This window comes from Dongia sp., assembly GCF_041918875.1.
Classification (GTDB): Bacteria; Pseudomonadota; Alphaproteobacteria; order Dongiales; family Dongiaceae; genus Dongia.
This window is the reverse complement of sequence record NZ_JAYRUV010000008.1, coordinates 114,053-171,723: the sequence shown is the minus strand read 5'-3', so window position 1 is coordinate 171,723 and position 57,671 is coordinate 114,053. Positions and strand designations below refer to the sequence as shown.

The window sequence follows — 57,671 nt, the reverse complement described above, 5'->3', positions numbered from 1 at the left end:
GCAGTCAAGGCGCCGCCGGGGGCTTAGCCCCCACTCTAACTACCTCGCGCGGCAGCGCAATCGCTTCCTTATCCACCGCCCTTGATTTGCGGCGGCAGGACCGCTAAGCACCTCCCGGCGAGGCGCAAGGCCGCGTGCGGATGCGGTCTTGCGGCTCCGTGGAAGGGTGGCCGAGTGGTTTAAGGCTCCAGTCTTGAAAACTGGCGTGGGTGTAAGCTCACCGTGGGTTCGAATCCCACCCCTTCCGCCATACTCTCATTGTCCAGCCCGGAGACATGAGCTTGAACGACGGAATTTGGCGGCCAGTCGCTTGAGACCTCTGTCATCATGCCTGGCGGAAACTCGGCATCACGGTCCACCGCCCAGTGAACTGCAGTTCGGATACGCGTCAACGCCTCGTGGGCCGAGCGCTGCATGCTGTCCAGTAGTTGAAAATCGTGCGGCATGTTGGGCCAGACATCGAGCAGGACTCTTGCACCATTCTGCGCCTGATTTCTCGCGAATTCCCTGACCATGTCGCACAGGATTTCCCGTCCGCCCGCCTGCAAATAGAGCGGCGCAAGGCCATTGAAATTGTACGATATGGGAGAAAGCGCATCGCGTCCGTAGCGCGTCCCAGGATCGAGCCACTCGCCAAAGCGCAGCGCCATCCAACCTTGCACCATGTCGTATCTGTCATTGCCGTGCAGGCTGGCGCCTCTGTCGCCTATGTCGGTCCACGGGCACAATCCGATGCCAAGGGCTGGCTGCGATTGCCCCGCTTCTCTCAAGCTCAGCAGCAATGACAGCATCATATGCCCGCCCGCACTGTCACCGATGACGACGATGCGTTCGGGGACTTCTTTTGCGGCGATGAAAGACCATGCGGCCATCGCGTCCTCCGCCTGCGCCGGATGCGGGTGTTCGGGAGTGAAGCGGTAGTCGGGCACAAAGACCGGCGCAGCGATATGATGTGCAAGCATGGCAGCGAATCGGCGGCTCATCGCGCCGTGAAACGAATACCCGCCGCCGTGCAGATAGAGGATCGTAGCGGTGCTGGCGCGACGATGGGGGACATACCATGCGCCTTTCGGCGTCGTTTCACTGTGGCAATCGACGGCATAGATGTCGGGAGTTTCAGTCTGCAAGCTGTCAAGGATTAACCGCCCGGTCCCAATGTCGCTCGCGGTCAGCGCACGGGTGAATTGCCGCCGCCAGAACCGAACCCCGATTTCCAGATTGGCGTCCCATGTCGGTTCCATACGTCGACCAAAGAGCCGACGGGCGTATGTGGACAGGGCGATCCGGTACAAGGCCAGAAAGCTAGAAATGCGAAGGGGCACTGGCCCCTCGAATTTGATACCAGGCATTCGCTACCCCTTGCGATTTCTTGCAATTGCGGTTTGGCCTTTCCGCTGCTGCCGGGATAGAATAATCGCGACAGTTCCATGAGGTTTCCTTGTCAAAGTCGTCTTTTCTGCTCTTGCCGCGGCGGTCACTGACTCGTTGCGTGTTTGCGGCGATTGTCCGCGATACGCGCGGATGCGCGCTAAGTGATGCTGAGCGCTTCAATCACTTTCCGGCTTCGCCGCTGGTTGCAGTGACTTACGTGATCGAGGGCGAAACGCGGCTGGTTCCTGCCGGCGGCGGGTTGGTGGAAGCCAAACTGATGCCGGCCCTTGCTCCCGTAACGGTTGCTGGCCCCTACAGCGCGCCGCTAACAAGCTGGAATCCCGGTGCAGTATTCGCAATCTCCATCGGCTTTTTCCCAGACGCCTGGTCAAGGCTCACCGGCACTACCGCTCTGGCGATTGCCAATAAAACGGTCTCGAACGTGCCTAAACCGCTGGCCGGTATGCCAACACCGCGCGCTGGCGACCGGGACATTGCAGCCTTCTGGGAGGGGTTCTGCGATGCCCTTGAGCCGGATTGGCAAATGGCCCGGCGCGGCAGCGGTATGCGAGACTCGCGAGGCGCAAACAACATCGCAGACTGGGCAAATTCACTCATTGCTCGCGCCGCGATCTCAGGTGCGGGCCTCAGTCTGCGCGCAGCCCAACGTCGGCTGAGACGCTGGGCTGGTCAAAGCAAGCAGTCTCTGGCGTTCTATGCGAACGTCGAAAACTTGCATCGACTGGCCGTCCAGAATGAACCTGGGCAACTTGCCGGGATTGCCCATGATGCCGGCTTCTCCGACCAATCGCACATGGGGCGGACAGTGCGCCGTGCGACAGGATTTTCCCCTGCTCTCCTGAACCGGAAGATCGCAACGGACGAATCTTTCTGGTGCTATCGCCTGATGGGAGAGCGGTTCTCGAGGGCAATAGCGAAAACGTAGTGCTCATCGTTATCGGTCGCGGCCCGCCATTTCAGTCCTATCCGGCCCGGAGACATGGGTAACAGGTCGTACCGGAGACAAAGATCACGCCGCCGTACCGAGCGGCGTCGCGCGTTCGATTCGCTCGCGCTCGCGGGGACTGTTCATCGCCTTCCACAGATCGCTGCGGCGCTGCACGTTCAGCCAGAAGTCCGGACTGTTGCCAAAGACGCGCGCGAGAATGAGCGCCGTCGCCGCCGTCACGGTCCGGCGGCTATTGCACAGCTCATTGACGTGCTTGCGCTGAACGCCCATCGCCTCGGCCAGCGCGGCCTGGGTCAACGCCATTGGCTGCATAAACTCCTCGACCAGGATTTCGCCGACCGTGGCCGGCTTGCGCTTCGTCATCAGCATGGTTCGCCTCATCTATAGCTGTGGTCGTCGAGATAGACGCTTTCTGCCTCGCCGCGGCTGCCGTCCCACCGGAAGACCAGCCGCCATTGGCTGTTGACGCGGATCGAGTGGAATCCCGCCAGATTGCCGCGCAGCTTATCGAAGTGATTGCTGGGGGGGCACTCGCAAGTCCTGATCGCTCGTCGCGTCGTCGATCATCTGGAGCTTGCGAAAGAGCCGGCTTTCAAGGTCGAACGGGATGTATCGCGACCGCGTGTCCTCGACGAAGAACACGCGCAGCCACTCGTCTCGAAAGCTCATGATCATACGGCGGCTCCGATCATGTGTCTATGTACCACTCATAGGTACAAAATGCAACTTTCGAAGCCTATGGGCAGCGGGTGGCGCCTGCGCCCCGATCCCGCCCTAGATAAGGCCCGACACCAGTCCTGCGCCGATCAGCAACATCGCCACGGCCACGATGGCCTGCACGAGCTGCAGCGTGACTTTTTTGAGGATGCGCTTGCCAGCGAACGATCCGATGAACGCGCAGACCGTGCCGACGGCGACCGGCGCAAGCAGCTCTTGCGACCTGGTGAAGTGCTCCGCCATGACGCCCGTTCCGTAAGTGATCAACCGCACCGCATCGACGACGACCGCCGAGACGACGCCCGTCGCGACGAAGGCCTCCTTCGAGAGGCCGGCTCTCAGCAGGAAAGCGGAACGCAACGCCCCCTGATTGCCGGAGAGGCCGCCGAAGAATCCCGATAGCAGGCCTCCCAGCGGCAGCCAGCGCGGCGGGAACGCCAGAGTGCGGAAACGCGGCAACAGTTCAAGAACGGCGAAGATGACGATCAGCGTGCCGATGACGGCCTTGACGGCCGTAATCTCGTAGGCCGACCCGCCGAGTGTGTAGCCTGCGACGATCGGCATCCTGTCGAACCAGGTCAGCAGGCTCGCACCGGCGATTGCCGCGACGGCCGCGGGAATTCCGAACCGAGCCACCGCCGGCCAATCGGCCTGCCGCGCCATCAGGCCGAACTTGAAGACGTTGTTGGCGAGATGCACGACCGCGGTTGCCGCGATTGCCAGCGGCACCGGGAAGAACAAGGCGAAGACCGGCATCAGGATGGTTCCCAGGCCGAAACCGGAGAAAAGTGTGATGCCGGCGGTCAGCAGCGCCACGATGCCGATCAGAAAGAGCTCCATGTGGTTGCCTTTTCTTTGTAATCGCTTTTCGCTATCGTAAATCGATATTATGGACCGATCGCACGGCGAATCAAGAAGGCAGGCGGCATGACAGGGAACCGGCCGGAGCGCGCGGCGGTAGAGAAGAAGCCGATGGAGCATCACGACCTGCTCGCGGGGCTGGTTCGCCTGCATGTTCTCCACCACGCGGCCGAGCAGGAGATTTATGGCCAATGGATGATCGACGAACTGGCGCACCATGGCTATCGCCTGTCTGCGGGCACCCTCTATCCGATGCTGCATAAAATGGCGCGCGACGGGTATCTCACCTCGCGGGAGGCACGCGACGGCCGCACGGTGCGCAAGCTCTATTCGATCACCGACAAGGGACGCGACGGCCTTGCCCTGGCCAAGGAGCGCATCCGTGAATTTACCGGAGAGGCGATGAAACGATGACGGATACCACGACCGGCCACCATGAAATCAAAACCGGCGGTGGCTCGGCTGGCGAGGTCTTCGCGACCTTTCTCAAGCTCGGCCTCACCTCCTTCGGCGGACCGATTGCCCATCTTGGATATTTTCGCGACGAGCTGGTGTTGCGGCGCAAATGGATGGACGAAAACGGCTATGCCGACCTTGTTGCGCTGAGCCAGTTCCTGCCTGGCCCGGCGTCGAGCCAGGTAGGGTTTGCACTGGGGTTGCTGCGCGGCGGACCGCTCGGGGCGCTTGCCGCCTGGGCGGCCTTTACCCTGCCCTCGGCTATCGTCCTCGTTCTCTTTGCCTATGGTGCGGCGGCGTTCGGCGGGCCGGTCGGCAGCGGCATCGTCACCGGCCTCAAGATCGTTGCCGTCGCGATCGTGGCGCAGGCGGTCTGGGGCATGGCAAGGAACCTGTGCCCGGACCGCGCGCGGGCCACCATTGCCCTGGCTGCCGTGCTGATCGTCGTTCTCCTCGCGGGCGCGATCGGGCAGGTGGCGGCAATCGCCACCGGCGCGGCGGCGGGCCTTTTCCTCTGCCGCAACCGTCACGAGGCGATCACCAGGCACATCGACTTTCCCGTCTCGCGGATGTTCGGGGCGGTTTCGCTGGTCCTTTTTTTCGCCTTGCTGTTCGGGCTGCCCGTCATCGCCGCGGCCGCATCTTCTCAAGGGCTTTCTGTCTTCGATGCGTTCTATCGCGCGGGCGCGCTGGTCTTCGGCGGCGGGCATGTCGTGCTGCCGCTTCTCGAAGCGGAGGTGGTGCGAAGCGGCTGGGTCAGCCACGACCAGTTTCTTACCGGCTACGGGGCGGCGCAGGCCGTGCCGGGGCCCCTCTTCACCTTCGCTGCCTATCTGGGAACCGTGCTGGGACCGAAGCCCGATGGCCTCATCGGCGCCGGGATTGCCCTGATTGCCGTCTTCCTGCCGGGATTCCTGATCTTGCTCGGCATCATCCCGTTCTGGGATGGGTTCCGCAAGCGGGAAAGCGCCCAAGCGCTGATGCGTGGCGCCAATGCCGCCGTCGTCGGCATCCTCGGTGCTGCGCTCTACGATCCGGTGTTCACAAGTGCCATCGTCGGCCCCCGCCAGTTTGCCTTGGCGCTGTCATGCTTCGTGCTGTTGATGGCGTGGAAGGCGCCGCCATGGCTCGTCGTGCTCGTCGCTGCTGCGGGCGGCGTGCTGATCGGCACAGTCTGACGGCTAAGGCAGACATGGCTCCTATCCGGTCATCGTTGCGCATGGTCCGCCGGTTGCCATCGATGGTGCTGCGAAAAATACGGTGCCCTTGCGCCCGGTTTCAATCGATAGGCACCGGCGTGAGGCGCCGCCGCCAGCCGAGCCAGGCCAGAGCGAGTGCGGTGAGTGCAAGCCACGGCAGGAGAAGCATATTGAGCGCCTGCCAGCCGAAGACTTCCAGCAGTGCCGCCGCGCTGAAGGAGCAGGCAAGGCCGACAGCAAAGAGGGTCATGTCGTTGGTCGCCTGGGCGCGGCCCTTCTCGGCGCTGGTATAGGTGGTCGTGAGCAGCGTCGTGCCGCCGATATAGAGGAAGTTCCAGCCCACGCCAAGCAGGCTCAGAGCGCCGGCGAAGGAGCCAAAGCCGTCGCCCGTGAGAGTCATGAGCACATGTCCGCCCAGCAGCGCGACGCCTGCCAGCATGATGCGCAGCACACCGAAGCGCGCGATCAGCGAGCCGGTGAAAAAGGACGGCAGGAACATGCCGAGCACATGGAGTTGGATGGCGTTCGCCGCAGCGGACAGGTCATGATTGTGGTGGACCATGGCGATCGGCGTCGCTGTCATCGCGAGAATCATGACGCCGTAGCCGGTCGCCGCGCCGAACAGGGCGACGAGATAGGCGGGTTGCGACACGATGGCCTGCCAGGATCGTCCTCGCGCCACGATGCCCGACTCTGCCTTGGGAGTAGAAACACGCAGACCGAGAAGCACGCCGGCGCCAGCCATGGAGACGAGTGCAAGCAGAAGGAAGGAGCCGACATATTGCGGCTCGAACAGAGGTCCCCCCAGGCGGCCGAGCATAGGCCCGGCAAGCGCTGCGACGATACCGCCGGCAAGGACCAGCGAGATGGCCCGCGGCCGGAACGCTCCATCCGCCACTTCGCTGGCGGCAAAGCGGTAGAATTGCGCGAACGCTTGATAGACGCCGACGAGGAAGGTGCCGAGAGACAGTATCGCGAGTGCGCCGAACCAGATTCCGGCAGCCGCGATCAGTCCGCCCGCCACCCCAAGCACCGCGCCCGCCAGGAAGCCCGCCCGCCGACCGGTCCGCGCCATCCACATGGAAGCGGGAAAGGTGGCGACAGCGGTTCCAAGGAACATCGCCGCGATCGGCATCGTTGCCAATTCCGGCCGCGGCGCAATCAGTCCGCCGGCGAGACCGCCTATCGTCATGACGAGAACGGATGCCGTCTGAAACAATGCCTGGGCGCTGGCGAGAAGAAGCACCTGCCGGTGCATGGAACTGCGCAGCATCAGAACACCAGGACCTTGTCTGCAGCGATCGTGGCTCCGGCCAATTCGTCCATCGTGCTGCGGCGCGCACCGGGCACAACCTCCGCTTCGGACATGCCGCGTGCGTCCATGCATGTGCCGCACAGCAGAACCTCGCCCTTTCCGGCAATCACCCGCTTCAGCATACGCTCCATGTTGTAATAGCCTTCCGGCGTCTTCTGGCCGGCTTTCGCGGCGACAACCGCATCGGCCATCAGGAACACGGTGACTTGGGTCGCCGGGTCGGCTTTTATCAACGTACTGGCAAGTCTGAGAGCATTGTAGTCCCGCTCGGTTCCATAAGGTGGGTCATTGAGGATGAACAGGGTTTTCGCGGACACGGGCTTGCTCCTCCGGGTCGGTTGTGGTATTAACATTCAATCAATCTGCTGAATGATTGCAATATAAGAGAAGGTCGTGTCAACCATCAGTTTGAAGCAGGCGATCTATTCGAGCCTTGCCGAGGTGGCACAAGCGATCGGCCATCCGCATCGGCTTGAACTGATCGAACACTTGGCGCAAGGGCGTCGCAGCGTGGAGGAGCTTGCCGGGCTCGCCGGCCTCACCTTCGCCAACACATCGCGACACCTGCAGATTTTGCGAAGGGGCCGTCTTGTTGAAACGGAGCGCCGGGGCAAGCACGTGCTGTACAGCTTGGCAAGCGAAACCGAGACGGTGGGACTGCTCAAGGCGCTCGGTAGTGTCGGCGAGCGCAATGTCGCCGAAGTGCGTCAGATCATGACCGACTATTTTGGCGCGCGCGACGCACTGGCACCTGTGTCGCGGGAGGAACTCATGTTACGCCTGCGGGACGGGATGGTGACGCTTCTCGATCTGCGCCCGGAAGACGAGTTCGCCCTTGGCCATCTCCCAGGCGCGCTCAACATGCCGCTCGGCGATCTGGAGAGGCGCCTGTCCGAGCTTCCGAAGGACAGGGAGATCGTCGCCTACTGCCGCGGGCCGTATTGCATCCTCTCCTTCGAGGCGGTCGCCGCGTTGCGCGCCAGGGGCTACAGGATTCGAAGACTTGAAGATGGCTTTCCAGAATGGAAGGCGGCTGGCCTCGCAGTCGAAGCTGCCGCGTGATGGAACGGATACCCTTCCGCCGAATATTGAATAGGGTCTCGCGCTGAGCGCGAATGACGTCATTCACGTATCTCCTGGCGGATCAAGTCCGATTCTATTCATTGATCTCTATCGGATCGTTCTTGCCCGGGGTAGTTGCGCGCATGCCCTCTGATAGCTGTGGGCGGAAATCCAAATCGCTCCCGAAACCGGATGGCAAATCGGGATGGTGACTCATACCCGACCTCGCGCGCTATGTGATTGACTGCTTGCTCAGTAGACTGCAGCAGCAACATGGCAAAGGACATGCGGACGTCCGAAAGGAGATAGCCAAGGGTTGTTCCTTCGGCGGCCAGACGTCTTCGTAGCGTCGCCTCACTCATGGCGAGATGTCGCGCCACGCTTGCTGCCGTCCACCGCTCGGTGAGAGAAGTCTCGAAAAGCCTCCGTACCTTCAGCGCGATGGACGAATTTTCCGCGGCAGGGAAATGAACTCGGCGAAGAGACAGCCATATCAGAACCTCAGCGAGCCTGTGTTCCGCGATATCATCTGGAATGCGCTGCTGCTCGGATATTGCTTCGAGAGCGCGATCGAAGGCGGAGGAAAAGTGCGGATCGATCTTCCCGAGGGCAACTGCCCCGGTCAGGGCACGCGCATTGCCCGCGCTCTGTTCGAAGCGCTCAATGATCGTCTCGTCCCAGACGAGCCACCGCGCCTCGTAGACGCCTTTGTCGGACAATCGGTTGGTTACATCGAAGGTCTGTCCGCCTGCGATCGCGATGGCCTCCCCACCTCTGACGGACCATTGCCCTCTGGCGGACCGAAGGCTCTTGGTCCCGTGGCGCAGTACTATCAGCACCGGGCGATCGATGACGATCCGGCTGAACCGCAATTCGCTATGTTGGACGACACGAGCGGCGAACCCGATCCGGGGCCGAGCCAGAAGGCCGCTGCTCTTGTCGTCCGCCTTTGCGCTCATGGAACCATCGTTAAGCATTTCTGCAGAATAGCCATTCAGATTGTTTGTCGCACCTGCTTGATAGCGGATCGGCTCAGGCCGCTTGGCATGGCGAACCGGATCATCAAGTCAGCGGCAACTCAAAGCCCGGGTCGGCTTTTTTCATAGCACGTTGGAAAGCCGGGCGGGCCGCTATGCGCTGCAGATACGCGCGGATGTGAACATATGGACCGATGTCTCGCTTCGAGAAGGCCCGCATGGTGGTCAATGGAAAGAGCATCATGATATCCGCCACCGTGAATGCATCTCCAGCCAGAAACAGTGTGTTTCCAAGCCTCTCATCGATCAAATCATACGCCCGATCCAGGCGTGCGCTGAGCGCCGCCACGACCGCATCCTCATTTCCGACCCGGCTGGCAATCGAATTGACCATGGCGGCAGGCATGAACGATCCATTTGCGAAGTGAAACCAGAACAGGAACTCGGGATAGTTGGGCGAACCGCGCCGAACCAGAAAGCGACCGTTGCCGTGCATTTCTGCGATGTATTCGACAATTGCGGCAGATTCACCCAGGACGACCTCGCCATCGCTGATCACTGGCGCCGTTCCGAACGGCGTGAGTGCGCGATAATCAGGCGGCGCAAGCCGAGTCTTTGGATCGCGTTCGTAGCGCCTGAGTTCATAATCGATCCCAAGCTCCTCACAGAGCCATACAATTCGGTCGGATTGCGAGAGCCCCAGGTGATGTATGATCAGCATTTCAAGAGCCTCCATTTTCAATTGCCTCTTACGAATAGGGCATTCCTGAAGAGTTGGTGGCGCTGGGTTGATCGAATTCGGTGCCGATCTGCTCATCTGTTGCACCAACCGGCGGCTCGGTGACGGATCGGCCGCCGACGTGAACGTCCGGGTCGCAACATGACCTAAGCACCGGAACCGGCCACGGGCAGAAAATCGGCGGAGCAGACGCAGACATGCCCCTGCTCCGCCCGATCGCTGCTCAGCCCTTGCGCGCCGCGACGCGACGCAGCCTGGCGCTGAGGCGGTCTATGCCGTCGGCAACGTCAAGGAGGACCCGTCTGTCTTTCGTGCGCCGAACCAGGCTGATCGACACTTCAAAGACCGTCCAGATGATCTCGCGCCGAATCTGCGCGACTTCTGCGGAGGTCCGTTCCAGGCGACGATAGCTCATGCTCATCTCCATCCAGATGCCGGGATTGCCCCGGTGGCACCGCCAGCGCGGACTGGCGGCGGCTTATCATCGAGATGGATCGGCGGTGGATGACGATCCGGCCTGCTGGTACGGGGACGATGCCACTGGGTCTTTCTACCTCATTAGGAAAATCCACCCGAATCCATCACAGCAGCCAACTTTTGCGCCGCTTGGGGGTTAGCTGTTGCAGGGACCGACAGACTGGTGCTTGCTATCTGCGCCAGACTTTAATCCAATAGTGTAAGTGAGCCACAACTGATGACGATTGCGATGGCCGAACCCAGGAACGACAGTTATTTCATCAATTTGCTTGGCGGCGTCATCGCCTCTCAGTCGAACGAGACCGTGATCGTTACCGACCCGGATATCGACAATCCGCTGGGTCCGGTGATCCAATTCGCCACGGCCGCAGTCGAACGCACATCTGGCTATACACCGCGCGAACTTGTCGGCCGCCGTCTAGGAACGCTTTTCGCGGCCGACAAGTTCGTGGCGGTGCTCGAGATGCTGCGCGAGGTTGCGGCGTCCAAGCAGGCCGTCATCGTCGACCAGGAAGCGCGCCATCGTACCGGCCGCGGACACTGGCTCGAACTCAGCACCTCGCCGGTTTTCGACGATGCCGGCAAGCTCATCCATTTCGTTCGCGTCGGGCGCGACATCTCGGCGCGCAAGACGGCCGAACTTGGCCGTGAATCGACGCAGCGCCTGCTGGCCTCCGTCTTCGGCGTGATCAACGAACCGCTCGCCGTCGCCGACAGCGCCGGCAAGGTGGTGATGGCTAACACGGCCGTGACCCGCCGTCTCGGCTGGAGCATTTTCGACCTGATGGGCAAGCCCGTTCTCAATTGCCTGGCCGAGGCCGACCGCCCGAGCCTGGACGGGATGATGACCAGCGCTTCCGCCCTCGACCAGACGCGCCAGTTGAAATGCTTCCTGGAAGTAAAAGGCAAGCAGCCGGTTGCTGGCGAGGTCGAACTGACCAGCATCCGGCAGCAGGACGGAAATCTCTATCACGTCCTCACCTTGCGCCTCGGCGCGTCCAAGGACGCGGTGGATAAAGATTGGACCTTTGAACTTGCCGTCCGCCAGGCTTTGAGTTCGGGTAATCAGGATCCGTCCGTGGTGGCCGGGAAACTGCAGCTCGTCGGTCTTGAAGCCATCAAGGAATCCTTGGGCGACAAATGGCAGGCCCTGGCGGAGCGGGCGCACAGCCTGGCAGAGCGGACGATTCAGAACCATCTGCGGCATGGCGATATCTTCAGGCGCACCAAGGATGACGGCTATCTGGTCCTGTTCTCGCATTTGTCCGCCACCGAAGCGCAGTTCAAGGCCAACGCCATCGCCGCCGAAATCAAGGAAAAGCTCCTGGGCGAGATGCCGGAACTGGCGGAAGCGCGCGTCGCGGCCTTCTCATCCACCGTCCCGGTGGAGCAATCGGAGACGAAGAACGAGGAGACGATCGTTCAGTCGATCGAGCGCCGTTTGAAGGCGGAACGCAACCGCGTCGAAAAAGAGGCCCGGGACGCATTGACGCATGGCTTGCGCAGTATGCGGGCGATCAGTGCGCCAGTGCTGAACGTCGAAGGAAAGCCGACACCCATCACCACCATCCATCTTCCCAAGAGCCTGCGCGAGGCCGTGCAATCGCTGCATTCGCTGGGCGAGATCGGCTACGAGCTGGAGGCGCAGACTTTTCTGCTGGCCGGCGCTGCGGAGCAAGTCCTTGCCGGCTTGGGCCATGGGGCAGGCAAAATCATCCTCACTCAGGTCAGCGCGGAAACGCTGGCCAACGCCCGCATGTCGGAAGCCTGGCTCAAGGTCGCGCGCACTCTGGGCGATGCAGCGAAGAGCCAGATCGTCGTCGAACTGCGCGATATTCCGGCAGACGTTGCAGCGACGCGCCTGACGGACCTCACCATGCGCCTCTCCTCGCTGTTCAAGTCGGTTGCTTTCGAGCTACCCACCGTTGATTCCGCTTTTCTCGGCAAATTGCCGATGTCGACGAAGCTGGCAACGATCACGCTTGCCAAGATTCCATGGTCCAGCACCGGCGAGCCGTCGCCGGCATTCTGCAAGATAGTCAAGTCGCTTGATCTGCGGCAGCGCAGGCTTATCGTGCGCGAGATCGCGTCGCCCGCCAAACGGATGGCCCTTGGCAAGATCGGGGTGACGCTGTTTGCGCCGCCTGAATGAGGATCTGGTTCACACGGAAGGACTCAGAATCCGGGCCAGGGGAAACTCGATGTGCATCTCCTCGAACTTGTCCCAGAACGGCTGCGCATCGCTTGAAAGATAGATCGCCCCCAATACCCCGCTGGCACGCTGTCCATCCTCCGAGATGGGCATGTTGAGGCGTGCGTAGGCCAGGTAATCCTTGGTGTAGGATGTCATGTGGTCGTGCGTATAGGCGACGACCCGTTCGCTGACGATGCGGTGTGTCTCCGCGCTGGTGCGGTCGAACTCGGCTTGGCGCTCAGGCCTCACCTGCTGCGCGCGGATTTCGGCGCGCGTTCGCCCGCCGGGCTCGAAGCCGAACGCCTGGACGATGCGGCTACCGGCCAGCCGATAGCGCAGATCGTCCGGCGTGGCACCGGCATCGAGGAGATAAAGATGCGGCAGGAACTGACGCAGTTCGCCCGGATCGATCTCGCGCCGGCGCGGCAGCGCACCGCCAACCGACAGGCCACGCCAATAGCGGAAAATAGTGCGCAATGCCGGGTGGAGGATGACGGAGTCGTCGAACGACATCACGGTCTCGACGCTTCGATTGGGGTCGTGACGGCAATGCGGGCCACGGGTCTTGCTCGACGAAAAGGGACAACGATACGACTAACATAACCGCCGCGCCCGGATGAATGAAGCCGAATTCAGGCCGCGACCGTCGCCCGCTTCGCCGCTGCCCGGTGCGGCGACCACAGCCGGTCCGCCACCAGTTTCAGGAGCATGACGGCGACCCCCGCCGCCAGCACCCACCAGAACGGCCGCACATGGCGAAAGTCGAAGCTCGCCGCCAGGATGCGCCTTGCGCCGATACCGGTTGCAAATTCATACCACGCCGCCTCGCCCAGCAGCGTCACGCCAGCCGCCACCGCCGCCAGCACCACCAAGTGCCACGCATTCGGTGATCTCTCGCCGTTCCAGCGATAGGCCAGGCGATAGAGCATCAGCCAGATGAAGAAACCGCTCATCAGCAACGGCTCGGCGACATTGATCTTCGACTGCATGAAAAAATGCGCGAGACCGATCGCCGTCAGCGGATAGACGAGATAATGCAGGCGCTGCCACTTCCTGCCGCCCAGCCGCCGCATCGCGCCGTCGGTCGAAGTCAGCGCCAGAATAGCGAGGCCGGCCAGCGCGACGAAGCCGATGGTCAGATAGATGCGCAGCGCGATCTCGCTGGCGACGAAGAGCAGGCGGTAATTCTGCTGCACGATGTAGAGCGTGAAGTGGATTGCGACATAGGCAAAAGCCGTGACGCCCAGCATGCGCCGCAATGTGACGAGGCGCGGCCAGCCGCCGATGCGGCGCATCGGTGTCACGCTGAGCGTGATCAGCAGGAAGCGCACCGACCATAGGCCGACGAGTTGCAAGGCTGCCGTCACCGGCATCGCATTCGCGCCCAGCGCACCTGGCGCCGGCGTCTTGCCCGCAGCCCAGATGAAGGCCGCCCACAATCCCGGCAGCAGGACGCCGATGAACACACTCAGTTTCAGCCAGGACAGTTGGCCGGATCGATCGCACCATGGATACAAGATGGAACTCCTCCGCAAGCCGATGATGAAGCATTCGGCCGGCCTTGTCCCGCTGTTACATTCGCCGGAAATTCGACGCTAGAACAGTGGGTTGACAACGTGTGGCGCGCGTCGCACAAGGATCGGCCGCCTTTGTTACGAGTGCTCGCATGAATCCGATCTTCGCCCGGACCTCAACCAGCGTCTTCGAAACCATGTCCCGCCTGGCGCGCCAGTTCGACGCCGTCAATCTGGGGCAAGGCTTTCCCGACGATCCGGGACCTCTTGACGTGCGCCGGAAAGCGGCCGAAGCGGTTGTCGATGGCTGGAACCAGTATCCGCCGATGATGGGGATTCCTGAACTCCGCCAGTCGATCGCGCGCCACTACAAACGCTTCCATGCCCTTGATCTGGATTGGGAAAATGAGGTCATGGTGACCTCGGGCGCCACCGAAGCGCTGGCCGGCGCCCTCCTCGCCCTGATCGAACCGGGCGACGAGGTGGTGCTGTTCCAGCCGATGTACGATGCCTACCTGCCGCTGGTGCGGCGCGCGGGCGGGATTCCCCGCTTCGTGACGCTGAAACCGCCCCTTTGGGGGATCGATGAGGGCCAGCTGCGGGCCGCTTTCAGCCCGAAGACGCGGGTTGTACTGCTCAACCACCCGCTCAATCCGACCGGTTCGGTTTTTTCACGGGCTGACCTCGATCTGCTGGCCAAATACATCGTCGCGCACGATGCCATCCTGGTCTGCGACGAGGTCTGGGAGCACCTTTTGTTCTACAATGTAGAATATAGCCCGACCCTAACCATCCCGGAACTGCGCCGAAAAACGCTCAAAATAGGCTCCGCGGGGAAGATCTTTTCACTTACCGGATGGAAAGTCGGTTTCGTCTGCGCCGCGCCTGAGATCCTGAAAGTGGTTGCAAAGGCGCACCAGTATATAACCTTCACCACCCCGCCCAGCCTGCAGGCGGCGGTGGCCTACGGGCTCGACAAGCCGGATGACTACTTCGCCGGCATGCGGCGCGACTTCCAGGCGGCGCAGGACCGTTTCGCCGACGGCCTCACCAAGCTTGGCTTCGCCGTCATCCCGTCGAACGCCACCTACTTCCTCAATGTCGACCTCACCAAAGGGCGCTTTGCCGGCATGGACGACAATGCCTTCGCCAAGCTCCTGGTCGAGGAAGCGCGCGTAGCGTCGATCCCGGTCAGCGCTTTCTATGCGGAGGATGCGGTGACGAGCGTGGTGCGGTTCTGCTTTGCCAAGAAGTTCGAGACGCTCGACGAGGCGCTGCGCCGAATCAGCAAGCTCTGCTAGGGTGCCGCCCCATGTACGATATCGATCCCAGCCGCATCGATCTGGCGCAGGAGTTCAAGCGCAAGCCCTTCGGCCGGCATAGTGCTGAGCTGCAGCGCGTGCTCAACCGCATGCGCTCGGAGCCGTTCGAAGGGCATTACGTGCTGCTGCGCGACAATCGCTTCGGCCCGTGGAAACTCGCCCAGCTCGGCCGCCGCCCGCAAGACCCGATGATTCTGACCGGCGATCTGTTCCAGGACCGCATCGAGGCGGAATGGGCCGTTTTCAAGTTGCGCTGGAAGCGATTGACCGGCCAGGACCTCGCACTGGATTGATGTGACCATGCTCAAGATCGTCGGCTATACGGACCGCCCCTCGGCACGCCCCGGCGAACGTCTTGATTTCAAGGTCTCGTGCGAGGGTGGCGGCAGTGCCTTCGATGCGCGCATCGTGCGCCTCATCTGCGGTGACGATGGGCCGGCGAGCCCGGGCTACAAAGCGATCCCGGTCGATGCCAAGGTGAACGGCAGCTATCCCGGCCGCAAACAGGCGGTCGATGCGGGCTCCTACATGCTGGTCAAGCAGCCGGCGACGTTTCTCAGCTCCGCCGGCTTCACCATGGCTGCCATCGTGCAAGGGCATTGGATCGACAAGGAAGCCCCGCAAACCATCATCGCCTGCCATGACGTTTCGCAAGCTGGCTCCACGCGCGGCGTCACACTCTGCCTCGACCGCAGCGGCGCCGGCGCCGTCACGGTGGGCGACGGGCGCGGACAGATCACATTGGGCACCGGGCGGCCGCTGGCCTCAAAGCGCTGGTATCTGCTGGCGGCGAGCTACGACGCGACAGACCGGCGCCTTGTCGTCATCCAGCGACCGCTCGAGCGGCAGTTCGGCGAGCCCGATCACAGCGACGGATCGGCGGTCATTCCCTTCACCTTGCCGGACCTGACGGCGGCGACCATCACGGTCGGCGCATCGCTGATACCGGGTCAGGCCGGGCGGCGGCAGTCGCAGCATCATTTCGACGGCAAGGTCGAAGCGCCTGCCCTCTATGCCGGCTATCTCGACCCCTTGCGCATCAGTCACCCGAGCTGGGCATCGGTGCCCTGCATCGCGCGCTGGGATTTCAGCCGCGACATGGCCGCGAAGTCGGTCAAGGACCAGAGCGGAAACGGCCACGACGCCGAGCTCGTCAACCTGCCCACGCGCGCGGTGACGGGATCGAACTGGCATTCCGAGACCACAAACTGGCGCGAGCGGCCGGACCTTTACGGTGCCATCCATTTCCATTGCGACGATCTCTATGACATGGGCTGGGCGACGGATTTCGCCTGGACCCTGCCCGATGATCTGGCCAGCGGCATCTATGCCTGCGAACTGACGATTCCGGGTGGCGGCGAGGACATCCTGCCCTTCTTCGTGCTGCCGCCCAAGGGCAAGGTCACGGCCTCGGTCGCCTTGCTGGCCTCGACCTACACCTATCTCGCCTACGCCAACTCGCATCACGGCTATGAGGATGCCCTCTCCGAAGTCTGCTATGGTGCCTTGCTGGAACTGGGGCCGGCGGAGCAGTTCCTGAAAGAACGGCGCGATTTCGGTGTGTCGCTCTACGACCGGCATCGCGATGGATCGGGCAGCTCCTATTCCTCCTGGCTGAGGCCGATCCTCAATACGCGCCCGAAGCGCGCCATCTGGAACTTCAACGCCGATCTCCACATTACCGATTGGCTGCACGCGATCGGCCAGCCTTATGACATCATCACCGACGACCGCATCCATGCCGAGGGCGTCGAGCTGTTGAAGAACTATCGCTGCGTCATTGCCGGCACGCATCCGGAATATCACACGACGCAGATGCTGGATGCGTTCGAGCGCTATCAGAAGGATGGCGGACGGCTCATATATCTGGGTGGCAACGGTTTCTACTGGCGCATCGCGACCAACCCGGAATGGCCGGCCGCCATCGAAGTACGCCGGGGCGAAGCCGGCACGCGCTGTTACGAATTGCCGCCGGGTGAACGCTATCACGCCTTCAGCGGCGAGTTCGGCGGGCTGTGGCGCAGCCAGGGCCGCGCGCCGCAGAAGGTTTTCGGCGTCGGCTTCGTGACCGAGGGTTTCGACGCAAGCTCTTACTATGTGCGCCTGGCTGACAGTTTCGATCCGCGTGCCGCGTTCATCTTCGATGGAATCGGCGCTGATGAGCGGATCGGCGATTTCGGCATTCTCGGCGGTGCCGCCGGGCTGGAGCTTGATGCCGCCGATCCGGAATTGGGGACGCCATCGCATGCCCTGATCCTGGCAAAATCCGTCGAGCATTCGAACACGTTTCTGCTGACGCCGGAGGAATTGCTGGCGGGATTTCCGGGGTTGGATGCCATCGAGAATGACCGCTGCCGCGCGGAGGTCGTGTTCTTCGAAACACCAAGCGGCGGCGCGGTCTTTTCGACCGGATCGATCGGCTGGTCGAGCGCGCTGGCACACAACAAATATGACAACAATGTTTCGCGCATGACGCTCAATGTGCTGCGGCGATTTCTGGATCCGGAGCGTTTTGGGTAAGGCGGAGCCCGGTCGCCCCACCCCCTCTCCCTAACCCTCCCCCACGTTGGGGGGAGGGAACCCTATCGGGTTTGAGGTGGGTGTCGATTACAAGCTCGCTGCAATCCCCTCTCCCCAACGTGGGAGAGGGGGGGGTGCAGGCCGCTCGGCCCCTTGCCATCTTGCGTGTCGGCGAGGACAATACCGCCATGCTCTTGGAAATCTTCGCCGATACCGTTTGCCCCTGGTGCTATATCGGAAAGCGCCGGCTGATGCGCGCGCTGGCCAATCGGCCGCAGCCGGGTCTGATCATTCGCTGGCGGGCGTTCCAGCTCAATCCGGGCATGCCGATGGCCGGCATCGACCGCGCGCAGTACATGACGGCGAAGTTCGGCTCGCTGGAGCGCGCGCAGCGCGTCTTCGACAGTGTGGCCCGTGTCGGGCGCAATGAGGGGATTGAGTTCCAGTTCGAGCGCATCAAGCGCACCCCCAATACGCTGCGCTCACACCGGCTGCTGCAGGCGGCGGCGCGGATCGGACGTGAGGGCGCACTCCTCGACCGGTTCTATGGCGCCTACTTCACCGAAGGCGCCGATATCGGCGATCCGGATAAGCTGGTGGGCTTGGCCGAGGAAATGGGATTGCCGGCCGACATGGCGCGTGCGGCGGTCGAAGGCATCCCGGAGATCGATCTGGCTCTGGCCGAGGATTTCCAGTCGCGGCGGCTCGGCATCACCGGCGTCCCCTATCTCATCTTCAATGGCCGTTTCGGGCTATCGGGCGCGCAAGAGCCGGAAGTGCTCTATTCCATGTTCGACCTCGCCCGTGAGGACGACAAGGAGCGGTTGGCGTCTTGATAGATTGCGTCAGCGGCAACGCCCCCTCACCCTGCCCCTCTCCCGCGAGGGGAGAGGGAATCGCATGTGAAGTTATTTCAGGTCGTCATCCCCGGGCTTGACGAATTAGGGTACATGCGATTGCCCTGCCCTGGTGGGAGAGGGGTTGGGGTGTGGGGAAGTCATGCCGCCATTTCGGCTAGCTTGTCCATCAGCTTGCGCACACCGCCGACGCGCGCGTCAGCGTTCAGCCAGTCCTGGCGGTAGACCAGTTTCTGGTCGGGGCGGACTGACATGATATCGGAACGTTTCGAGATGTAGTCGATGAGGCGGTCGGGCTTGGCGTAGCGGTTGTTGCGGAACGAGAGGACCGCGCCCTTGGGACCGGCTTCGATGCGTTCGATGCCGGCGGAGCGGCAGAGGCGCTTCACCGCCACGATCTTCAGCAGGTTTTCCACCTCGTTCGGCAGCGGGCCGAAGCGGTCGATCATTTCGGCGGCGAAAGCTTCGGCTTCCTGGTCGTTCTCCAGCGTAGCGATGCGGCGATAAAGGCCCAGCCGCACCGAGAGATCGGTGACGTAGCTTTCCGGAATGAGCACCGAAGTGCCCAGATTGATCTGCGGCGCCCATTCCTGTTTCTGCTGCGCGCGGAGATCGCCACGGGCTTCCGCCACGGCCTCCTCGAGCAGCTGCTGGTAGAGCTCGACGCCCACTTCCCGCACCTGCCCCGACTGTTCCTCGCCCAGCAGATTGCCGGCGCCGCGAATGTCGAGATCGTGGCTGGCGAGCGTGAAACCGGCGCCCAGCTGGTCCAGCGTCTGCATCACCTCGAGGCGCTTCTGCGCGGCCTCGGTGAGGTTCTTGTTGGGCACGGTCGTCAGATAGCAATAGCCGCGCAGCTTTGAGCGGCCGATGCGTCCGCGCAGCTGATAGAGCTGGGAAAGCCCCAGGATATCGGCGCGATGGATGATCATCGTATTGGCGCTGGGAATATCGAGGCCGGATTCGATGATGTTGGTGGCGAGCAGCATGTCGTAGCTGCGGTCGTAGAAGGCGGTCATCGCCTTTTCGAGCACCGTTGCCGACATCTGGCCATGGGCGGTGACAATCTTCACCTCCGGGACCAGCTTGCGGATGCGTTCCGCCACCGTTTCCAGATCCTCGATGCGCGGGCAGACATAGAAGATCTGGCCGCCGCGGAACTGTTCCCGGAGGATCGCTTCGCGGATGACGACGGGATCGAAGGGCAGCACGAAGGTGCGCACCGCCAGGCGGTCGACCGGCGGCGTGGTGATGAGGCTCATTTCGCGGATGCCGGTCAGCGCCAGCTGCAGCGTGCGCGGAATCGGCGTCGCCGTGAGTGTCAGCACATGAATGTCGCCGCGCAGTTCCTTCAAACGCTCCTTCTGGCCGACGCCGAAATGCTGTTCCTCGTCGACGATAAGGAGGCCGAGATCCGCGAATTCGATCGACTTCGACAAAAGCGCGTGCGTGCCGATGACAATCTCGACTTTGCCTTCCTTGAGGTCGGCCTTGGTTTCCTTCGTCTCCTTGGCGCCGACCAGCCGCGAAAGCTGGCGAACCTGCACGGGAAAGCCCCGGAACCGCTCGGTAAAGGTCTTGAAATGCTGGCGGCAGAGCAAGGTCGTGGGCGTCACCACGGCAACCTGCTTGCCGCTCATGGCGGCGACGAAGGCAGCACGCAAGGCGACCTCGGTCTTGCCGAATCCGACGTCACCGCAAACCAGGCGGTCCATTGGCTTGCCGGCAGCCATATCCGTCATCACATCGTCGATGGCGCGCTGCTGGTCCTCGGTTTCGGCATAGGCGAAGCGGGCACAGAATTCGTCGAACAAGCCAGCGGGCGCCTGCAACGGATCGCTTTCGCGGATAGCGCGCTGCGCCGCCACCTTGAGGAGGTGATTGGCGATGTCCTTGATACGCTGCTTGACGCGGGCTTTCCTCGCCTGCCAGGCGGCGCCGCCCAATTTATCGAGTTCGACAAAGGCATCCTCGCCGCCATAGCGGGTGAGGACTTCGATGTTTTCGACCGGCACATAGAGCTTGTCATTGCCGGCATAGGTGAGCCGCAGACAATCATGCGGTGCGCCGCCGACATCGAGGGTTTCCAGACCTTCATAGCGGCCGACACCATGATCGACATGGACGATGAAATCGCCCGCGGCGAAATTGGAGAGCTCGGCCAGGAAGGTCTCGGTCTTGCGCTTCCTGGTCACCGTGCGCGTCAGGCGGTCGCCGAGAATGTCCTGCTCGGTCACCACCAGCAGGTCGTCGGCGCGGTAACCCTGCTCCAGCCCCAGAACGGCGCGGCCGAGCGTGTCGCGCGGCCAGGCCATGAATTCGGCGAGACTGCCGATGGCGACCTGCTTGGCCAGGCCGTGTTCGCCCAGCAGGTGTCCGATGCGCTCAACGGCGCCCTGGCTGACGGCGGTGAGCAGTACGCGCTTGCCCGTCTGCTGTTCGGCGCGGATGGCCTTGGCGGCAGCGTCATAGACATTGATGTCGGGATTGATGCGGGCTTCGGCAAAGTTAAGGCCCGGCGCCCCCATCGCACGCAAGGTCGTCGCGGCGCCGGTGCCGAAATGATGGAAGGCGAAGATCGTGTGCCGGCGGGCGAGATTCTTCCAATCGGCATCGGTGAGGTAGAGCTGATCGGGCGGCAGCGGCTTGTAGGCCGTGGCGCCGGATTCCTTCTCGGCCCGCTGCAGATCGCGCCGGGCCGAATAGAAATCGGCGACGGTATCGAGGCGCGCGCGCTTGGCTTCGTCAGCCTGATGATCGAGGGTGATGACACATTGCGGCAGGTAACTGTCGAGGGTCACCAGGGGTGCCCCGAACAACGGCAGCCAATGCTCCATGCCCGGATAATGCCGGCCGGCGCTGATGGCTTCGTAGAGCGGATCGTCGGAGCCGCTTGAGCCGAAGGTCTGACGGTAGCCGGTACGGAAGGCTTCGATCGCAGCCGGAGTCAGCGTGATCTCGTTGACCGGCTTGATCTGGAAGCGGTCGAGCTTTTCCTGACTGCGCTGCGTCAGCGGATCAAACAGGCGGATATCCTCGATCTCGTCGCCGAAGAAATCGATGCGCAGGGGTTGCGGCGTTCCCGGCGGGAAGAGATCGACGATGCCGCCCCTCAGCGCGAACTCGCCGGGTTCGCTCACCGTCGCATTCCTGAGATAGCCATTGCCGAGCAGATAGGTCATGAGCGCGTCCTGGCCCAGGGACTTACCCTTGACGAGGTCGAGACCGGCATTGCCGAAGGATGCGGCACCCGGGACTTTCTGCAGCATGGCACCGACCGTGGTGACGACGATGGGCAGAGGCCGGCCGCTGGCGCCGGCCGCGGCCAGCGCGCTCAGCGTCTCGATGCGCGCGGCCAGGATATCCCGGTGCGGCGAGGAGCGGTCGTAGGGCAGGCAGTCCCAGGCCGGGAAAGACAGAACCTCGAGATCGGGCGCCACGAATTTCAGCGCCTCGGCCATGCGGGTCATGCGCAGATCGTCGCGCGCCACATGGAGGACGCCGTTCAAGGTGCGGGCGCGGGCGATGCCGGCCACCAGTTGAGCGTCGTGGCCATCGGGCACGCCGGCAACATCGTGGCGCCCGGCCTCGGGGACGTCGAAGGGCAGCTTCTCACGCATCAGGCGCCCTCACCCGAAAGGCGCCCTCACCCGAAAGACGTCGGCGGCCGAAGGCGACAAGAAGCTCGGTCACCGGGCTCTGGAGGCGCGGCGGCAGGGGCTCGCGCCCCGAGAGCCAGTCATAGATGTCCGGGTCGATTTCAGTCAGGAAAGCCGCCAAAGCCTGTAACTCGTCCGCACTCAGTTCCGCCAGATGCGCATCGGCAAAAGGCCCCAGAACCAGGTCAAGTTCCTTGGTGCCGCGATGATGGCATTGGAACATCAGCTTTTTGCGCTGCCGCTCCACCTCGTCCATGCCGATACCCTTCCCTCTTTACCGTTTGGCGCATAGACTCCCCCCGTTTCCAGCTGCAGCCGGACCCGGATTCTCTTGCGACCGCAAATCCTTTACCCGCTCTTTGCGTCGGTGACCAGCCTGCCCGGCATCGGGCCGAGGCTGGGCAAGCTGTTCGAAAAGCTGACCGGCCCCAGCGTCGTGGGGCTGCTGTGGCATCTGCCCACGGGCATGCTGGAACGGCAGCAGGAACCGCCGATCGATACGGTCGTGGACGGGGCCACGGTGACGCTGAAGGTACAGGTGACGATTCACCTCGCGCCGCTCCGGCCGCGTCAGCCTTACCGCGTGTCCTGCGTCAACGATACGGGTGCCGTCGATCTGGTCTTCTTCAACCCGCGCGTCGAATATCTCACCAACCTGCTGCCGCCGGGTGAATGGCGCGTGGTGTCGGGCCGGGTGGAGCGTTACGCCGGCACGCTCAACATGGTGCATCCGGACTATATCCTGCCGCCGGAGCGCATGGCCGAGATCAAGAAGCTGGAGCCGACCTATGGCCTCACCGCCGGCCTGACCCCGCGCATGGTGTTGAAAGCCGTGGCGGCGGCGCTGGAGCGGGCGCCGGAACTGCCGGAATGGATCGACGCCCATGTGATGAAGCGGCATCAGTGGCCGAAATGGAAGCCGGCCATCGAGGCAGTGCATCATCCAAGATCGGGTGCGGATCTGGGAACGGATACACCGGCGCGCCAGCGTCTCGCCTATGACGAGGTGCTGGCGGCGCAAGTGGCGCTGGCCCTGGTGCGCCAGCATAACCGGCGCCTGGCCGGGCGGCCATGCGTCGCCACGGGGGCGCTCACGTCGCGGGTGAAGGCGAGGCTCCCCTACGACCTCACCGCCTCGCAGCGCCAGGCGATCGAGGAGATCGCCGCCGACATGGCATCGCCGCAGCGCATGCTCAGGCTGCTGCAGGGCGATGTCGGCAGCGGCAAGACGGTGGTGGCGCTCTTTGCCATGCTGATCGCGGCGGAAGCCGGTGGCCAGGCGGCATTGCTGGCGCCCACGGATATTCTGGCGCGCCAGCATTTCGCGACGCTGGAGCCGATGCTGCGCGCGGCTGGCCTGCGGCTGGAACTCCTGACCGGGCGCGATAAGGGCAAGAACCGCGACCGCATCCTCGAAGGGCTCGCCTCGGGCGACGTGCCGCTGGTGGTGGGCACGCATGCCCTGGTGCAGGAAAGCATCGTCTTTCAGGATCTGCGCCTCGCGGTGGTCGACGAGCAGCACCGTTTCGGCGTGCAGCAGCGCGTGGCGCTGTCCGAGAAAGGCAAGGGCGTCGATCTGCTGGTGATGACGGCGACGCCCATCCCGCGCACGCTCACCCTCACCGCCTATGGCGATATCGACGTTTCGCGCCTGACCGAAAAGCCGCCGGGACGCCAGCCGATCGACACGCGCACCATTCCGCTGGACCGGCTGGAGGAGGTGGCGGGCGGCCTCAAACGCGCCATCGCGCAAGGCAACCGCGTCTATTGGGTCTGCCCGCTCGTGGAGGAATCGGAGGTAATCGACCTCGCCGCCGCCAGCGAGCGCCATGACATGCTGAAGACTGTCTTCGGCTTGCGCGCCGGGCTGGTGCATGGGCAGATGAAGGCGGCCGAGCGCGACAAGACGATGGCCATGTTTCAGGCCGGGGAGCTCGACATCCTCGTCGCCACCACGGTGATCGAGGTCGGCGTCGACGTGCCGCAGGCAACCGTCATGGTGATCGAGCATGCCGAGCGCTTCGGCCTTGCCCAGCTTCACCAGTTGCGCGGGCGCGTCGGGCGCGGTTCGGGAAAGTCGAGCTGCATCCTGCTCTATCAGACGCCCTTGAGCGAGGCGGCGAAAGCGCGCCTCAACATCATGCGCGAGACCGAGGACGGCTTCCGCATCGCCGAGGAGGATCTGCGGCTGCGCGGTGCCGGCGAGCTGCTGGGCACGCGGCAGAGCGGCATGCCGGAATTCCACCTCGCCGATCTCGCCGCCCATGCCGACCTCATCCAGATCGCCCGCGACGATGCGCGCCTGCTGCTGGAGATGGATCCGGAACTGGTCAGCGAACGGGGTCTTGCCATCCGCGTCCTCCTCTATCTCTTCGAGAAGGACGCGGTGGTGAAGACGATCCGTTCAGGCTGAGGGTTTCGCTTTCCTGGGCGGAATCTTGCCGGGCGCCACGATGCCGCCGGAGACCACGAGCTTGATGCCGTCCTCGACCGACATGTCGAGATATTTGGCATCCGCGCGGGGCACGAAGATCAGGTAGCCCGAGGTCGGGTTCGGCGTCGTCGGCACGAAGATGGTGAGCGCATCGCCGCCGATGGCGGCGGACACTTCCGGCGGCGTCGTGCCGGTGACGAAGCCCAGTGTCCAGGCGCCGGGGCGTGGAAATTCCACCAGCACGCAATCGCGGAAAGCGGCCGACTGATTGGCCAGCACCGTCTCGATGATCTGCTTGATGGCGCTGTAGATGCTTCGGATGATCGGCAGCCGGTTGAGGATGCTCTCCATCAGCTGGCGCGTCAGGCGTCCGAATATCCCAGCGGTCACGGCGCCGATCATGGTCAGCACGATGAGGACGATGATGAGCCCGATGCCGGGGATCGAGAATGGCAGGTAGTTCTCCGGATTGTATTCCGGCGGCACCAGCGGCAGGACCGTCTGGTCGACCCAGTTGATGAACAGCCAGGCGATGTAGATGGTGAGAGAGACCGGTGCGGTGATGAGGATGCCGGCCAGGAAATAGTTGCGCAGGCGCACCCCGAGGCCCAGCCCATGCTTCTTGGGCTGCAGTTCCTCAGGCATTTCTGGGCCCGGCGCTGGCGGGATGTCCGGTTCGCTCATGATCGAGGGTATCCATGCTGTGACATTGCCCCTATCAAATAGAACTGGCAGGGTTGGCGCAACTCCGGCAGAATCTGCGGCATTGGGTGAATATTGGCTTTTCAGATCATGGCGGAACAGGACTGGATTGACGGGCTGATCTGTTTTTGCAACCGCAGACAGATCGATTCCGATGTGATCGACGGCGTGGAGGCGGCCTGGAACGGCCTGCGCGGGGACCGTCCCTACCCTGCCCGCGCCGAAATCGACCCACTCGCCTTCCGCAACTGGCTGCCCTACCTCTCGATCGTGGAACTGCACGAGGCGCCGTTCCGGGTCCGCTATCGCCTGGTCGGAACCGAGGTCGCGCGATTCTCCGGTGAGGACTTTTCCGGCAAATGGCTGCATGAGACCGATTGGGGCGAGAAGAGCCAGCAACTCAATCGGATGCTCTATCAACGCGTCTTCGACGAACGCGCGCCTATTTTCGGCCTGTCGCAGCTGACCTGGCAAGGCCGCTCGGATCATTTCTTTCAATGGGCCCTCTTCCCGCTCGGGCCCGCGGATGGCGGCGTTACGCATTGCCTCAGCGCCGACGATTTCACCCGCATTGCCGAACCCAGCGGGCTGTTGCGCGAAAGCGAGGGCGAGGATGGGGGCAATGACAATGCTTAAGCGTTTCCTGTTCTGCGCCTTGCTCCTGCTGCCGGCCGCCGCCCAGGCGCAGAGCACCACCGCCATCGATCCCGGTTCGGCCGCCTTCATGCATGGCGATTACGCGCTGGCGATGCAGGAATGGTGGAAGAAGGCGCAAGCCGGCGATGCCGAGGCGATCAACAATATCGGCATCCTCTACAACAAGGGATTGGGCGTCGAGCGCGACGCAACCAAGGCTGCCCAATGGTATCGGCGCGCGGCGGAGTTCGGCTATGCCAATGCGCAATTCAACCTTGCCAATCTGCTCTATTCCGGCGACGGGATAAAACGCGACCTCGATCAAGCCGCCGCCTGGTATCGGGAAGCCGCCCAGCGCGGGCACCTTGCTGCCCAATATTACCTTGGCCTGATGTATGTCGATGGCGAGGGTGTTCGGCAGGACAAAATCGAAGGGCTGAAATGGATCGTCAAAGCGGCCGATGCCGGCAATGCCGCCGCGCAATATGAAGTTGGCAAAATGCTGGTTGAAGGCGATGGGCTGCAGCCCGATCCGGTCAAGGGCGCAGAATACACGCTCAAGGCGGCGCATGCCGGCCATTCCAAAGCCGCCCTCCTGATGGCGCAGATCTATGCAACCGGGAACGGCGCGGAGAAGAATGATCTCGAAGCCTATGTCTGGGCCCGGATTGCGACCGACCGCTTGAAGCCGGGGCAGGATTCGAAGAAAGCCTATGCACTGATCGATGAATTGGAAAGCCGGCTGGAGGACGGGGCCATCAAAGCAGCCGAGCGGGTCATCGCCATCCGCAATCCGAAACCCGAAAGCAATGGCGACGGCCAGGGACAGCAGGCACCGCAATAGGCGCTATTGGTAGGTGGCCCCGGCGTAGATCTTCTCCAGGCGGGTAATCGTCTCGGCGGTGGAAACGGATTGGTCGCCACTGACCGGTTTGGCGACCAGGTCGATCACGATGACCGAGACGGCCCGCGTGCTGGCCGACCGGTTTTCAGAGCAGGTATAGTCATAATATGGCCAGCCATAGCCGAAGCCGTGCCGGTAACCATAATAGCCGAAACCAGGACCCCAGAACGGCGCAGGCCGGCAGCGTGGATAGGACTGCACGTCGATATCGCTGTCGGTCTTTTCGCTGACGATCCGAAAAGCGGGAGCGCCGCGTTCCTGGGCAAGGCGGGCTGCGTGCAGCAGTGCAAGATCGCGCACCTTCTCCTTCTCCGCCACGACGCGTGAATCAGCGCGTGGATTACGAGCCGATACCTTGACCTCGGCACCGCGATAGGTGACCTCGACCGTGTCCGGGTCGACATCGCGGTCACTGAACCCGAAATTGCCGGCAGCGGATAATGCCTGCATCGCGGGCCGTGGCGGCACCGGGGTACTGCAGGCTGCGACCGCAACAAGGAGCAGGGCGGATAGGCAAGACAGACCGATTTTCATGGCGTGATCATAACACCCACGGGTCCGGCCGGCTCCCCCACCGCAGGTACAGTCAAGAAAATGTGATCAAATGCCGCAGCATCTTCAGCGCCATTCGGCATCCGGATTGGAAAGAACAGCCGGACTGAGCGCCAAACAATAGCCATTGTCGGCCCAGACCTGCTTGCACGCTTTTCCGGCCTCCGCCTGGTCAAGGCCGACAAGGAGTGCCGAGTAGCGGGTCAGCCCTTCCCAGGTGCGCTGGATGATCGCGGGACGGCCTTTCTTTATGGTGCCCTTCAGGCGCGATTTCATCCTCGAGATGGTGGTTTCGGCCTGGGTCTTTTGCGGGAAGGCGCCGAACACGATGCCCCAACCGGAGATCCGCGCCGCGGTCGTTATCGTCGAATTGCCGTCTTCGGCGACACGCTGGTCGCAATCGCCGCCTTTGAGCAAGGTCGGCGGCGGCCCCAATTCCTCGGCCGAAATCTTGATCGTCATATCCTTGAGTTTCGGCATTTCGGCTGCCTGCGCCTGAAACCCGGCATTGAGCAACTGGGTCATCAAAGCAGCCCGCTCGCCCCGGCTACTGGCCCCGAGAACCACGCCGATCAGCCTGCGTCCGTTCCTTTTGGCCGAAGCCACCAGATTGTAGCCAGAACCGCAGGTAAAGCCGGTCTTCATCCCATCCGCCCCTTGATAGGAGGAGAGAATGCCGTTGACCGAAGGCTGCGTCCGACCCGCGATCGTGACGCTGCGCTTGCCGAAAAGCGGATAGTGTTCGGGGTAGCTTTCAAGAATGTGCAGGGCGAGCTCCGCCATGTCGCGCGCCGTCGTGACCTGGCCGGCATGTGGCAGGCCGGAGGCATTGCGGAATTCGGTTCGCGTCATACCGATCCGATGCGCTGTCGCCGTCATCATCTGGGCGAAACGCTCTTCCGTCCCGCCGATGGCTTCGGCCAAAGCCACGGCAGCATCGTTGCCCGAGACCACCAACATGGCGGTAAGGGCTTGTTCTACCGTTATCTTTTGTCCCTTCTTGAGACCGAATTTTGTTGGCGACTGGCCGGCTGCGTTGGCCGAGACCGTGATCTTGTCGCTGAAATGGATCTTTCCTGCCTTGGCCGCCTCGAAAACCATGAAGGCAGTCATCATTTTAGTCAGTGAAGCTGGATACCAGAGCGCATTGGCACCTTCGGCGCGCAGAATAGCGCCAGCATCGACATCGACCAGTACAGTGACATTTCGAGCCGCCGCGACGCTGGGCGCGAGAATGATAACAAGCGACAGAAAAAGCGCCGGAATCCGCCATCCGCCACGCCGCGACATGATCTGCAACATACTTCCCTCAAGTCCCAAAATCGGGTTGGATGTTAAGACATAAGTCAGAGACACGTGACAAGCCGTTTTAGGCATTGTTCCGGCATTCTGCGACGCTATGGTGACCGAAATGGAAGGCATTTGGGGGTATCAGTGATCCGAATCACGCGCAATCTCATGGTCGGCGGCTGTCTGCGCCTCGCGATTTCGGTCGGAGCGCTCAGTTTTGCGGCACTGCCAGCCTGGGCCGACTATCAGAGCGGTGTCGATGCCTATTACAAGGGCGATTTCCAAGCCGCTTACGATGCTTGGCTGCCGCTGGCCGAAGCTGGCGATGCCGTGGCACAGAACAGCCTTGGCGCCCTTTTCGACCATGGACTGGGCGTCACGGAGGATAATGCCGAGGCGGCACGCTGGTACGAGATGGCGGCGCAACAGGGCCTGCCGCTGGCCATGCGCAACCTGGGCAATCAATACGCCACGGGCCATGGCGTCCCCTTCGACCTGGATCTTGCCCGGCAATGGTATGAGAAGGCCGCTGCCCTGGGCGACCAGCAATCCGCCGCCCTGCTCGACCATCTGCGCCCGGCGACGACACCGCCATCGGATTCCGCGGCGGCCACCACCTTGCCGGCATTCAGTGCGCCGAGCACCACCGGCGTCCTGGCGCAACCCGTCGACAACGCCACCCCGGCCGCTTCCAGCACGGCAAGTTCCAGCGATGGCGACTTGACCATTCCCGACGCCCCGGCTGCGGAACCCGTGCCGGCACCCGCGAGCGATGCGCCGATCGCGCTCGATCTGGGTGGCAGCACGGTCACCATGCCCGCCGAAGATCAAGTGCCGGCACAGCCTGTTGCCTCCGCTCAGCCCGCGGCGGTACCAGTCCAGCAAGCCGCAGTAACGCCGATGCAGCCGGCAGCGCCGCGCGCCGACGGGAATTGGCTGATCGGCCAATGGCAAGGACCGTCGCTGGGCTGCCCGAAAGGCGGCGGCGTCGAATTCACCGATAGCGAAACGTTGAGTTGGTTCGACGGGCAGATTGCCGTGCGTCTCGCTTCGACCTACCGGATTTCCGGCGACAATATCGTCGTCACCGCCACGGGCAGCGATGGCGCGCCGCAGCAATACACTTATCAACGCAGCGGCGCCGACAAGATGATCATCGTCAGCATTCCGCAATCCATGCCGAAATCGCTGCTGGGCATCGCCTATCGCCGCTGCGGCCCGGCACCCAGCGTCACCCAATCCGCCGCTGCCGGGGCGTCGCCCGTACCGGCTGGAACGCCGGTGATCGGCTCCACCGCCCCCGCCGCTGCCGGCACACCCGCCAGCAGCCCTGCAGTGGAAACGAGTACCGCCGCGAGCAGCCCGGCGCCGACCGCCCCGGCGACGGCCGCGCAGCCGACGATCGCCGCGGGCGAGGCGCCGCAATATACGCTGAACGAACAATCGAACTTCGCGCGCGCGGTAGCCGCCAACGACGACAAGGCCGCGGAAGGCTGGAGAGCCTTTGAGCAAGGCCAGTATCAGGAGGCACTCGCCGCCTTCAAGTCGCTGGCGGATTCCGGCAACACCAACATGCAGGTGCTGGTCGGCAGCATGTACGATTACGGCCAAGGCGTGCCCCAGGACGATGTGCAGGCCTTACAATGGTACTTGATGGCGGCGGCGAGCGGAAATGCCAAGGGCCAGTATCAGGCCGCCAACCTCTACTTCAACAGCCCGAGCGTGCCGCAGGATATGATCGAGGCCTATCGCTGGGGCAGCCTGGCCGCCAAAGGGCCGGCCGGCCAGCCCGTGACGATCTGGGCCCAGCAATTGATATCGACGCTGACGGCAAACATGTCGCAGGACGATATCGACGACGCCAAGTCACTCGCCAAGAAATCCCTCAAGACAGAGTGACCGTTTTCCGGAGCCTTTCATGCTGCCCAATACCGCCTTCGATGCGGCCGATCTCGCCGCCAAGGACCGCGCGCATCTGATCCATCCCTGGGTCGATCTGGGATTGGTCAAGGACACCGAACCGCTGATCGTATCGGCCGCGGAAGGGGCCTATGTCTACAATGTGCACGGCGCGAAGATGCTCGACGGCATCGGTGGCATGTGGTGCGTCAATGCCGGTTACGGGCGCGGCGAGATTGCCGACGCGATGGCCGAGCAGGCTCGGCGGATGGCCTATTTTTCGCCCTTCGGTGTCATCGGCAATCCACCTGCGATCGAGTTCGCGCACCGGCTGACGCAGCATACGCCCGGCGATTTGAAGCACGTCTTCTTCACGACCGGCGGTTCTACCGCCGTCGATTCAGCTTTGCGCTTCGTCCACTTCTTCAACAATTTCCATGGTCGCAAGCAAAAGAAGCAGATCATCACGCGCGAATATGCCTATCACGGCTCGACCTACCTGACTGCCTCGGTTTCCGGTAAGCCGGCCGACCGCGGCAATATGGATCTCGAAACCGGCTTCATCCACCATCTGCCGGCACCCAATCCCTATCGCCGGCCCGAAGGGATGTCGCTGGAAGCGTTCTGCGATGCCAAGGTGAAGGATTTGGAGGACAAGATCCTTGAACTCGGTCCCGACAAGGTAGCGGCGTTCATCGCCGAACCGTTACTGGCCTCAGGCGGTGTGATCGTGCCGCCGCCCGGTTACCAGCGCCGCACCTGGGAGATATGCCGCAAATATGACGTGCTCTATATCTCGGACGAGGTGGTGACGGGTTTCGGGCGGCTGGGCCATATCTTCGCATCGAAGAACGTCTTTGATATCGAACCGGACATCATCACCTGCGCCAAGGGCCTGACCTCGGGCTATGTGCCGCTGGGCGCAATGATCGTGTCGGACCGGCTCTATTCGACGCTGACCGACAAGGCCGGTCGGGGCCAGACCTTTGCCAACGGCTATACTTACTCCGCGCATCCGGTGTCCTGTGCCGCAGGCATGGCCAATCTCGATATTTTCGAACGCGAAGATATTTGCGGGCATGTGCGCAAGACCGGGCCCTATTTCCGCGAGCGTCTTGGCGAACTGATCGAACTCGACATGGTCGGCGATGTGCGCGGCAGCCATTTCATGGTCTGCGTCGAATGCACCTCCGATAAGAAGAACAAGACCGTGCCGCCGGCGGAGTGGAATGTCGGGAAACGCATTTTCGAGAAATGCCAGACCAAGGGTCTGCTGGCCCGGCCGATGGGACACCTCATCGTCATGTCGCCGCCGCTCATCATCAACCGGGCGCAGATTGACAGTTCGGTCGAAATTCTCCGCCAAGGCATCGCCGAAGTGATGGGCGATCTGAAGCGCGAAGGCCTTTGGAAATAGGCTATTTCAGCCAGATCTCGGCACTGGCGGAACGGCCGCCGGCATCGATCACCGTGACGCGCTGCGCACCCTTCCCGTCCGGATCCCATTGCGCCTGGCGCAGATAGGGCGGCGAGCTCACCGGCTTGCCGTTGACCAGCCACCTGAGAGGCAGATTGCCGCCCTCGGCCTTCAGCACCAAGAGCACCGGCACTTCGCTTTCGGGCATCGGCACCGTGGCCCCGTCGAGCGGAAATGCGATGCGCAGGCGGTTCCGCGATCGCTCCGCCGCCGCCGCGGCCGGTCCGCTGTCATAGCGCTGCAGATTGGCCGGCAGAGCGGTATTGCCGACCAGCAGCGTGCCCGCGGGCGGCTTCCCCGCTAGGGCGCTGCCGCTCGGCGGCAGCTGGTCGAAGATTTCGAACAGCAAAGGTGCCGCAGCCTCGCGGCCCATGCGGCCGCCGGAAAAAGACCCGTCGGGCCGGCCGACCCAGACGCCGATCGTGTAATCCTTGGTGTAGCCGATGGCCCAGGCATCGCGGTAACCGTAGGACGTGCCGGTCTTATAGGCGATGCGGCTGGCCAGCTTGCGATTGCCGCAGGCCAGCCAGCTCGATGGCGGCGGCGTGTCTTCGAGGATGCGGGTTACGTAGAAGCTGCCCAGCGCGCCGATGAGCGGCTTCGCTTCGGCCGCCGGCTGATCTTTCACAAGCCGCAGCGCGCGCACCGTGCCCTGTTCCGAGAAGGCGGCGTAGAGCGAGACCATTTGCTCCAGCGTGACCCCGACGCCGCCAAGGGCGATCGGCAGTCCCGGTCTTCCAGCATCCTTTGGGAGATGCAATGGGAAACCCGCATCCGATAGCTTTTGGGCGAAAGGCGCTGGGCCGATGGCGTCCATCAAGGTTACCGCCGGCAGATTGAGCGACAGCTGCAACGCCTCGCGCGCCGGAATCTCGCCGCGGAAAAGATGGTCGAAATTCTCCGGCGCCCATTCGCCAAAGCGCATCGGCTGGTCGATCATGATGGTCTCGGGATGCACGACGAGTTCGTCGAACGCCATGCCGTAGATGAAAGGCTTGAGCGCCGAACCGGGCGAGCGCACCGCTGCCACCATATCGATGGGACCGAATTGCCGCCGGTCAAAGTAATCGGCCGATCCGATATAGGCGAGTACCCGGCGTCCGTCATTGGCCACGACCAGGGCGGCACTGGTGGCCCCCGCTTCGAGGCCGACGGAACGGCGCGCGAGCAGCCGCTGCAGGTTCCGCTGCAGATCATGATCGATCGTGCTCCCGATGACGCCGGCTTCGGGAAAAGCGCGCCGCAGCCGTTCGGCCAGATGCGGCGCATCGCTGAGTGCCGGCAGGCGCCGCGTCGGGATCGGCTCTGCGACGGCGGCATCGTAGGCCGCCTGGTCCAGATCGCCTTCGGCCAGGAGACGCGCCAGCACCTTGTCCCGTGCCCTCTTCGCCGCCGCCGGAAAACGGTCCGGCCGCAACCGTTCCGGACTTTGCGGCAGCGCCACGAGCAAGGCCGCCTCGGCCTCGGTCAAATGACGCGGCTCCTTGCCGAAATAGCCGAAGCTGGCAGCGCGCACGCCTTCGAGATTGCCGCCATAGGGCGCCAGTGAAAGATAGATATCGAGCACACCCTCGCCGCCCAGACGCCAGGTGAGCTGCAGCGCACGCAGGGCTTCGACGGCCTTGGCCTGGAAGCCGCGCGGTCGGGGCTCCAGGAGGCGCGCCGTCTGCATGGTGAGCGTAGAGGCGCCGGAGACGATCTCGCCGGCCGCAGCCGCCTGGAAGGCGGCACGGATGACGGCCAGAGGATCGATCCCGGGATGAAGACCGAAGCGGCCGTCCTCGAAGGTCTTTAGATATTTGAGGAACTTGGGGTCGACCTGGCCGGTCCTGGCCGGAAAGCGCCAGGCTCCGTTGGCGGTCGCAAAGGCACGCAGCACGCTGTCATCGGCAGCGAGAACGAGCGTCGAATGATCGCGCAGGCGCCCCATGAATGGCGGAAAGAGCCGGTCGGCTAAGAGTGCCGTCGCCATGGCGAGCAGGAGAACCCCGCCGGCAACGATGGCGGCGCGCTTCAGCCGATGCAGCCCTTGCGCCATGCCTCACCCTCAGTAGGGCGCCACGGTCAGCGTATCGCGGCCACCCCTGGCGCGAACCTCCGGCGCGTACATGTCCTCGACCTGCACGGCTGGCACCGTGTAGCTGCCCGGCGTCACGGCCCGCACCATATAGGCCAGGTTGAAATTCGCCGTCTCGGTGTCGGCGTCGACATCGAGGGCCCCGATATAGCGGTCATCGAGGAACTCGCTATAGGTCAGCGACGAGAGCGGCGGCAGCCAGGAAAGATCGCCCGTGCGGCGGGTATCGGTCAGCCGCTCGTTTTCGATCTCGAAGCCCGCCGGCAGCAGATCGACCACCAGCGCGCGGCGATGGTCCGCCGCCTTTACCTTGCCGGCCACCACGGCGACCAGCACATCATTCTGGCGGATGTTCCTCAGGTCCGCCGGTTCGCCGTTCAGCGTGTAGAAGACGCGGGTGATCTCGAAACCGCTCTGCTCGGGCGGCAGGTCGGCAATCGGCACACCGGCTACCGTCGCCTTGGCGTAGACCGGTTCGGACCCGTTATTGGTGAAGACCGAGCCGGCGCCGAGCTCCTCCGACGCCATGTGCAGGTAATAGGGTTTTACCTGCTTGATGCCAGCCTGCGCGTCCCGGCCGATGCTGATCTCCGGCTGCGAACCGGCCGTCGTCGCTTTGGCCGCCATGAGGATCCAGGCCTGCTCTTGCGTGCTGAGATAGCCACGGCCCGCCTGCAGGCTCGCCAGCGTATCGAGATAGAGAGTCGGATCGCGGCCCGGCAGCTTCGCCTCGCTGAGCAGGGTGACGATGGCGGCGATATCGCGCAGATCGGAACCGTAATCCAGCAAGGGGCGCCGGGCCCTGTTGGCGGCAAGCAGGGCCGCATCGAAAGCCGCATTGGCGCGCGCCATATCGCCATTGAGAGCAAGGGCCGTTCCGAGCTGGGCCAAAGCGAGGCCGGTCGGCATGCGGTCGAGATAATTGTCGGCGAGATAGCGCAGCTCGCTGAGCTTGGCCTCCTTGGCCCTGGCGAGAACATAGACCGCATAGGCCCGCGCGGCCAGATTGTCGGCACTGTCGTTGTTGTAGTCGGTCGCCACATAGCGCAGGCCATCAAGCCCGTGATTGTAGGCGATGTCCGACACATCGTAACCGCGGGCCCGCGCCTGGGTCAGGAAATCCATGGCAAAGGCCGAGAGCCAGTTTTCGGGCGGACTGAAACTCGTCCACAAGCCGAACAGACCGTCGCTGCGCTGGCGTTCCAGGATGCGGCCGATCGCCCGCTGGACCTGCTTCGGATCGCTCGCGGCGTACTTGTTTTCAAGACTCCATATCTCGGCCACTTCGTTGGTGAAGAGCAGCGGAAATGCGACGCTGGTCGTCTGCTCGAGGCAGCCATAGGGATAGTGATAGAGGTCGGCCAGCACGCTCTGCACGTCGAGATTGGGATGGGCGCTGAAGGATAGGCGCAAATCCGCCGTCTCCGGCAGGAAATCGGCCATGGCGTTGGCCGACACCTTGAGCGGCGCGCCGGGCAGCAGGCGCTGGGTCAGCGTCTGGGCAATGGCCGCCTGCGCCGGTCGCACCGGCAGATTGATCTGGCGCGTCAGGGTAAAACCTTCCGGCCCCTTCATCGCCAGGATGACATGCCCCTCACCCACCGCCAGGCCCTGGATGCCAGCGCGCCAGTTGTGGCCGGCGCCCTTGGCAAGCTCGATACTGAGATGCGTTTCGCCAATGAGGCGCAGATTGTCGCTGGCGCTAAGGTCGATCTCGTAGGTGCCGGCGGCACCTTCGACATTCTGCAGCGAAAGGGAAACGTTGCTGCTGTCGCCCGGCGCCAGGAACCGCGCGGCGGAAGCAAGAGCCACGACCGGATCGCGTACCACCAGCGGCGCTTCGGCGGCGCCGACATTCTGATCGTCCCAGGCGACCGCCATCAGGCGCAGGCGACCATTATAGTCCGGCACGTCGAACTTGATGAGCGCCTTGCCTTGAGCATCGAGCTTGACGATGCCGGAGAAAAGCGCCACCAGCTTGATTTCCTTGGGCGCCCCCCGCTTGGCCAGGCCTTCACCGTCACCGCCGCTGCGGATTGTGCCGCGCTTGCCTTCCTTGCCGTCGATGAGCTGACCATAGAGATCGCGGATCTCCACGCCGAGACGCCGCTTGCCGAAATAATGGTCCAGCGGATCGGGCGTCGCGAAATCGGTGAGCTGCAGGATGCCCTCATCCACCGCCGCCAAGGTGACATAGGCGTCCTTGCCGGCCAGGTTGGTAACGGTCACCGGAATTTCGACGGATTGGCGCGGCTGCATCGTTTCCGGCACATTCATCGAGACCTGCAAGTTGCGCGGCTGCGGATCGATCGCCAGCCAGGCCAGGCCGATGGCGCGCCCCGGCCCATGCTCATTCCCCTTGCCGGCGCGATAGGCATTCACCAGCACATAGGCGCCGGCACCCCATTTCTTATCGACCGGAATCTTGATCGTCTTGCCGTCCTTGGGCAACGAGACGGCGAAGCTGTCGACGATGCGGTCAGTAGCGACCGTCACTTGCGCTTCGCCGGCAAAGGGAGCGCTGAGGCGGATTTCGGCCTTGTCGCCGGCGGTGTAGAGGTCCTTGTCGGCCACGACCTGAAGCTTGTCCGGCGTACCGCCCGTGCCAGGCGCCGCCCACCAGCCGGCGTAAAAGCGCACGGAACTGGCGGCACCGCTGGCGGCATCGAATACTTCAAGGCGATAGCGGCCCCAATCTACCGGCAGGCTGAGCTTGCCCGGCAGGTCGGCGGCCACATCAAGGTTGCCGGTCGAGGATTCGGCATCGCGCACGATATAGTCATAGTCCCAGCGATTGTCGCGATAGAACCAGACATAATCCCAATCCTCGCGCACCAGGCGGTATGAGAGTTTCGGCTGTGCCTTGGCCTTGCCGTCGCGGCCGACGGCCAGCACCTCGAACTCCGCCATCGATCCTTCCTGGGCGCGGTCGTCGGCAAAAAGCGGCTTGATGCCAAGATAGAGGTCCCTGTCGCGGATCGGCTTGGTCAGCGTCTCGATGACCGGCCGGCCGCCGAACTCATAGACCTCAACACGCAGGGTCGCCGCCAGCGGCACCTGGGCTTCCGGCACCGTATCGAACGACATGTCGAACTCCACCCGGCCCTGATCGTCCGTGCTGGTATCGTCGTAGGTGAGGCGCTCCGACTCCATCTTCTCGTCGGCGAGGCCGAAACGGTAGCCCACCATATCCGGAAACGGCTTGGGGTCGGCGGCGATGACGATCTCAGCCTTCACCGGCAGGTTGGCTGCCGGAGCGCCATAGAGATATTTCGCCTCAATCTGCACCGGCAGCGGAACCGGCGGCACCAGAACATCTTCCTTGGCGCTGAGCCTGGCTTCGATCCGAGCCGGGACAACATCCTCGACCAGGAACTGGGTACTGGAAAGCGCCGCGCCTTCTGGATCGAGATAGGCTTCGAGAGTCCATGGGCCGGTGCGGGCGGAATTCGGCAGATCGATATCGACACTGTAGCCGCCGCCGGTATCCGCCAGATCGACGAAGCGCCGTGCCTCGATGCCATCGGGACGCAACAGGCGGAAGGTGAGCTTCTGCCCCTCGAGCATGTCGGCCGACGGGTCACGCGCGAGCGCCATGACATGCGCGGTCTCGCCCGGCCGATAAACGCCGCGGTCCGTATAGAAGAAGATGTCGATATCGTCCGGCATCGGGCGGCCACCCACACCGCGGTCGGACAGGTCGAAGGCCGGACCGCTGATATCGAGGAAGCTGAAATCGCCGTCGCGACGGAAGGCCATTACGGCCGTCGCCGTGCGGCCGCCCGACCCGCGCAGCAGGCCGGGATCGAATTGCGCCATGCCGGCGGTATCGGTCAGCGCCTTGGCCAGCACTTCGTTGTTTCGGGCGATGAGGCGCAGTTCAAGCCGATGCATCGGCCGCCCGGTTTCCAACGAGCGCGCCTGGACACTCAGCCCATCCATTCCACTGAACGCGGTCAGGCCGACATCGGAGACGACGAGCCATTGCGTGGCTTGCGGCTGCCAGCGCCAGGAATAATCATCCTCCGACTGTTCGTCGGCGGCATTGTGCGCCATCAGGATATAGATACCGGGCTTGGTATCCGGAACGACTTCGTCGATCGGGAAAGCCGTCACGACGCGCTTGTTGCGATCGATGGCCACATCCATCTCGCCGGTCCAGATCTCCTCGCCAGCCTTCTCGGCGATCCGCGCGCGGTCGTATTCCTCGAGGTTATTGAGGAAGCGGCCATCATAGAGTTCGTTGATCAGATTGCGATCATTGATGCGCAGCAGGCGCAGCATGGCCTTGTCGATATTAACGGTGATCAGCGGAACGCCGGTGCTGCCGATCTTGGGCAGAACATAGGCCTGGTTGCGAAAACCGATACTGGGCGCACGATCACCGATGGCAAAGGCCCATTCCTCGTTCTCGGTGAGCTTCTGCGTGTCGAGCGCCGGCAGCCCTTTCAGCACGGTGATCTTGTAGGATTGACCGAAGCTGAGATTCCCGACGCAAAGCTGGTAGCCCGAAACGCGATAGGTCGCCTTCACCTCCGGTTCGATGCGGACGTAATCCGGGTAGTTCACGATATCCGGCGTGGCAAGGTCGCTGCGGAACTCAAGACAGGCCTCGGGCGTCTCGCCCTCTGTATTGAGCTTTGTGCTGGTCAGCGAAAAGGCCAGCATCTGGCGGATCTGCTCGGCGCGTGTCGCCGCCTGATCATCGTAATTGTAGCGCTGTGCTTCCTCATAGGCCGCCAGAGCCAAGCGTTTTTCATCCAGATTATCGAACTGCTTGGCGACCATCTTCATCGCAACCGCCTGCAATTCGTATTGGTCGGTCTCGATAAAGGCGCGGTAAGCGGCAAAGGCTGCCTTGCGTTTTTCGCCCGCTCCTTCCAGCAGGCCGGCGAAAGTGATCCAGCTGTCATAGCTCTCGTCGCCCAGACCGATGGCCCGGGCGCGCAAGGACGCGGCTTCGGCAAAGCGCCTGGCATCGGCCTCGGATTTCGATTGCTGGACCAGGAGGTCGATGCGGTGCGGATCCTCCCCCTTCGCCGCCGCCAGTAATTCGGCACGGTAGGCCGCGGCTTCGCGCGCGATATCGGTAAGGTCGAAGGCGCTGGCGCCTTGCGGCAGGAGAAGCTGAATGACGAGCAGGAGGAGAAAACCAAGGCGATAGATGGGCGCACGCATGTCAAATGTCCCGCATGAACGAGTGTGGCTGATGACCGTGTCGAAGTCCGATGGCCGGATTGCCCGTCCCGCAAATCCTTGGCTGCCGAGTATAGCGTCGACGAGACGATTTGATACACGATGATTGCGACAGGATTTGGGCGCCCGACAGCTTCCGCGCGAATTTTTCCGCTGCCTTGGCGCCTTCCGATTCGGTTGCTAAGGTCCGCCGGTCATGACCGGTCCGAACATTGCGATACCGCCCGCCACCTGGCTGATCCTGGGAGAGCGCACCGGCGACAATGCCCAAGTGCTGGCGTTGGCGCGTGCGCTCGGCTGGCCGGGGACGGTCAAGCAGATTCGCTACGATGAGACCTGCGCGGTCGACTTCAAAGACCGTGGCGCCAGCCTGACCGGCGTCGACCTCCAGGCAAGCGATCCCCTGACCTCGCCGTGGCCGGATGCCATCATCGCCATCGGCCGCCGGTCGGTCCCGGTCGTGCGTTGGATCCGGGCGCAAGCAGGCAAGCCCACCCTCCATATTCATCTGGGGCGCCCGCGGGTGGATCTCAGTCTGTTCGACCTCGTCATTACCACGCCTCAATACAACTTGCCGGAGGCAGAGAATGTGACGGAAGTCACCCTGCCCTTTGTTTCCATCGATGCCGAGGCGCTTGGACAAGCGGCCGCCGCCTGGCACGACCAGTTTGCGGGGGTTCCCCGCCCTTGGACGGCGGTACTGGTTGGGGGACCTACGCCACAGCTGGCATTCGGTCCGGCGGAAGCCGACCGGCTGCTGGCGGAGCTGGGCGCCTTCCGCGCCAAAGCAGGCGGCAGCCTGCTGATCACGACTTCACCACGAACGCCGGACGAGGTGACCGCTGCATTGCGCGTCGGCATGGAGCGCACGGCCCCAGGGCACCATATCTTCGTTCCCTTCGCCCGCAATGAGGCCAATCCCTACTCTGCCATGCTTGCCCTGGCCGACAATTTCGTGGTCTCGGTCGACAGCGCCTCCATGGTGGCTGAGGCAGCAACGCGGCAGAAGCCGGTCTATCTTTTCCATCTGCCAAAAATTCCACCCAGGATGAAACCGGGCCTCAAATCCGCGATGTCGCGCAACTGGCGACTGCGGCGGAAAGCCCGGCTCGACGCCGACCTGCCGGCGGATCCGCTCGACAAGCTCTACGATTTCTGGACCCGACGCGGCAAAGCGCGGCCCCGGCGCGATATCGATCAGGTGGAACGGCGCCTCATCGACCTTGGGGTAGCCCTGCCACTTGCCCAATCGAACCTGCCCCAACCTGAGAAGATCCTGGCGGCTTTCCGGGCACTGGCGGCGGAACGCGAGGACGCCCTTGCCCGGATTCGGACGCTTTGGGCCAACAAACAAACCAGTTTATAGGCTTAAATTGCTATGTCCCAGGCAGCATATGCTTGAGGCGAATGCAAGCCGCATGATATGACGCGCCAATGAAATTTCCCTGGGAATCCCAATAAATGCTGGTTTGGATCGATGCCGTCCATTGCGGGCGGTTGCCGAAGATTTTTGGCCTGACGCTAGTTGAGCGTCATCTTCAGGCACTGAAAAGGTCGCTGCCCCGCCCGGCTCGGGTCGTGGTTGACCTCGGCGCGGAAGGGCAGAAGCCGAAAATCGATCCCAGCCTGGACGGCGCCTTTCCGATCGAGTGGCGCCAGACCCCGGGGGATTTTGCCAGCCGGCTCGGCCGTTTCCTGGCGGAAGCCGGCATGCAGCCGGTCCTGCTGCTCGACGGCGCAACCCTGCCCGATGCCCGGCTGCATGCCTCCATGATGGCATTCATCGATTCGGTCGCAGTCCTTGCGCCCAAGGAGGATGAACGGGCAGCCATGATCCGGCTTGCCGCGGACAGCCTGAAAGACATCCACATCGAGGCAGCCGACTTGCCGGCCCTGGCCGTCAAACTGCTCGCGGCCGGCACCGTCCGTGCATACCGGCAGGACGAGTTCAGCGGTTTCATCCGCAAGCTGCGGCGCACGATCCCTTATTACCTGTTCCGGGTCGAAAGCGCAGACAAGGCGGCGAAGGTCGAGAAATTCATGTTCTGGTCGAATTACAAGGGTTCGACGGACTTCTTCACGCGCTATGTCTATCCGCCACTCGTCTGGATTTCGGTCGGTCCTTTGGCGCGGGCGCGGGTTCACCCGAACACCGTCACCATCTTCAGCATCATTCTGGCGCTGGGCGCCATTCCCGTCTGGGCGATCGGCGAAACCTGGTCGTTCTGGACCGGTTTTGTCATGGCCTATGGCATGAGCGTGCTCGATTCCGTCGATGGCAAGCTCGCCCGCCTCACTTTCACCGATTCGCGACTTGGCAACGTCCTGGACCATGGCCTGGACATGGTGCACCCGCCCTTCTGGTATCTGTCCTGGGCCTATGGGCTGGGCCTGGCGAGCGCCGGATGGGGATCGACGCTTGGCATCGCCACGACCTTGGTGATGGTCTTTTACGTCATCGACCGTTTGATCCTGAAGGTCTATCCGACGTTTTTCCGGCGCGCCTTTCATACCCACTCGAAACTCGATGGACGCATGCGCACCTTCATCGCGCGGCGCAACATCACGCTACCGATGTTCATCGTCGGATATGCGCTGGGATTTGCGATCGAGGCGTTCTACCTGATCGTCGCCTGGCAGATCCTGACGGCGCTCTATCATGGCGTCAGGACCTTCTGGATCATCGTCATCGACCGGGCTCACTTGAAGGACCGTCGCCCGACCGACGTTGCGGCGGCGCTCAAGCATGTCGATTGACGCGGTCCTGCCGGTCAGCGCTTAAGGCGAAAAAGAAAGCGCCGCCCCCTGGGAAGGGGCGGCGCAGTCGATTCAGCCGGATAGAAATCGCCTAGTACTTTTCGTCCTGTACCGCCGCACTCACATCCTTCGCATACCAAATCTGTTGCAGCTTGTTGAGCTGCTTTGGCTCGAAGGCTTTGAAGGGCAATTCGGCGATGAAGTTGATATAGCGCCGCGGAATATCGGTAATGCCGCGCGGACTCACGCCGTGAATGGCCTTCGCCGAATTGACGAAGCAGGCATAGGAATTGGCGGCGTATTTAAGCGTTTTTACCAGTTCGACGTCGCGGTCCATCGAGCGGTGCTTGATGAAGCGCGGTTCGCGGCGCCAGCGATAGATGTCGAAATCGCCACCACTTACATTGTCGCGCGGATCGCGGAAGTAGAACAAGGCCGAGAAAATCTTGTCGCACAGGTCGACATGCGGCGTCTTCACGCTGGTCACCTGGCGGACCGGCGTATTCATGACGAACTGGCAATCCAGACGGAGATCCGCTTCACCGGCGAAGCCGCGCGGCATGACACGCCAATCCTCGAAGCGACGTCCGATCTTCGCTTCAAGCCCCGGGAACTCGCTGCGCAGATGATCGCCGAACAAGCGGGTCACATTCCGCCAATAATCGCCGGATGTGTGATACTCGAAGAACTCCCGCCACAAGGGCGAAATGCGCTTGTCGCCCAGCACCTGCTTGACCGTCAATCGCACGGCCACGTTGCTGCCCGGCTCGGCCCGGCCGTTGAGAATGGCTTCCAGGGTGGGGAATTCGGCCTCCAACTGCCGGTAGACATCGGCCGGCACGGCATTCTGGCGCGAATAATGCGCGTAAGGCTCGGTACTCACCTCGTCGGGACGCACGCCTTCCAGCATATGCGGCGCGCGCTGTTCGACCATGGCTGCCAACATCGACACTCTCCACTCCTGCCCCCGCCGCGGTCTTAGTGCCGCCAGGGTGATTTCATCGGAACGATCGCACCTTGCCGATGGATTAACCAATGTGCAATTTGACATCCCGCCGCAGCGACGTTCCGCCGCCGCAGCCTAGGCTGCCATCTTGCGGCACAAATCCAAGGCATCGTGCCGCACGTGATTGAGGGCCATCTCGCGTTCAACCATGGCCACGTCAACGACGCCCCTATCGAGCATCTCGTTGAGCAGGCTGAAGAATAGGCGCTCCTGGTTCGGATCGGGATGCGGCTGATAGTAGCCATCCTTGACCGCGCGCGGCCGCGAAACGCCGATACCCTTCTTGATTGCCTTGACGAAATTGTCGGCCAGCGATTTCTTCGGCTTCTCGCGGATCGAGAAATCGATGGGCAGGCCGGTCTTCCAGGGCTGGGTCCGCCGATAGGTCGTGTGCAGGATCTTGGTGGCTGCGGTCAGATGGTCGAAATCGTTCCATTCAGGTTCGAGAATGCCGACATTGGAATCGGCCTCGTATTCCAGCTTAATCCACTTCAGATAGTCCTTCTTGAACTCGAAAAGTTCGTTGAAGGTCTGTTCGGCATCCCAATGCGTCAGCCTGGCGTTTTCCAGCAGCATGACGCTGGAGGCCCGGTAGGGCGGCATTTCCTTGAGGGCGGGGCGCATGCAGCACATGACCCCAGCGCCTCTCATGTCGCGCGTGAACAGTTCCATGATGTCGCCGACGGCGAAGCAATCCGGGTCGATCACCACGGCCCTGCCCTGATAGTTCATGGCCTTGGGTGGGGTGAAGCGAACGGGCGTGAAGGATTGGAGATCCGCATCGGTCCAGACGCGATGTTCCAGCCCACGCAGGAACCTTTTCCCGATATTGGCGCTCAGCCAGGGATAGTTCCGAAAATGCATGATTTCGACGTCGAAAGCGTCGGGCTGGCGACTGTTCCGCTTTGCAGCATAGCCAGCGACGAGGGCGCCCAGATATTGTTCGTCGTTTGACTGAATGAAGAGCTTCAACTGCACGCATTACTCCCTTATCCCGCCGGGCGGGCGCAAAAACGCCTGCCGGCGCCGAATGATAGTCCGGAGAAAGCGCCGGAGCAACCGAAGCTCTTGATAATGTGCCGATTTGCCGCAAATTTTCGATGGCTATTTTGAGCCTTTCCGGCGAGGCCCGATTGACTTCCCCCACCTTGATGTTATCACAACCCACAGGTCGGCAATCCGACCCGAACTGTCATTTCAAAGGCGTACCCTTGGCCGGTTCAGACCGCGATCTTAAGACGACCCTGGATCCAAAACAGACACCTTCGGCTTTGACCAACGCTTTTCTGGTCATCCGCAAGCATGGCCTGTGGCGGCAGGTTCCAGTCATGATCGGGGTCATGGCTGCCAGCCTGCTCGAGGGACTTTCGGTCGCCAGTCTGTTTCCCATTCTCAGCATCGTCTCCGGTGACGCGTCCGAGACCCCGAACAAGGTCGAGCGCTTCATTTTGAATGCGCTCGAAATCCTGCACGTCCCCGCAAGCCTTGGAGCGCTGATCCTGATTCTGGGCGGGCTGGCCATCTTGAAGGCGGTCATTTCGCTCAATGTCAGCCGCTATGTGGGCTATCTGGTCGCCGAAATCGCCACTGAAATGCGTTCGCGCATGATCGATGCGATGCTCGCGGCGCGCTGGTCCTATTATACCGTCAACCCGATCGGCCGCTTCGCTGCGGCCATCACCGCGGAGGCCAATTGGGGTTCCGCAATATATCGCACCTCGCTCAACCTCATTATCGCTTCCGTCCAGGCCGTCGTTTTTGGGGTGATCGTCTTCGTCGTCGATTGGCAGGTGGCGATCGTCGGTTCTATCATGGCGCTGGTGGTCGGCGTTGCCATGCGCCTCCTCATTCGCCGTTCGCGCGCTTTCGGGCGCCGCATGCTGTTGACCAGCCGCACGATCGTGACCGACCTCAACGATGTCGTGGTCAGCTTCAAGCCGATGAAGGCGATGCACCGGCACGAATCGCTGATCCAGGAACTGCGCAACGAAACAAAGTCGCTGCGCCAGTCGCTGCGCGAGTTGGTTCTGCTGGAGCAATTGGCCGGCCAATTGCCAGATCTGCTCATCATCATGATGCTCTCCGGCGTCGCCTATGTCGCCGTCGGTGTCCTGCGTCTCGACCTGGCCAGCATACTGGTCTCCGGCCTGCTTATCCTCGGCCTGACCCGGTCGGTTGCAAAAGTCCACCGTTCGGCACGCGAATCGGCGCATGCCGAGGTCGGCTACTGGTCCTTCATGGACACGTTGCGCGAAACCGAGGCCGCTTCCGAATCCTTCCACGGTCGCGCTGTTCCCAGCCTCAAGAGTGTTTGCCGCCTGGAGAATGTGACCTTCTCCTACGGTCGCGCGCCAGTGCTGCGCAATGTGTCGATCGAACTGGCCGCCGGTACCATCACGACCCTGGTCGGTGAATCCGGGTCGGGCAAGACGACCATCGCCGATCTGATCCTGGGGCTGTTCGAGCCCGAGCAAGGCCGCGTCACGCTCGACGGCATTCCGATGGATGAGATCGATATCGGCCGCTGGCGCAGCCAGGTGGGCTATGTGCCGCAGGAGATCCTGCTCTTCAACGACACGATCCTCGCCAACGTCACATTGGGCGACCCGACGATCAGCGAGGCCGCTGCCATCCGCGCCCTGGAGACAGCCGGTGCCATGCGCTTTGTGGCGGAAATGCCCAATGGCCTGTTCACGACGGTGGGCGACCGTGGCGTCCTGCTCTCGGGTGGCCAACGGCAGCGCATCGCCCTGGCCCGCGCATTGGTGACCGAACCGACCCTGCTTATCCTCGATGAGGCGACCAGCGCGCTCGACCCGGAAACGGAAGCCGAAATCTGCGCCGCCGTCGGTCGCCAGCGCGGCAAGGTCACGGTTCTGGCGATCACGCATCAACCAGCCTGGGTCGAACTGGCGGACCGCGTCTATCGCATCGATCAGGGCAGCGTGTTTGAAGACAATGCCGGCTCCGTCGTGAACCAGCCGGCGCAGCCTCAGGCAGGGCCGGCCAGCGGCGCCGTCGTCACTTTCCCGTCGCGGATTTCATAAACCCGGTCGGCCGCATCGACCCAAAGAGCCTGATGCGTGATCGCCAGGATCGTCCGGCTGCCGGTAAGTGCACGCGCAGCACGACTGATTTCCTTGGCCGTCTTTTTGTCGAGAGCGCTGGTCGCCTCATCGAGGACCAGCAGTTTCGGATCGCCGATGAGCGCGCGCGCAATCGCCAGACGCTGACGCTGACCGCCGGACAGCAGGCTGCCGCGCACACCGATCATGAATTCCATTTCACCGGGCAGTTTCGAGACAAAGCCCCAGGCGTCGGCGGCACGCAAAGCCGCCTCTACCTGGCCCGGCGAAATAGCGGGATCGCCGAGCGTCACATTGTTGATGATCGTGTCATTGAATAGGATGCTGTCCTGCGGAATATAGCCCAGCTGCCGCCGCCACCCCGCCATATCGACCTCACCCAGCGGCACGCCGCCGACGCGGATGACGCCTTCGGTCGCGCTGTGGAGACCGGCGATCAAATCTGCAATCGTCGTTTTGCCCGCGCCTGACGGCCCGATCACCGTCGTCAATTCGCCGGCCGGCAGCTCGATATTGGCATTCCGCATCACCTGCTTGCCGGGATAGGCGAAACCGACATCATCCATCTCGATCGTGGCAGGCAGGCCCGGCAATTTCCCGGTGGCGAGCTTTTCCCGGTTCTCGCGGACTTCACTGAGCAGATGCTGTAGCTGCCAGAATGATGGCCGGTCCAGGATCACGCGCTGGTAATTCGCGCGCACCGTCCCGATCGAATCGGCAATGCGCTTGAGCAGCAGGGTGGAACCGAGCATGACGCGCAGATCCATGCCGAGCATCGCGTGGCCGATATAGAGTCCGCCCAGGATAAGCACCGTGAAAAGTGGCTCCTGCACGGCTCGGACGGCACTCGTGCTATAGGTTTCGGCCTGCGTGGCCCGGCGCAACCGGTCGACATGTACGGCAAAGGTATGGCCGATGAAACCGTGCCGGTTCATCGCCTTTAGCGCCTTCACGTTGGTAAGCGCGTCGGTCACGGAATGAAGCAACGCCAGATTGTGCCGCGATTTTCCGCGGCCGGCTTTCTTCGCCATGCGCATGTAGCGGCCGACGCCCATCCACAGCACGGCGACGACACCGACGGCCCCCAGGAAGAACGGCCACGAGACGAAGATCGCCATGCTCATCAGCACGACCGCCTGAATCAGGCCGGCGAAGCAAAGAGCCGACGCCTTGAAAGCGATCGCTGCCCGGTCGGCATCGGAGTTGATGGCGGCGGTGTAGCGCGCGACGGGCTGGGCGACGAAGTAGCTCCACTTCGCATGCACGATGGCATCGATAAGCTGCAGCCGCACGCTGATACCGAAATTGGCTACCGTGCGGCCGACGAACACGGACCCGGCCGTGCCGAAGATAAATGACAGCGTCGCCGCACTCACGACGATCAGCAGAAGGATTTCGATGTTCAGCGGCAGATCGAACTTGTCGAGGCCCCAGCGGACATATTCGTCAATGACATGGGACTTGGCATGCGTTTCGCCACCGATCAGGCCGATGATCGGCCACAAGGTGGCGATACCGACGATTTCCACGACACCGGAAACCAGCAGCGCCGCGAGGATCAGCAGCTGCTGCCGCCAGCCGGTATGGAAAAAAATCTTGAAGACGTCGCGCACTGGGTCAACCCGTCACTGCTTTGATCGCCCGCGCAAGGCCGGACCGGACATCGCCTCCGGCGGCGCTTGCGGCGGATCGGGCGAAAGCCCGGTCGATATGCGTAATCCTTGCCGAAACGCTTGGCAACTCAAGTATTTGCGCTGCCGCCATGCGGTGCGTGCCGCGCCGGATATGAACGATTTCACCGTCTGCCGACACCCCCAAGCAGATGTCGTCATCCCCGCTATAGCGATAGCCGTCCCGCTGCATCGAACGGTAAAGGCCGAGATAAGTGCGGTAATAGGCTTCGATGGCGGCCTCCGAGTTGAAAACCTGGCCGCGGCCTTCCACCGGCCGGCCGGCCTGCCAACTCGCCTTCAGCCATTGATAGAGCCGCGTCCGGGTGAGGTCGTCGCCATGGCGTGCGATATCGGCCATATCCATGTAGGTGTAGAGGTCTTGGATCGGATCAGATGCCAGCACGCCAAGCCCGTCCACCAGGAACCTGTCCTTGATGGGTGCCACCTCTTTCGGAGCGATCTTGCGCCGAATCCGCCGCGGATCGACGGAGACGTTCAGCAACGTTCCCAGTTCCCGTTCCGCGACGGCAGCGAGATTCCAGGCCGGATTGTCCAGCGATGACCAGATCTTGAGGGAAAGGAGCGCCAAGGCGCGCCGCATCCCCTCCCCCAATTTCCGCATGCCGGCTCAGTACCCCCAGAGATGCTGCAGGCCGACCGCGCCTTTGGGTGACACGCCCAGCACATGCGCCGTGAGATCGGCGTCGGCCGATTTCACTTGCAGGGTTGCGATGCCGCTTTCCCCAACATGGTGGCGCAAAGTCGGCAACACATCGTCGAGCCACACAATCTTGGCACCGAAGGCCGGCAGCGTCACGAAATGGCTGAGGCGTTCGCCGGCGTGATTGATCGCCGCCAGTTCGACCTTTGCCGGCATGTCGTATTTGAGATTGCCACTGGCATTGGCCACGAAGACTCCCGTGCGGAACCAGTCGCGTGTGCGCACGCGACCGATCAGATTGGTCCGCCCCATGATGCCGATCGATGGATGCAGCCAGTGTGGCAGCGTGGGGATATCGGCGCCAACATTGCGCCAGGAAGACTGGAATTCAGTAAAGTCCTGGTCGCCGGTAATGCGGTGTTTGACAGCCATATCCGACGTCGTCACCAGGCGCTGCGGAGCGAGGCCGATCTTGAGGTGATCGGGGCAGACCAGAGCCGTCACGATGTCGGCCTTGCGCGGATGCGACCAGCCCGCCATGACCTCGTCGAGATAGGCCGGACCGATGAAATCCTTGTGATAGCGCATCTCGCCGACATAGCCGCCCTGACGATCATAGAAGCGCAGCCAGTAATCGTCGAACGGCGGATTCGATGCGTCGAAATTGAAGCCAAAGGATAAGGCGTCGCCTTGCGGCGTCACCGGCAGGCTGCACGGATGGATCATGAAGCCAGCATTGATCGCGGCTTCGACGATCCGGCGCTCTTCCGGCGTGAAAAGGATGTCATCGCGATTGTCGACGCCGACACGGCACAGATGATTCGCGGCGATCGAGGCGATCTTGCCCGGTTGCTGCGAGAAGCCCTGATCCAGCGCGTACCAGAACGACGTGCCATAGCCGGCATAGGAAGCGGCAAAATAGCTGCGCTCCTTGGAAACGCCGGGCGCGCGCTTGAAATGAACCTCTTCCACCGGCCGCGTGCGCGAACGCTTGATCGCCGATTTATTGGCGCCAGTGCCGATCTTCACCTCGTCATCTGCGCCCATGTCGAGATCGTAGTTCGGCACGGTCATGATGACTTCGCCATTGCGCACGACGGAATCAATCAACCGGAAAGGCTGTACTTTGTTCGGATTTTTGAAGAACTGATGCGAGCCGTGGATAATCGTGAAACTGTCCTTCCAGAATACGTCGCCGCAGATCCGGAAGCGATAATGCCGGCCGCGCGTCAGGAAAGGATGCGCCACGAACACCTTCATGCAGACCGCACCCTTGCGTTCAGGCATCAAGGTCTTGAGGTTGAGATTGACCGACTGGCTGGGACCCAGAACGAGGTAGGATCGGCGCGTCTCGCCTTCCGCGATGATCTCGAAGCGGAATTGCAGCGGGTCCTTGATGCCGAAGAACTCTTCGAAATGATTGAAGGCCAGCGCATCGACATCGTCGATTTCCAGCGGGATCGCCGCTGTACCGGCGCAAAACTCCCAGTTCTGCGCGACCCAGTGCACGGGCGTGGTCGGTGCATGGGCGTGCGCCAGGCGCAGGCTGTAGCGAAATTTCGTCGCCGCATCGGCACCGCCGGCAACGATTGCATCGCAATCCTTCACCGTTTCCGCATTTACCGGCCTGGCGCCTTTCGGCTGATCGCCGATGATGTCGGTCGAAATCCAGACAGTATCCATGCCCCCGGCTTCGGCGCGGAAAGTATCATAGAATGCCTGGTCGCTGTGGATCGCGACGCGGTGTGCACCGTCGGCGCGCAGCAGATTGAGGACGTCCGCTATCGACTGGCTGACCTTGGTCTTGGTGTCGGGCGCCGCCACGGGAGGCGTCCCGGCCTTAAATTTCTGTTTCTTGGCCTTGGGCTTCGGCAGGAGCCAATCGAAAAGTCCGGTCCCGCCAGACTTTTGCTCCTTGTCAGCGGAACGCTGCACCGCCGACAGTTCAAGATCCGAGGTCTTCATTAGGCAACTTCCCTAAAATGGACGCGCTCACCATATGATCCATTCGGCGCGTCCAATTCGCAATGCCTTGTCCCAACTCCGGACATTTGCTATGGACCGCGAAATCCTAGGGGCCGAGAGGCCGTCGTGCAATTCGCCCGCATGCGACCTAAAGTCCCACGACACCTAGTTTAATTCTGATCCAGCGCCAGTAGCACAGCCCGGACGAGATGACCCTGAAACCGACTGCGACAACCAATTCCAGCCTGAAACACCGCCGCAGCGACTTCGATACGCTCTGGCAAGCGCTGGATTATGCCGCCGGCGGTGTAACAGGATTCAACTTCTACACCGCCAAGGGCGATCTCGCCACTGTGCTCAGCTACGCCGAACTGCGCGACCGCGCCCGCGACCTGGCTCAGCGATTCGTCGGGCTGGGGCTGGAGCGAGGAGCCCGGGTAGTCCTGGTCGCCGATACGGATCCAGACTTCGTGACCGCTTTTTTTGCGACGCAATATGCGGGCCTGCTGCCGGTGCCGGTCGCCATTCCGACGAGCCTGGGCGGACGCGATGCCTATATCGCCCAGCTTCGGCAACAATTGTCGGGTTGCGAGGCCAGCATTGCCATCGCTCCGGATTCGCTGATGGGTTTCCTCGGCGAAGCTGCCAAGGGCCTGCCGCATCTGCGCCTGGTGGGGCCGCTCTCCGATTTCATGGCCCTGCCCACCGGCAAGACCGACGTGCGGCCTTTTGCGGCCAACGAGCCCAGCTATCTGCAGTTTTCGTCCGGGTCGACGCGGTTTCCGAAGGGTATCGAAATTCATCAGCGGGTGCTCATGGCCAATGCGCTCGCCATTACACATTGCGGGCTCGATATCGTCGAAACCGACCGCTGCACGTCGTGGCTGCCTTTCTATCACGATATGGGTTTGGTTGGCTTCCTTCTGGTCCCGGCGACCGGACAGGTGTCGGTCGACTATATCGCGACGCGCGACTTCGCGCGCCGGCCGCTGACCTGGCTGAAGCTCATCTCCGAGAACCGCGGTACTCTCTCTTACTCACCGACCTTCGGCTATGAGCTCTGCGTCAAGCGAATGCGCGGCGAGAGCGATTTTTCCGGCGATCTCTCCTGCTGGCGCGGGGCCGGTATCGGCGGCGACATGGTGCAAGACGCAATTCTGCACCGTTTCAGCGACACTTTTGCGCCGTTCGGCTTCCAGCACAAAGCCTTCGTGCCCAGCTACGGCATGGCTGAAACAACGCTCGCCATGAGCTTTGCGCGCCTGGACCGGGAATACCGAGTGGATCACATCGATCGTGCCGGACTCGAAAACCAGATAGCCACACCCGTGCCACCCGGCAAATCCGCACGCAGCCTCGTCGCCTGCGGCCGGGCCTTGGATGGTCACGCTTTTGAGATTCGGGATGAGTCCGGCCATGCATTGCCGGAACGCCGTATCGGCCGCATCTTCTTCAAAGGCCCCAGCGTCATGACCGGCTATTTCCGTCAGCCGGAACTGACCGCCGAGGCGTTGAGTCCCGAGGGTTGGCTCGATACGGGTGACCTCGGCTACCTCCTGGATGGCGAAATCGTCATCACCGGCCGGGCCAAAGATCTCATCATCATCAATGGCCGGAATATCTGGCCGCAGGACCTGGAATGGACGGCCGAAACATTGCCCGATTTGCGCCGTGGCGATGCCGCCGCCTTCTCCATTGTCGGCGATGACGAGCAGGAACAGGTTGTCGTATTGGTTCAATGCCGCACGACGGACCTCGCGGCCCGCACCAAGCTCAAACAGGACATTGCCGGCCTGCTGCAACGTTCCATGGGCGTCGAAGCGCGCGTCGAACTCGTGCCGCCCAAGGGTTTGCCGCAGACCTCCTCGGGCAAACTCTCGCGCGCCAAGGCAAAGGCCAATTACCAGCAAGGCGTCTATGCCGATGCCGATCTCGGCATCAGCGCGTAGACCGGTTTTCACCTGATGCCCGGCATCGTCGCACTGACCGGCGCCACTGGTTTTGTCGGTGCCGCCGCCGCGCGCCATTTGGCGGCATCGGGGTGGCGCATTCGGGCGCTCGTACGCCGTATGCCGCAAGATGCCCTGATGCCCGGCCATGAACTGGAAATCGTGTTGGGTGACCTCGACGACCGTGCCACCCTCGAACGGTTCGTCAAGGGGGCCGACGCTATCGTGCATAGTGCCGGGCTGGTGCGCGCACTGACGCCGATCGAGTTTTTTCAGGTCAATGAGGGCGGAACGGCGCATATTCTCGAGGCAGCGGCCAAGGCGGCCCCACGTGCCCGCTTCGTGCACATCTCTTCGCTGGCCGCCCGCGAACCGCAGCTGTCGCCCTATGCGGCAAGCAAGCAGGCCGCCGAAGTGAAACTGGCCGCACTGGCTGGCGAGCGGGATTGGGTCGCTTTGCGCCCGCCAGCGATCTACGGGCCGGGCGATCATGAATTGCTGCCCCTGTTCAAAGCGGCCAAGCTCGGACTTATCGCTTATCCTGCCGAACCTGACGCGCGCGCGTCGGCCATCCATGTCGCCGATCTCGCCGCGGCGATCGCGGCACTCCTGCAGCAGACGGACTGGCGGGAACGTATCGTCGAGATCGACGACGAGCAGGAAGGCGGTCATGATTGGGCGGAAATCATCCAGGCGCTCGGCCAGTGCTTCGCCAAGCAGCCCTTCGCCCTTCGCCTGCCCCGCCCCTTGATGGCGGCCATCGCAGCGGGTGTCGGCATGGTCTCGTCCCTGACCGGCCAGCCACGAGTGCTCTCGCCAAGCAAAATTGCAGAACTCTACCACCCCGACTGGGTGTGCCACGGCCCTCGCCTCTCCGGCCTTGCCCCATGGCGGCCTCGTTTTGGCCTCAGGGAAGGGTTTGCCGATACCCTGGCCTGGTATCGATCCAGAGCTCTATTGTGAGGTTAGATTCCTGACTTAAGGCATTGGAATCGGTCACTTGTTACATTCGGTAACAATTCGTCATTTAACTTTAGCTGCAAAATTTACGACAACCTCAGCTGGGAGTTCGGCGCGAGTCGATTTCTCCTAAGGGGTTCCCAACGTTAACAGATTCGACAACAAGAAAAGATTGGTCCGGCATCGTGACGGCGAGCGCAGCGCAGGTTTCAAGTTTCAGTATCGAGAATGTCGTGGCGGAAATCGCCACCGCGCTGGTGCCGTTCAAGAAGTCCGATATCGAGATCACCGCGGCGACCGATATCGCCCGTGACCTCAACATGGATTCGCTGGCAGTCATGGATTTGCTGATGGAGCTCGAAGATAAGTTCGATGTCTCCATCCCGCTCAACATGGTGCCGGAGATTGCCACGGTCGGACAGCTTGCCCAGACCGTGATCGATTCGAAGAAGGGGGCGTGAGATGGGGTTGATGGATCGCTTCAAGGCGCAGCGCGAGCTGCATGCCGCGGTGAAAACCTGCGGTGCCGATCCGTTCGGTGTGAAGATGGACAAGATCGTGTCCTCCACCGAGGCGATGATCGAAGGCCGCCGCACCATCCTCTGCGGATCCAACAATTATCTCGGTTTTACCTTCGATGCCGATTGCATCGAAGCCGCCAAGAAGGCGCTTGAAACAAGCGGCACCGGCACCACCGGCTCGCGCATCGCCAACGGTTCGTACAACGACCACAAGGCGCTTGAAGCCGACCTCGCCGATTTCTACGGCAAGAAGCATTGCATGGTCTTCACGACCGGCTATCAGGCCAATCTCGGCGCCATCTCGACGCTCGCGGGCCCGGACGATTTCCTGATCATCGACGCCGACAGCCATGCCAGCATCTACGATGCCTGCAAGCTGGGTTCGGCCACCGTGATCCGCTTCAAGCACAACGATCCGGCCGATCTCGACAAGCGCCTGGCACGTCTGGCCGACCAGCCCGGCAACAAGATCGTCGTCGTCGAAGGCATCTATTCGATGTTGGGCGATCACGCGCCGCTCAAGGAATTCGTTGCCGTCACCAAGAAGCACGGCGCCTATATCCTGGTCGACGAGGCCCACTCGATGGGTGTCATGGGCAAGACCGGCCAGGGTGTCGTCGAGCATGACGGCGTGCTGGAAGAGGTCGATTTCATCACCGGCACATTCTCCAAGAGCATGGGCGCGGTGGGTGGTTTCCTGGTTTCGAACATGGACGATTTCGACGTCCTGCGCGTTGCCTGCCGCCCCTATATGTTCACCGCATCCCTGCCACCCGCAACCGTCGCTTCGGTGCGCATGTCGCTGGCCAAGCTCCGCGCCAATCCCGGCCTGATGGAGAAGCTGTGGCAGAATGTCGACACGCTCTATCACGGTGCCCAGAATGCCGGCTTCACGGTCGGTAAACAGAAAGGTCCCGTGGTCGCCGTGCATCTCACCGACCCCGAACTCGCCGCCCGCGCCTGGCGCGCGCTGCTGCTCAACGGCGTCTATGTCAACCTGGCCTTGCCGCCGGCGACGCCGTCTGGCACCGCCCTGCTTCGCTGCTCGGTTTCGGCAGCGCACAGCACGGGACAGCTTGAGCAGGTGGTGGCTATCCTGGCCAATATCGGTCGCGATCTCGGCCTGTTGAAATCGCCGGCCCATGCGGTCGCCGCCGAATAAGTTTCTCGAGTAGGTAACCTAAGGCCTGTCTCGCAGGGCCGATGCGCAAGCATCGGTCCTTTTGTTTTCAGCGCCTCTCCATTCCGCGCCAGACTTCCTCTTCGCGCCAGCCAAGCTCGGCGAAATCTTCGACGCGGAACTTCTTGTCACCATCGCAGAAGAATTCGTCGAGCTGCGGCGGCGGCACCGGCGTCCCCGCCATCATGGCATGGATCTGGCCGCGGTGATGTATCTGATGCTCGAATAGATGGAGGAGAATGCGGTCCGCGCGATCTGTCTGCACATGGGTCGCACGGTGCATGTGCACCGGTCGTGCCAGCCTGGAATCGTCCAGTCCGTCGCATAATTTGACGAGACGCCGGTCCACCGTGACCTGCGCAGCACGGAAATCGGCGAAGGCTGGAAACGGCACTTCGTTCTCCCACGCCCTGGGCCCCAGCGTGCCACCCTCCAGCGCATCGACATAGAACCAGTCGACGACCAGGATATGGTTGTAGGTGGCGACGATAGACGGAAAGAAGCTCGTGCGCTCTGCCTCGAATTCGGCGGCCGTGAGGTCCGCGCAGGCCTTCAGAAGGCGGAAATTGGCCCAGGCATTATTCCGCGCCATGGACAGAAAATAGAGTCCCGCACCTGTTGCCATTCGATCCTCCTCGATCACGGGTCTTCTATCTGAACGCTCCCCGGCGATAAAGCTTCCAAGCAAGTCCTGGTGCCGCCAGCAGCGGATGCCGCCTGTGCCAATCGCTTACCGGGATAATCACTCCCGAATGACGCCGGACCTTCCACATTACATAGTCGACGGCACCGTCGAAGGTGAATGCCGCTTTTATCAGGCGCAGATAGTTGAGTGCCTTGCCGATGCGCCGGCGCCCTTGCCAGGCGCGGCGTGCCGCGGCCCGTGATATAGGCGCATCCGATTCCTCCAGCAGCAATGCCCCGATTTCGCGATAGCGCACCTCGTCCGCCGCCACGATGGAGACCGCTCGATCGCTCGATTCCGAGCGCAATTCCGCAGCATAGGTTTCCTTGAAGCCTGCCTTCCAGACGTCCACAGGATCAGCATTCCCAGGCATATCGATGAGAGGCAGCGCATTTCTGAACATGGTCCGGCAAGCTTGCGAGAGTGCCGCCGTCAATGCAGCGTCCACGGAAGCATCGCGGCACCAGATGAGCCGCGTTGGCTGGCAAAACCGGGCCCAGATGGAAACGTTACGGGCTTCGGGAGTGCAACCCTCCGCAAACTGCTTCACCGACATCACGGCATATTTCGCGCGCAGCTGGGCGCCCTGCCACGGCATCTCGACATAGAAGACATTCGGCGGCAGGGCGGCGTTTGCCCAGGCCAGCAGCCGATTGTCATAAGCGGCGGCGTAATCGTCGACGATGACGTAGAAATCGAGCAGCGCATCGGCCAGGGCTTGATCGGGCTGCCGCAGGCAGGAGCCATAGAATAGAACGGCGATGGCCGCCCTACCGTGGCGCAGGCGGCAATGTTCGGCCATGGCGCGCGCCGCCGGCCCCACCGGCACATGGAGTTCCGCGGTGATCGAGGCGGCTAACCTGTCCGGCGCCATGTCCCGCAGAACCTCCTCAGCTAAAAACGGTGAAAACGCATGACCGGCCCGGCCGTCACCACAATGCGACCGCCGGCCGGGGGCTGGAAGCACTCGCCATCAATCATCAGCGGCGAGTGGATATCAAGCTCCAGCTTTTCCATGCGGCGGCTGCGATAACCGGCCTCCTCCATCCAGGGCTTCGGCCTGCCGCGCAAGACCGAAAGAACCGCCGAGGCGAAGCGCCGGGGTGGCGAATCGATCGTGGTCAGTTGAAGGCGACCTGGCCCGTTCCCCCAGAAAGGGGCCACTCCGGGCAGGACCGACTCCAAGGTGGAGCCCAGGAACATGAAGCAATCGCGCTGCTCGGGGCAGCCGTCGATGATAAAGCCCAGCCGCTCGCCATGGAAACCTGAGCGCGGGCCAGGCCCGAACACCAGGATCTTCAGTATCGACCAGGCGATGCCGAGCTTGGCAGCAAATACCTGCTTGGCCCCCAGGGAGTGGATATCGCGCCTGACCAGCTGAGTTCCCTGGTAGAAGCCGACGCCGCCGATCAGGAAGCCACGCTCGATGGGGCGTCCGTCGCCGAAATCGACCGAAAGCACGGGCCGCTCCAGTACCTCGCCGGCCTCGCCCGCTTCGGCACGTGCGACGAGCCTCTTCAGCCCCATGGCGGGCAGGCCCGGCTGGCCGACTTCGTGCGCAATGACGTTGGTCATGCCGGCGGAAAGCAAGCTGAGGAAGGGTTGCCGAACGAACGGGCTATTGTTGAGCAGTGCCGAAACGACCGCCAACACGGTACCATCTCCACCGCTGACGACCAGGTGCGTGATCTCTCCGGCCGCCATCTCGGCGAGGCAACCCGGCAGTTCATTGATGTGATGGAACGAGCGGTGCTTGACCTGCGGATGCTCGGCCAGCAGGTTGTGAATCTCGCGCATCGACATCTTGTTGCGCTTGCTGTGCGCATTGCTGATGACACCGATCCGCACCAT

General features: G+C 62.5%; 47 protein-coding genes, 1 tRNA gene and 1 pseudogene. 22 read left to right on the top strand and 27 right to left on the bottom strand.

Going from position 1 to position 57,671, the window contains the following annotated elements:
* Positions 1-160: 160 nt before the first annotated feature.
* Positions 161-250, top strand: a tRNA-Ser gene (locus tag ACE3TY_RS10610).
* Between the two features lie 238 nt (positions 251-488).
* Here the strand turns inward: ACE3TY_RS10610 and ACE3TY_RS10605 are convergent.
* Positions 489-1,241: pseudogene (locus ACE3TY_RS10605) on the bottom strand (alpha/beta hydrolase); the annotation flags it as partial.
* 248 nt (positions 1,242-1,489) lie between these two features.
* Here ACE3TY_RS10605 and ACE3TY_RS10600 point away from each other — a divergent pair.
* Positions 1,490-2,317 carry a helix-turn-helix domain-containing protein gene (locus ACE3TY_RS10600; protein WP_374652999.1) on the top strand — a complete coding sequence of 276 codons (828 nt, stop codon included), beginning with the start codon at positions 1,490-1,492 and terminating at the stop codon, positions 2,315-2,317.
* An 84-nt stretch (positions 2,318-2,401) separates the two neighbouring features.
* Here the strand turns inward: ACE3TY_RS10600 and ACE3TY_RS10595 are convergent, their stop codons facing one another.
* From ACE3TY_RS10595 to ACE3TY_RS10580, 4 genes are all read right to left on the bottom strand, one after another.
* Positions 2,402-2,710 carry a HigA family addiction module antitoxin gene (locus tag ACE3TY_RS10595; RefSeq protein WP_374652998.1) on the bottom strand — a complete coding sequence of 103 codons (309 nt, stop codon included), beginning with the start codon at positions 2,708-2,710 and terminating at the stop codon, positions 2,402-2,404.
* An 8-nt stretch (positions 2,711-2,718) separates the two neighbouring features.
* Positions 2,719-2,832, bottom strand: a complete 114-nt coding sequence (locus ACE3TY_RS10590) for a type II toxin-antitoxin system RelE/ParE family toxin (RefSeq protein ID WP_374653036.1) — start codon at positions 2,830-2,832, stop codon at positions 2,719-2,721.
* A gap of 13 nt (positions 2,833-2,845) precedes the next feature.
* The gene (locus ACE3TY_RS10585; RefSeq protein WP_374652997.1) at positions 2,846-3,016 is read right to left on the bottom strand and encodes a type II toxin-antitoxin system RelE/ParE family toxin; all 171 of its coding nucleotides are present in this window, start codon (positions 3,014-3,016) and stop codon (positions 2,846-2,848) included.
* A 99-nt stretch (positions 3,017-3,115) separates the two neighbouring features.
* Positions 3,116-3,898 carry a TSUP family transporter gene (locus tag ACE3TY_RS10580; RefSeq protein WP_374652996.1) on the bottom strand — a complete coding sequence of 261 codons (783 nt, stop codon included), beginning with the start codon at positions 3,896-3,898 and terminating at the stop codon, positions 3,116-3,118.
* Between the two features lie 132 nt (positions 3,899-4,030).
* On the opposite strand from ACE3TY_RS10580, the gene ACE3TY_RS10575 reads away from it, so the two are divergent.
* Both ACE3TY_RS10575 and chrA read left to right on the top strand, forming a co-directional pair.
* Positions 4,031-4,333 carry a PadR family transcriptional regulator gene (locus ACE3TY_RS10575; RefSeq protein WP_374653035.1) on the top strand — a complete coding sequence of 101 codons (303 nt, stop codon included), beginning with the start codon at positions 4,031-4,033 and terminating at the stop codon, positions 4,331-4,333.
* A complete protein-coding gene (gene chrA / locus ACE3TY_RS10570) occupies positions 4,330-5,553 on the top strand; it encodes a chromate efflux transporter (protein ID WP_374652995.1) in 1,224 nt (407 codons plus the stop codon). The genes ACE3TY_RS10575 and chrA overlap by 4 nt, the downstream gene beginning before the upstream one ends.
* A gap of 100 nt (positions 5,554-5,653) precedes the next feature.
* Here chrA and ACE3TY_RS10565 read toward each other — a convergent pair whose 3' ends face one another.
* Together ACE3TY_RS10565 and ACE3TY_RS10560 are read right to left on the bottom strand one after the other, a co-directional pair.
* Positions 5,654-6,847: an MFS transporter gene (locus tag ACE3TY_RS10565; RefSeq protein WP_374652994.1), complete on the bottom strand. Its 1,194-nt coding sequence runs from the start codon at positions 6,845-6,847 to the stop codon at positions 5,654-5,656.
* Positions 6,847-7,206 carry a DsrE/DsrF/TusD sulfur relay family protein gene (locus ACE3TY_RS10560; protein WP_374652993.1) on the bottom strand — a complete coding sequence of 120 codons (360 nt, stop codon included), beginning with the start codon at positions 7,204-7,206 and terminating at the stop codon, positions 6,847-6,849. The genes ACE3TY_RS10565 and ACE3TY_RS10560 overlap by 1 nt, the downstream gene beginning before the upstream one ends.
* A gap of 76 nt (positions 7,207-7,282) precedes the next feature.
* Here ACE3TY_RS10560 and ACE3TY_RS10555 point away from each other — a divergent pair, with 76 nt between their 5' ends.
* Positions 7,283-7,951 (top strand): ArsR/SmtB family transcription factor, encoded by a 669-nt coding sequence (locus ACE3TY_RS10555; RefSeq protein ID WP_374652992.1) that lies wholly within the window; start codon positions 7,283-7,285, stop codon positions 7,949-7,951.
* Between the two features lie 98 nt (positions 7,952-8,049).
* Here ACE3TY_RS10555 and ACE3TY_RS10550 read toward each other — a convergent pair whose 3' ends face one another.
* The 3 genes from ACE3TY_RS10550 to ACE3TY_RS10540 form a co-directional block, all read right to left on the bottom strand.
* Positions 8,050-8,910 (bottom strand): helix-turn-helix transcriptional regulator, encoded by an 861-nt coding sequence (locus ACE3TY_RS10550; protein WP_374652991.1) that lies wholly within the window; start codon positions 8,908-8,910, stop codon positions 8,050-8,052.
* Between the two features lie 103 nt (positions 8,911-9,013).
* Positions 9,014-9,745 (bottom strand): glutathione S-transferase family protein, encoded by a 732-nt coding sequence (locus ACE3TY_RS10545; protein ID WP_374652990.1) that lies wholly within the window; start codon positions 9,743-9,745, stop codon positions 9,014-9,016.
* A 145-nt stretch (positions 9,746-9,890) separates the two neighbouring features.
* Entirely contained in the window at positions 9,891-10,082 is a 192-nt protein-coding gene (locus ACE3TY_RS10540) for a hypothetical protein (RefSeq protein WP_374652989.1), read from the bottom strand.
* Positions 10,083-10,361: 279 nt separating this feature from the next.
* Here ACE3TY_RS10540 and ACE3TY_RS10535 point away from each other — a divergent pair, with 279 nt between their 5' ends.
* On the top strand, positions 10,362-12,296 hold the full coding sequence (locus tag ACE3TY_RS10535) for a PAS domain-containing protein (protein WP_374652988.1): 1,935 nt from the start codon (positions 10,362-10,364) through the stop codon (positions 12,294-12,296).
* Between the two features lie 9 nt (positions 12,297-12,305).
* Here ACE3TY_RS10535 and ACE3TY_RS10530 read toward each other — a convergent pair whose 3' ends face one another.
* Positions 12,306-12,851 (bottom strand): PAS domain-containing protein, encoded by a 546-nt coding sequence (locus tag ACE3TY_RS10530; protein ID WP_374652987.1) that lies wholly within the window; start codon positions 12,849-12,851, stop codon positions 12,306-12,308.
* Positions 12,852-12,970: 119 nt separating this feature from the next.
* Positions 12,971-13,855 carry a sulfite oxidase heme-binding subunit YedZ gene (locus ACE3TY_RS10525; RefSeq protein ID WP_374652986.1) on the bottom strand — a complete coding sequence of 295 codons (885 nt, stop codon included), beginning with the start codon at positions 13,853-13,855 and terminating at the stop codon, positions 12,971-12,973.
* A gap of 149 nt (positions 13,856-14,004) precedes the next feature.
* On the opposite strand from ACE3TY_RS10525, the gene ACE3TY_RS10520 reads away from it, so the two are divergent.
* The 4 genes from ACE3TY_RS10520 (at position 14,005) to ACE3TY_RS10505 (ending at position 18,530) form a co-directional block, all read left to right on the top strand.
* Positions 14,005-15,153, top strand: a complete 1,149-nt coding sequence (locus ACE3TY_RS10520) for an aminotransferase (RefSeq protein WP_374652985.1) — start codon at positions 14,005-14,007, stop codon at positions 15,151-15,153.
* Between the two features lie 11 nt (positions 15,154-15,164).
* Positions 15,165-15,467 (top strand): hypothetical protein, encoded by a 303-nt coding sequence (locus ACE3TY_RS10515; protein WP_374652984.1) that lies wholly within the window; start codon positions 15,165-15,167, stop codon positions 15,465-15,467.
* A gap of 7 nt (positions 15,468-15,474) precedes the next feature.
* The gene (locus ACE3TY_RS10510) at positions 15,475-17,694 is read left to right on the top strand and encodes a N,N-dimethylformamidase beta subunit family domain-containing protein (RefSeq protein WP_374652983.1); all 2,220 of its coding nucleotides are present in this window, start codon (positions 15,475-15,477) and stop codon (positions 17,692-17,694) included.
* Between the two features lie 134 nt (positions 17,695-17,828).
* Positions 17,829-18,530: a DsbA family oxidoreductase gene (locus tag ACE3TY_RS10505; protein WP_374652982.1), complete on the top strand. Its 702-nt coding sequence runs from the start codon at positions 17,829-17,831 to the stop codon at positions 18,528-18,530.
* Positions 18,531-18,691: 161 nt separating this feature from the next.
* On the opposite strand, the gene mfd is transcribed toward ACE3TY_RS10505, so the two are convergent.
* Positions 18,692-22,171 carry a transcription-repair coupling factor gene (gene mfd / locus ACE3TY_RS10500; protein WP_374652981.1) on the bottom strand — a complete coding sequence of 1,160 codons (3,480 nt, stop codon included), beginning with the start codon at positions 22,169-22,171 and terminating at the stop codon, positions 18,692-18,694.
* Positions 22,164-22,466 (bottom strand): succinate dehydrogenase assembly factor 2, encoded by a 303-nt coding sequence (locus tag ACE3TY_RS10495; RefSeq protein ID WP_374652980.1) that lies wholly within the window; start codon positions 22,464-22,466, stop codon positions 22,164-22,166. The genes mfd and ACE3TY_RS10495 overlap by 8 nt, the downstream gene beginning before the upstream one ends.
* Before the next feature lie 75 nt (positions 22,467-22,541).
* On the opposite strand from ACE3TY_RS10495, the gene recG reads away from it, so the two are divergent.
* A complete protein-coding gene (gene recG, locus ACE3TY_RS10490) occupies positions 22,542-24,623 on the top strand; it encodes an ATP-dependent DNA helicase RecG (RefSeq protein ID WP_374652979.1) in 2,082 nt (693 codons plus the stop codon).
* On the opposite strand, the gene ACE3TY_RS10485 is transcribed toward recG, so the two are convergent.
* Positions 24,615-25,328 carry a DUF502 domain-containing protein gene (locus tag ACE3TY_RS10485; RefSeq protein ID WP_374652978.1) on the bottom strand — a complete coding sequence of 238 codons (714 nt, stop codon included), beginning with the start codon at positions 25,326-25,328 and terminating at the stop codon, positions 24,615-24,617. The genes recG and ACE3TY_RS10485 overlap by 9 nt on opposite strands.
* Before the next feature lie 108 nt (positions 25,329-25,436).
* Between ACE3TY_RS10485 and ACE3TY_RS10480 the strand changes: the two genes are divergently transcribed.
* Positions 25,437-25,982, top strand: coding sequence for a PAS domain-containing protein (locus tag ACE3TY_RS10480; RefSeq protein WP_374652977.1), 546 nt, complete (start codon positions 25,437-25,439; stop codon positions 25,980-25,982).
* Complete coding sequence (locus tag ACE3TY_RS10475; RefSeq protein ID WP_374652976.1) at positions 25,969-26,826, top strand: tetratricopeptide repeat protein; 858 nt, start codon at positions 25,969-25,971, stop codon at positions 26,824-26,826. Before ACE3TY_RS10480 ends, ACE3TY_RS10475 begins: the two co-directional genes overlap by 14 nt.
* Positions 26,827-26,829: 3 nt before the next feature.
* Here ACE3TY_RS10475 and ACE3TY_RS10470 read toward each other — a convergent pair whose 3' ends face one another.
* Both ACE3TY_RS10470 and ACE3TY_RS10465 read right to left on the bottom strand, forming a co-directional pair.
* Complete coding sequence (locus tag ACE3TY_RS10470) at positions 26,830-27,420, bottom strand: hypothetical protein (protein WP_374652975.1); 591 nt, start codon at positions 27,418-27,420, stop codon at positions 26,830-26,832.
* 84 nt (positions 27,421-27,504) lie between these two features.
* Positions 27,505-28,740 (bottom strand): D-alanyl-D-alanine carboxypeptidase family protein, encoded by a 1,236-nt coding sequence (locus ACE3TY_RS10465; RefSeq protein WP_374652974.1) that lies wholly within the window; start codon positions 28,738-28,740, stop codon positions 27,505-27,507.
* Positions 28,741-28,872: 132 nt separating this feature from the next.
* Between ACE3TY_RS10465 and ACE3TY_RS10460 the strand changes: the two genes are divergently transcribed.
* Positions 28,873-30,627: a tetratricopeptide repeat protein gene (locus ACE3TY_RS10460; RefSeq protein WP_374652973.1), complete on the top strand. Its 1,755-nt coding sequence runs from the start codon at positions 28,873-28,875 to the stop codon at positions 30,625-30,627.
* A 19-nt stretch (positions 30,628-30,646) separates the two neighbouring features.
* Positions 30,647-32,044 carry an aminotransferase gene (locus ACE3TY_RS10455; RefSeq protein ID WP_374652972.1) on the top strand — a complete coding sequence of 466 codons (1,398 nt, stop codon included), beginning with the start codon at positions 30,647-30,649 and terminating at the stop codon, positions 32,042-32,044.
* A 1-nt stretch (position 32,045) separates the two neighbouring features.
* Here the strand turns inward: ACE3TY_RS10455 and pbpC are convergent, their stop codons facing one another.
* On the bottom strand, positions 32,046-34,142 hold the full coding sequence (pbpC, locus tag ACE3TY_RS10450; protein WP_374652971.1) for a penicillin-binding protein 1C: 2,097 nt from the start codon (positions 34,140-34,142) through the stop codon (positions 32,046-32,048).
* A 9-nt stretch (positions 34,143-34,151) separates the two neighbouring features.
* Positions 34,152-39,359, bottom strand: coding sequence for an alpha-2-macroglobulin (locus ACE3TY_RS10445; RefSeq protein ID WP_374652970.1), 5,208 nt, complete (start codon positions 39,357-39,359; stop codon positions 34,152-34,154).
* A 214-nt stretch (positions 39,360-39,573) separates the two neighbouring features.
* On the opposite strand from ACE3TY_RS10445, the gene ACE3TY_RS10440 reads away from it, so the two are divergent.
* On the top strand, positions 39,574-40,743 hold the full coding sequence (locus ACE3TY_RS10440) for a mitochondrial fission ELM1 family protein (protein ID WP_374652969.1): 1,170 nt from the start codon (positions 39,574-39,576) through the stop codon (positions 40,741-40,743).
* A 212-nt stretch (positions 40,744-40,955) separates the two neighbouring features.
* Entirely contained in the window at positions 40,956-42,134 is a 1,179-nt protein-coding gene (locus ACE3TY_RS10435) for a CDP-alcohol phosphatidyltransferase family protein (protein ID WP_374652968.1), read from the top strand.
* A 91-nt stretch (positions 42,135-42,225) separates the two neighbouring features.
* On the opposite strand, the gene ACE3TY_RS10430 is transcribed toward ACE3TY_RS10435, so the two are convergent.
* Complete coding sequence (locus tag ACE3TY_RS10430) at positions 42,226-43,086, bottom strand: hypothetical protein (RefSeq protein WP_374652967.1); 861 nt, start codon at positions 43,084-43,086, stop codon at positions 42,226-42,228.
* Positions 43,087-43,215: 129 nt separating this feature from the next.
* Complete coding sequence (locus ACE3TY_RS10425) at positions 43,216-44,118, bottom strand: hypothetical protein (protein WP_374652966.1); 903 nt, start codon at positions 44,116-44,118, stop codon at positions 43,216-43,218.
* Positions 44,119-44,351: 233 nt separating this feature from the next.
* Between ACE3TY_RS10425 and ACE3TY_RS10420 the strand changes: the two genes are divergently transcribed.
* The gene (locus ACE3TY_RS10420) at positions 44,352-46,187 is read left to right on the top strand and encodes an ABC transporter ATP-binding protein (protein ID WP_374652965.1); all 1,836 of its coding nucleotides are present in this window, start codon (positions 44,352-44,354) and stop codon (positions 46,185-46,187) included.
* On the opposite strand, the gene ACE3TY_RS10415 is transcribed toward ACE3TY_RS10420, so the two are convergent.
* From ACE3TY_RS10415 to ACE3TY_RS10405, 3 genes are read right to left on the bottom strand one after another with little or no spacing between them, the layout of a single operon-like run.
* Positions 46,133-47,839: an ABC transporter ATP-binding protein gene (locus ACE3TY_RS10415; protein ID WP_374652964.1), complete on the bottom strand. Its 1,707-nt coding sequence runs from the start codon at positions 47,837-47,839 to the stop codon at positions 46,133-46,135. The genes ACE3TY_RS10420 and ACE3TY_RS10415 overlap by 55 nt on opposite strands.
* Before the next feature lie 4 nt (positions 47,840-47,843).
* Complete coding sequence (locus ACE3TY_RS10410; protein WP_374652963.1) at positions 47,844-48,500, bottom strand: hypothetical protein; 657 nt, start codon at positions 48,498-48,500, stop codon at positions 47,844-47,846.
* A 27-nt stretch (positions 48,501-48,527) separates the two neighbouring features.
* A complete protein-coding gene (locus ACE3TY_RS10405) occupies positions 48,528-50,525 on the bottom strand; it encodes a hypothetical protein (protein WP_374652962.1) in 1,998 nt (665 codons plus the stop codon).
* A gap of 209 nt (positions 50,526-50,734) precedes the next feature.
* Here ACE3TY_RS10405 and ACE3TY_RS10400 point away from each other — a divergent pair, with 209 nt between their 5' ends.
* The 4 genes from ACE3TY_RS10400 to ACE3TY_RS10385 all read left to right on the top strand — a co-directional run bounded on the left by ACE3TY_RS10400 (position 50,735) and on the right by ACE3TY_RS10385 (position 55,117).
* Positions 50,735-52,474: a fatty acyl-AMP ligase gene (locus ACE3TY_RS10400; RefSeq protein WP_374652961.1), complete on the top strand. Its 1,740-nt coding sequence runs from the start codon at positions 50,735-50,737 to the stop codon at positions 52,472-52,474.
* Between the two features lie 15 nt (positions 52,475-52,489).
* Positions 52,490-53,437 (top strand): NAD-dependent epimerase/dehydratase family protein, encoded by a 948-nt coding sequence (locus ACE3TY_RS10395; RefSeq protein ID WP_374652960.1) that lies wholly within the window; start codon positions 52,490-52,492, stop codon positions 53,435-53,437.
* A gap of 182 nt (positions 53,438-53,619) precedes the next feature.
* Positions 53,620-53,895 (top strand): acyl carrier protein, encoded by a 276-nt coding sequence (locus ACE3TY_RS10390; RefSeq protein WP_374652959.1) that lies wholly within the window; start codon positions 53,620-53,622, stop codon positions 53,893-53,895.
* A 1-nt stretch (position 53,896) separates the two neighbouring features.
* On the top strand, positions 53,897-55,117 hold the full coding sequence (locus ACE3TY_RS10385) for an aminotransferase class I/II-fold pyridoxal phosphate-dependent enzyme (RefSeq protein ID WP_374652958.1): 1,221 nt from the start codon (positions 53,897-53,899) through the stop codon (positions 55,115-55,117).
* Between the two features lie 67 nt (positions 55,118-55,184).
* On the opposite strand, the gene ACE3TY_RS10380 is transcribed toward ACE3TY_RS10385, so the two are convergent.
* Genes ACE3TY_RS10380 through ACE3TY_RS10370 form a run of 3 tightly spaced genes read right to left on the bottom strand, consistent with a single transcriptional unit; the run spans position 55,185 to position 57,671 of the window.
* The gene (locus ACE3TY_RS10380) at positions 55,185-55,760 is read right to left on the bottom strand and encodes a DinB family protein (protein ID WP_374652957.1); all 576 of its coding nucleotides are present in this window, start codon (positions 55,758-55,760) and stop codon (positions 55,185-55,187) included.
* A gap of 25 nt (positions 55,761-55,785) precedes the next feature.
* Positions 55,786-56,694, bottom strand: coding sequence for a hypothetical protein (locus tag ACE3TY_RS10375; protein WP_374652956.1), 909 nt, complete (start codon positions 56,692-56,694; stop codon positions 55,786-55,788).
* A gap of 20 nt (positions 56,695-56,714) precedes the next feature.
* On the bottom strand, positions 56,715-57,671 hold the full coding sequence (locus tag ACE3TY_RS10370) for a diacylglycerol kinase family protein (RefSeq protein WP_374652955.1): 957 nt from the start codon (positions 57,669-57,671) through the stop codon (positions 56,715-56,717).

What these genes read in the sequence shown, in the direction of transcription:
- ACE3TY_RS10595 (WP_374652998.1), bottom strand. Translation starts at nt 2,710, where the DNA reads ATGCTGATGACGAAGCGCAAGCCGGCCACGGTCGGCGAAATCCTGGTC.
- ACE3TY_RS10585 (WP_374652997.1), bottom strand. Translation starts at nt 3,016, where the DNA reads ATGATCATGAGCTTTCGAGACGAGTGGCTGCGCGTGTTCTTCGTCGAG.
- ACE3TY_RS10580 (WP_374652996.1), bottom strand. Translation starts at nt 3,898, where the DNA reads ATGGAGCTCTTTCTGATCGGCATCGTGGCGCTGCTGACCGCCGGCATC.
- ACE3TY_RS10575 (WP_374653035.1), top strand. Translation starts at nt 4,031, where the DNA reads ATGGAGCATCACGACCTGCTCGCGGGGCTGGTTCGCCTGCATGTTCTC.
- chrA (WP_374652995.1), top strand. Translation starts at nt 4,330, where the DNA reads ATGACGGATACCACGACCGGCCACCATGAAATCAAAACCGGCGGTGGC.
- ACE3TY_RS10565 (WP_374652994.1), bottom strand. Translation starts at nt 6,847, where the DNA reads ATGCTGCGCAGTTCCATGCACCGGCAGGTGCTTCTTCTCGCCAGCGCC.
- ACE3TY_RS10550 (WP_374652991.1), bottom strand. Translation starts at nt 8,910, where the DNA reads ATGAGCGCAAAGGCGGACGACAAGAGCAGCGGCCTTCTGGCTCGGCCC.
- ACE3TY_RS10545 (WP_374652990.1), bottom strand. Translation starts at nt 9,745, where the DNA reads ATGAGCAGATCGGCACCGAATTCGATCAACCCAGCGCCACCAACTCTT.
- ACE3TY_RS10540 (WP_374652989.1), bottom strand. Translation starts at nt 10,082, where the DNA reads ATGAGCTATCGTCGCCTGGAACGGACCTCCGCAGAAGTCGCGCAGATT.
- ACE3TY_RS10535 (WP_374652988.1), top strand. Translation starts at nt 10,362, where the DNA reads ATGACGATTGCGATGGCCGAACCCAGGAACGACAGTTATTTCATCAAT.
- ACE3TY_RS10530 (WP_374652987.1), bottom strand. Translation starts at nt 12,851, where the DNA reads ATGTCGTTCGACGACTCCGTCATCCTCCACCCGGCATTGCGCACTATT.
- ACE3TY_RS10520 (WP_374652985.1), top strand. Translation starts at nt 14,005, where the DNA reads ATGAATCCGATCTTCGCCCGGACCTCAACCAGCGTCTTCGAAACCATG.
- ACE3TY_RS10515 (WP_374652984.1), top strand. Translation starts at nt 15,165, where the DNA reads ATGTACGATATCGATCCCAGCCGCATCGATCTGGCGCAGGAGTTCAAG.
- ACE3TY_RS10510 (WP_374652983.1), top strand. Translation starts at nt 15,475, where the DNA reads ATGCTCAAGATCGTCGGCTATACGGACCGCCCCTCGGCACGCCCCGGC.
- mfd (WP_374652981.1), bottom strand. Translation starts at nt 22,171, where the DNA reads ATGCGTGAGAAGCTGCCCTTCGACGTCCCCGAGGCCGGGCGCCACGAT.
- ACE3TY_RS10495 (WP_374652980.1), bottom strand. Translation starts at nt 22,466, where the DNA reads ATGGACGAGGTGGAGCGGCAGCGCAAAAAGCTGATGTTCCAATGCCAT.
- ACE3TY_RS10485 (WP_374652978.1), bottom strand. Translation starts at nt 25,328, where the DNA reads ATGAGCGAACCGGACATCCCGCCAGCGCCGGGCCCAGAAATGCCTGAG.
- ACE3TY_RS10480 (WP_374652977.1), top strand. Translation starts at nt 25,437, where the DNA reads ATGGCGGAACAGGACTGGATTGACGGGCTGATCTGTTTTTGCAACCGC.
- ACE3TY_RS10475 (WP_374652976.1), top strand. Translation starts at nt 25,969, where the DNA reads ATGACAATGCTTAAGCGTTTCCTGTTCTGCGCCTTGCTCCTGCTGCCG.
- ACE3TY_RS10470 (WP_374652975.1), bottom strand. Translation starts at nt 27,420, where the DNA reads ATGAAAATCGGTCTGTCTTGCCTATCCGCCCTGCTCCTTGTTGCGGTC.
- ACE3TY_RS10465 (WP_374652974.1), bottom strand. Translation starts at nt 28,740, where the DNA reads ATGTTGCAGATCATGTCGCGGCGTGGCGGATGGCGGATTCCGGCGCTT.
- ACE3TY_RS10455 (WP_374652972.1), top strand. Translation starts at nt 30,647, where the DNA reads ATGCTGCCCAATACCGCCTTCGATGCGGCCGATCTCGCCGCCAAGGAC.
- pbpC (WP_374652971.1), bottom strand. Translation starts at nt 34,142, where the DNA reads ATGGCGCAAGGGCTGCATCGGCTGAAGCGCGCCGCCATCGTTGCCGGC.
- ACE3TY_RS10445 (WP_374652970.1), bottom strand. Translation starts at nt 39,359, where the DNA reads ATGCGTGCGCCCATCTATCGCCTTGGTTTTCTCCTCCTGCTCGTCATT.
- ACE3TY_RS10440 (WP_374652969.1), top strand. Translation starts at nt 39,574, where the DNA reads ATGACCGGTCCGAACATTGCGATACCGCCCGCCACCTGGCTGATCCTG.
- ACE3TY_RS10410 (WP_374652963.1), bottom strand. Translation starts at nt 48,500, where the DNA reads ATGCGGCGCGCCTTGGCGCTCCTTTCCCTCAAGATCTGGTCATCGCTG.
- ACE3TY_RS10405 (WP_374652962.1), bottom strand. Translation starts at nt 50,525, where the DNA reads ATGAAGACCTCGGATCTTGAACTGTCGGCGGTGCAGCGTTCCGCTGAC.
- ACE3TY_RS10400 (WP_374652961.1), top strand. Translation starts at nt 50,735, where the DNA reads ATGACCCTGAAACCGACTGCGACAACCAATTCCAGCCTGAAACACCGC.
- ACE3TY_RS10395 (WP_374652960.1), top strand. Translation starts at nt 52,490, where the DNA reads ATGCCCGGCATCGTCGCACTGACCGGCGCCACTGGTTTTGTCGGTGCC.
- ACE3TY_RS10385 (WP_374652958.1), top strand. Translation starts at nt 53,897, where the DNA reads ATGGGGTTGATGGATCGCTTCAAGGCGCAGCGCGAGCTGCATGCCGCG.
- ACE3TY_RS10380 (WP_374652957.1), bottom strand. Translation starts at nt 55,760, where the DNA reads ATGGCAACAGGTGCGGGACTCTATTTTCTGTCCATGGCGCGGAATAAT.
- ACE3TY_RS10375 (WP_374652956.1), bottom strand. Translation starts at nt 56,694, where the DNA reads ATGGCGCCGGACAGGTTAGCCGCCTCGATCACCGCGGAACTCCATGTG.
- ACE3TY_RS10370 (WP_374652955.1), bottom strand. Translation starts at nt 57,671, where the DNA reads ATGGTGCGGATCGGTGTCATCAGCAATGCGCACAGCAAGCGCAACAAG.